The organism is Burkholderia sp. NFPP32, from assembly GCF_900119325.1.
In the GTDB taxonomy this organism is placed as follows: domain Bacteria; phylum Pseudomonadota; class Gammaproteobacteria; order Burkholderiales; family Burkholderiaceae; genus Burkholderia; species Burkholderia pyrrocinia_C.
In genome coordinates this window covers 114046-171433 of record NZ_FPJP01000005.1, presented here as the reverse complement: position 1 = coordinate 171433, position 57388 = coordinate 114046, and the positions used below count along the sequence as shown (strand labels likewise).

Genomic DNA, 57388 nt, shown 5'->3' with positions numbered 1-57388 from the left:
CGGATGGATGAAGAAGCGGCCTTCCTCGGCCTCGATCCGCCGCACGAGATCGAACGCCTGCGATGCGCTGCCCGCGAGCACGACCTCCGCGCGGTACTGCTTGCACTGCGCGATGCGCGACGGGCTCGCGGTATGGAACATCACGACCTTCGCGCTGCTGCCGAGCCGCATCGCCGCATACGCGACGGCTGCCGCATGATTGCCGGCCGATACGCAGGTGACGCCGGCATCCTTGCGTGCCTCGTCGAGCGCGAGCAGGTGCGTGAATGCGCCGCGCGCCTTGAAGCTGCCGCTCGCCTGCAGCAGTTCGAACTTGAAGTTGACGTGCGTGCCCTCGAGGGACGGCAGGTCGGCGCGTTCGAACACGGGCGTGCGCGCGACCCAGGGCGACAACGCGAAATGCTGCGCGGCGATTTCGTCGAGCGTCGGAATCGGCTCGCCGTCGATCGTCGTATGGGCAGTGCCCTGCTGTTCAGTCGACATGACGTGGCGGGTGGCGGAGTGGACCGGCCCGCACACGCGGGCCGGCGTGGCGGGAGGCAGTCAGTGCGCGTCGACCGACATGCTGCGGATGAACTTGCGCAGGAACTGCGCGCAGCCGGCGAGCTGCGCGAGCTCGACATATTCGTTCGGCTTGTGCGCCTGCTCGATGTTGCCGGGCCCGCACACGACGCTCGGGATGCCCGCGCGTTCGAACAGGCCGGCTTCGGTGCCGTACGCGACCTTGCGCTTGTCTTGGTCGGCGGTCAATGCGCGCACGAGCTGCGTGATCGCGGCCTGTTCGGTCGCGTCGAGGCCGGGCGCCGCGGCGATCTTCGAGAACTCGATCGCGGCATTCGGATGCTCGCGAAGCATCTGCGGCAGCAGCGTTTGCTGCGCATATGCTTCGATGCGCGTGAAGATCTGCTCGGGATCGAGCGTCGGCAGGTTGCGGAACTCGAAGTCGAACCGGCATTCGGCCGGCACCGTGTTGATCGCGTTGCCGCCCTGGATCGTGCTCGTCTGCGCGGTCGTGAACGGCACGTCGTACAGCTCGTCGAACGGGCCTTCGGCGCGGAAGCGCTCGGCGATGTCGCGGATGTGGCAGATGAGGCGCGCCGCGTACTCGATCGCGTTGAGCCCCTTCGGCGTCAGCGACGAATGCGCCGCGTGGCCGCGCACGCAGCAGCGGTACGCGTTGATGCCCTTGTGCGCGATGATCGGCCGCATGCTGGTCGGCTCGCCGACGATGCAGCCGGACGGTTGCACGCCGCGCTTGACGAGGTCGGCGATCATCAGCGGCGCGCCCGCGCAGCCGATTTCCTCGTCGTAGGACAGCGCGAAATGGATCGGCTTCGCGAGCTTCGTCGCCTGCATTTCGGGCAACAGCGCGAGCGCCGTGCCGATGAAACCCTTCATGTCGCAGGTGCCGCGGCCGTACAGGCGGCCGTCGCGAATTTCCGGCGCAAACGGGTTGCTGTCCCATTGCTGGCCGTCGACCGGCACGACGTCGGTATGCCCGGACAGCACGATGCCGCCGTTCGTCGAGCCGTCGTGCGCGGGCACAGTTGCGAACAGGTTTGCCCAGCCTTCGCGCGGATCGTGCGTGATCGTCGAAACGATGCCTTTCGCGGCGAGCGCGTCGCGCACCGTTTCGATCAGGCCGAGATTCGGCACGCGGCTCGTCGTGTCCATCGACACCAGTTGCTTGACCCAGGGCAGGCCGACCAGCGATGCGTCGCCTTGGGTTGCGGCGGACGGCGCCGTCGCGTCGAGAGTGGACATGGCAAAACTCCGTCTGATGAATGGGAAAATCATACTCAAAAACGCGGCGGCCCGCCTGCGCCGGGCGCGGTGCGGTGCAGCATCGCCGCGCCCTTCAGCGCACCGCGGCGGCCGCTCCCTGCTTCGGCGCGAGCGCGCGCAGCGTTTCCTTGATCGTCGACACGCGGATCGCGAGATCGGGCGAGCGCGTCTCGATGCGCAGCTTGTCCTGGCCCGCGAGCTTGATGTGCCGGTGTTTCTGCACCATGTCGATGATCCGCATCGGATCGATCGGCGGATTCGGTTCGAACTGCAGCCCGATCGCAGCCTCGCTCGCGTCGATCTTCACGATGCCGAGCGGCTTCGCGGCGATGCGCAGCCGGTGCGTCTCGACGAGTGCGTGCGCCTGCGGCGGCAGCTTGCCGAAGCGGTCGATCAGTTCCTCCTGAATGCCGTCGATCGCGTCGCCGTGCTCGCAGTTAGCAAGCCGCTTGTACAGCGACAGCCGCTCCTGCACGTCCGCGCAGTAGTCGGCCGGCAGGATCGCGGGCGCATGCAGGTTGATTTCCGTCGTCGCGGCGAGCGGGGCGGTGAGGTCGGGCTCCTTGCCGTTCTTCAGCGCCTTCACCGCGTCGTTCAGCATGTCCGTATAAAGCTGGAAGCCGATCTCGTGGATCTCGCCCGACTGCTTGTCGCCGAGCACTTCGCCGGTGCCGCGGATCTCGAGGTCGTGCATCGCGAGATAGAAGCCCGAGCCGAGCTCCTCCATCTGCTGGATCGCTTCCAGCCGGCGCTGCGCCTGCTTGGTCAGCGCCTGCGGATCGTGGACCAGCAGGTACGCATAGGCCTGGTGATGCGAGCGGCCGACGCGGCCGCGCAACTGGTGGAGCTGCGCGAGGCCGAACTTGTCCGAGCGGTGCATGATGATCGTGTTCGCGCTCGGCACGTCGATGCCGGTCTCGATGATGGTCGTGCACAGCAGCACGTTCGCGCGCTGCGCGACGAAATCGCGCATCACGCGCTCGAGTTCGCGCTCGTGCATCTGGCCGTGCGCGATCACGATGCGCGCCTCGGGCACGAGCTCCTCGAGCATTGCCCTGCGGTTCTCGATCGTCTCGACCTCGTTGTGCAGGAAGTACACCTGGCCGCCGCGCTTCAGCTCGCGCAGCATCGCCTCGCGGATCACGCTTTCCTCCTCGCGGCGCACGAAGGTCTTGATCGCGAGCCGCTTCTGCGGCGCGGTCGCGATCACCGAGAAATCGCGCAGCCCTTCGAGCGCCATCCCGAGCGTGCGCGGGATCGGCGTCGCGGTGAGCGTCAGCACGTCGACTTCCGCGCGCAGCGCCTTCAGCGCTTCCTTCTGGCGCACGCCGAAGCGGTGTTCCTCGTCGATGATCACCAGGCCGAGGCGCTTGAACTGCACGTCCGACGACAGCAGCTTGTGCGTGCCGATCACGATGTCGACGCTGCCTTCGTTGATCTGCGCGATCGCCGCGTTGACTTCCTTCGCGGTCTTGAAGCGCGACAGCTCGACGATCCGCACCGGCCAGTCCGCGAAGCGGTCGACGAAGGTCTGCGTGTGCTGCTCGGCGAGCAGCGTGGTCGGCGACAGCAGCGCGACCTGCTTGCCGCCCATCACCGCGATGAACGCGGCGCGCAGCGCGACCTCGGTCTTGCCGAAGCCGACGTCGCCGCACACGAGGCGGTCCATCGGCTTGCCGCTCGTCATGTCGCCGATCACGGCCGCGATCGCGGCGGCCTGGTCGGGCGTTTCCTCGAAGCCGAAGCTTTCCGCGAATTTCACGTAGTCGCGCGGGTCGAGCGCGAACGCGTGGCCTTCGCGGGCCGCACGGCGCGCGTACAGGTTCAGCAGCTCGGCGGCGGTATCGCGGATCTGCTGCGCGGCCTTGCGCTTCGCGCGCTCCCACTGGCCGGAGCCGAGCGCGTGCAGCGGCGCGCTGTCGGGATCGGCGCCGCTGTAGCGCGAGATCACGTGCAATTGCGCGACGGGCACGTAGAGCTTGCTGTCGCCCGAGTATTCGAGATGCAGGAATTCGGTCTCGCCTTCGCCGAGATCCATCGACACGAGGCCCATGTAGCGGCCGATGCCGTGCTGCGCGTGGACGACCGGGTCGCCGACCTTCAGCTCCGACAGGTCGCGCACCATCGCGTCGACGTTGCTGGCCTGTTCCTGCCGGCGGCGGCCCGCGCGGCGGCCGAGCGCGCCGTACAGCTCGGTCTCGGTAACGATCGCATAGCCTTCGCCCGGCACAGCGAAGCCGTTCGCGAGCGGCGCGACGCCGAGCGCGAAGCGTTCTTCGCTCGCGAGCCAGCCGGCGAAGTGGTCGTTCGACACCGGCCGCAGATGGTGCTCGGCGAGCAATTGCAGGATCGTCTCGCGGCGGCCGGCCGATTCGACGGTCAGCAGCACGCGCTTGCCCGACGATTCGACGAACGTACGCAGCGACGCGAGCGGATCGTCGGAATGCCGGTCGACGGTGAGCTCGGGCAGCGCGGTCGCCCAGCCGCCGGCCGGTTGCGCGGGCAGCACGACGCGTGCGAACGGCTTCGCGAACGCGAAGAAATCCTCGTCGGACAGGAACAGGCGCTGCGGCTCCAGGATCGGCCGTTCGCGATCGTGCGACAGGAACGCGTGGCGCTGTTTCGTATCGGCCGTGAAGCGGCGGATCGAGGCTTCGAGATCGCCGGTGAACACGAGGTGCGCGTCCTGCGGCAGGTAGTGGAACAGCGTGGCAGTTTCGTCGAAGAACAGCGGCAGGTAATACTCGATGCCCGCCGACGGCACGCCGTTGCCGATGTCCTTGTAGATCGGCGCGCGGCTCGGGTCGCCTTCGAAGGTCTCGCGCCAGCGGCTGCGAAAGGCCGTGCGCGCGGCTTCGTCGAACGGGAACTCGCGGCCGGGCAAGAGCCGCACGTCGCGCACCGGGTAGAGGCTGCGCTGCGTGTCGGGGTCGAACGCGCGGATCGAGTCGACCTGGTCGTCGAACAGGTCGATCCGGTACGGCAGCGGCGAGCCCATCGGGTACAGGTCGATCAGCGAGCCGCGCACGCAGTATTCGCCGGGCCGCACGACCTGGCTCACGTGCTCGTAGCCGGCCAGCGTGAGCTGCGCCTTCAGCTTCGCCTCGTCGAGCCGTTCGCCCTGCGCGAACGCGAACGTGTACGCGGCCATGAACGACGCGGGCGGCATCCGGTACAGCGCGGTGGTCGCGGGCACGAGCAGGATGTCGCAGCGGCCTTCGCCGAGATCGTGCAGCGTCGCGAGCCGCTCGGACACGAGGTCCTGGTGCGGCGAGAACGTGTCGTACGGCAGCGTTTCCCAGTCCGGCAGCAGGCGAACGCGCGCATCGGGCGAGAAGTAGCGGATTTCCTGCGAGAGCCGCTGCGCGTCGACCGCGTTCGCGCAGATCACCGCGAGGAGCGGCACGTCCCGGCGGTTGTCGGCGAGATAACGGGCGATGGCGAGCGCGTCGGCGGAACCGTGCGCACCGTCGAAGGCAAAGCGCTGGCCGGGTTTGACGCGGGCAACGGGCGAGGCGGACAGGGTGGAAGCGTTATCTGGCATAGGGACGGCAGGGGTGGCGTGCACGGGCGCATCGAGGTGCGCCGGTCGAGACGAAAGACCTATTATAAAATCCGCTTCTCGATTTCATCTTTCCGGCGTTTCCTTTCGTGACTCCCCGACTTTTCGCCCTGATTCCCTGTGCCGGCACGGGCAGCCGTTCCGGCTCGGCCGTGCCGAAGCAATATCGCACGCTGGCCGGCCGCGCGCTCCTGCATTACACGCTCGCCGCGTTCGACGCGTGCAGCGAATTCGCGCAGACGCTCGTCGTCCTCGCGCCCGACGATTCCCATTTCGACGCGCGCCGCTTCGCGGGCCTGCGCTTCGCGGTGCGCCGCTGCGGCGGCGGCTCGCGGCAGGCGTCGGTGCTGAACGGGCTGCTCGGGCTGGCCGAATTCGGCGCGACCGATCACGACTGGGTGCTCGTGCACGACGCCGCGCGCCCGGGCATCACGCCGGAGCTGATCCGTACGCTCGTCGCGACGCTGAAGGACGACCCGGTCGGCGGCATCGTCGCGCTGCCGGTGGCCGATACGCTCAAGCGCGTGCCGGCCGGCGGCGACGCGATCGCGCGCACCGAGTCGCGCGACGCGCTGTGGCAGGCGCAGACGCCGCAGATGTTCCGCATCGGCATGCTGCGCGACGCGATCCTGCGCGCCCAGCGCGAAGGGCACGACCTGACCGACGAAGCGAGCGCGATCGAATGGGCGGGCCACGCGCCGCGCGTCGTGCAGGGCAGCCTGCGCAACTTCAAGGTCACGTATCCGGAAGATTTCGCGCTCGCGGAAGCGATTCTCGCGCGCTCCGCGAACGCTTCCTGACTTTCACCCCATCTCAATCGGAACACGCATGGATTTCAGAATCGGACAAGGCTACGACGTGCACCAGCTCGTCCCGGGGCGCCCCCTCATCATCGGCGGCGTGACGATTCCGTACGAGCGCGGCCTGCTCGGCCACTCGGACGCGGACGTGCTGCTGCACGCGATCACCGACGCGCTGTTCGGCGCGGCGGCGCTCGGCGACATCGGCCGCCATTTCTCCGACACCGACGCGGCGTTCAAGGGCGCGGACAGCCGCGTGCTGCTGCGCGAATGCGCCGCCCGCGTGCAGGCGGCCGGCTTCGCGATCCAGAACGTCGACAGCACCGTGATCGCGCAGGCGCCGAAGCTCGCGCCGCATATCGACGGGATGCGCGCGAACATCGCGGCCGATCTCGGGCTGCCGCTCGACCGCGTGAACGTGAAGGCGAAGACCAACGAGAAGCTCGGTTATCTCGGCCGCGGCGAGGGCATCGAGGCGCAGGCCGCCGCGCTGCTGGTCAGGCAGGGCGGTTGACGCCCGGTTGCGGCGGCGCGCGGCCCGTTCCGCGCGCGGTGGCGCTGCGGAAATGAAAAATGCCACGCTGATGCGTGGCATTTTCGTTTTGGGGCCGCCGCCACTCCGGCACGGCTGCCGGTCGCGCGGCGAAACCGCTCATGCAGCCGTTTACTCGCCTTCGGCGGCGATCACCTGCGCGGCGGCGTTGATCACCGACGCGATGCGGCCGACGTCGCGCAGCTGCGTGACGGTCATCCCTTGCTCGTTCTTCAGCAGCGCATAGTGCGACTTCACGCAGAAGTGGCACTTGCCGACGATCGACGCGGCGAGCGCGTACATCTCGAACTTGCGCTTGTCGACGCCGCCGTGCGTCGCGTACGCGCCCATCCGCAGCTCGGCGCGCTGCGTCTTCAGGTCGGCGTCGTCGGCCATCTCGACATACGGATACCAGGTGTTGTTCATCCCCATCAGCGCGGCTGCCGTCAGCACGGCGTTCGTCTCTTCGGGCGACAGCACGCCGGCTTCGCGGATCGTCTTCACGAGCACCGTGCTCTTCGCCGCGATCGCCGCCGCCAGCGCGACGCCGACCGCATCGGTGCCTTCGAGCGACGAGCGCGAGATCGTGCCGTCGAGGTTCAGGCGAATGTCCTTCGCGTAGTCGGGAATACGCGCCTTAATCGAATCGATGAATTCCATTGATATCTCCTATGGGTTGGCCGTTAAAAAAGCCCGCAGGCAGGACGTGCGCCGCGGGCTTCGTGCATCGATGCGCTTACAGCGTTGCGCCGCCGACTGCACGGTTGCACGGGCACAGTTCGTCCGTTTGCAGGCCGTCCAGAATGCGCAGGACTTCTTCCGGGCTGCGGCCGACGTTCAGGTTGTTCACCGAAACGTGCTGGATCGTGTTGTCCGGATCGACGATGAACGTTGCACGCAGGGCCACGCCGGCTTCCTTGTCGCGCACGCCGAGCTGGTCGATCAGCTCGCCCTTGACGTCGCCGAACGAGTAGTGGTTCAGCTTGTCGAGGTCCTTGTGCTCACGGCGCCATGCGAGCTTGACGAATTCGTTGTCCGAGCTGCCGCCGAGCAGGATGGCGTCGCGCTCTTCGAACTGCTTCGTCAGCTTCGCGAACTCGACGATTTCCGTCGGGCACACGAACGTGAAATCCTTCGGATAGAAGTAGATGATCTTCCACTTGCCCGGGAACGACGCTTCGGTGACGGTCTCGAACGCCGACTGGCCGTTTTCCTCGTGATTGTTGAAGCCCGGCTTCGCGGCTACGACGGTGAAAGCTTCGAGTTTATCGCCCACGGTTTTCATGCGGATACTCCTGTATGAGTTGGGAAGAAGGCCGAGTCAAGCTACCTCGGTGCTGCAACGATGGTGTGACAGCATGCGGCAAACTATAACACTATTAATAAAACGCTTCAATAGATTTTAACTAACGATCTTCATAGTTTTTTTCAACCGGATCGATAGTGTGGGGCGCAAGAAGCGTGCGCGTCACGCGGTCGCACGCGCCTTGCCGGCGCCAGGGAATTCGAGCGTGACTTCGAGGCCCGCTTCGGGGTTGCGGTTGCGCAGTCGCAGCGCGCCGCGATAGCGGCCGACGAGCCGCAGCACGATCGCCATCCCGAGGCCCGTGCCGTCCGCCTTGGTGCGCGCGGTGTCGACGCGATAGAACGGCCGCATCACGAGCGGCAGCTGATCTTCGGGGATGCCGGGGCCTTCGTCGCTCACCGACAGCTCGACGCGCGCGTGCGATATGCGCGTCTCGAGCGTGATGCGCGAGATGCCGTCCTGCTTGCTCTGGCCGTACTTGCGCGCGTTCTCGACGAGATTGCCGATCACGCGGCGCATGTCGGTCTCGTCGGCTTCGATGACTGCGCTCGGCGCGAGCCGCGTGCGGATCTCGACGCCGTCCTCGCTCGCTATGCGCGCGGCAACTTCCTGCGCGATCGACGACAGGTCGACGGGCTCGGGCTTGCGCTGCGACGGGCGCGCGTAGTCGATGAAGGCGGCGATGATGCGGTCCATCTGCTCGATGTCGTCGACCATCGCGTCCTTGGTTGCCTGGTCGGACGGGCTCATCTCGGTTTCGAGGCGCAGCCGTGCGAGCGGCGTGCGCAGGTCGTGCGAGATACCCGCGAGCATCAGCGCGCGGTCGGCCTCGAGCTGTTCGAGGTCGCGCACCATCTGGTTGAAGCTGCGATTGGTGTCGGCCGCGACGCCCATCCCGCGCTCGGGCAGCGGCTCGGGTGCCTGGCCCGAGCCGACCTGGCGCGCGGCGAGCGCGAGCCGCGAGAACGGCCGGTTCACGAGGCTCGTGATGAACGCGGAGCCGAACAACGACAGCGCGAGCGCGAACAGCCCCCAGCCGGCCCACTGCAGGCCCGTGACGTTGTCGAGCTGGTCGCGATCGAGCGCGACCCAGTAATCGTCGTCGTCGATCTTGAAGCTGATCCACACGCCGGGAATGTCGTTGACCGACTGCGCGATCACGGTATCGTCGCCGAGGCGGCTGCGGATGTCGTGCTCGATCAGGCGATTCAGCGATTCGTCGGGCTGCAGCTTGAACTTGTCGGTTTTCTCGCGCGGGTAAACGCGCACGCCCTCGTTGCTCTCGAGATCCTGCAGCAGCGCGCGCCGCAGATCGGGATCGGAATAGAGCAGGGCGGTGCGCGTGAGCTTCACGACCGCGACGAGCTGCAGCGCGACGCGCTGCGCACGCGGCTCGCGCTCGATCACGCGAAAGCTCTGGAACCACGCGGCGAGACTGACCGAGATCAGCAGCGCGATCAGCAGGAAGGTGCGCCAGAACAGCCCGCCGAACGCGAGCTGCAGGAGGCGCCGGTCAATACGCATGGGACGGGCCGTGGGCGGGCGAAACCGGAAAGGAAAAAATCAGGCGGCGCCGTCCGGAATGAACACGTAACCGAGGCCCCATACGGTCTGGATGAAACGCGGGCTGCCCGGATCCGGCTCGATCAGCTTGCGCAGGCGCGAGATCTGCACGTCGAGGCTGCGGTCGAACACTTCGTATTCACGGCCGCGCGCGAGCTCCATCAGCTTCTCGCGCGACAGCGGCTGGCGCGGATGACGCGCGAACACCTTCAGCACCGAGAACTCGCCGGTCGTCAGCGGAATTTCCTGGCCGGACTTCGTCAGCGTGCGCGTCGCGAGGTTCAGCGAGAACTCGCCGAACTCGAACACCTCGGTCGTTTCGGACGGTGCGCCCGGCAGTTCGGCCGGCGCCTGGCGGCGCAGCACCGCGTGAATGCGCGCGACGAGTTCGCGCGGGTTGAACGGCTTCGGCAGGTAATCGTCGGCGCCCATCTCGAGGCCGACGATGCGATCGACGTCCTCGCCCTTCGCGGTGAGCATGATGATCGGCGTGCGGTCGTTGCTGCCGCGCAGGCGGCGGCAGATCGACAGGCCGTCTTCGCCCGGCAGCATCAGGTCGAGCACGAGCAGGTCGAAGCGCTCGCGTACCCAGAGCTTGTTCATCGCGGTCGCGTTTTCCGCGACATATACGTTGAAACCCTGCTCGCCGAGATAGCGGCGCAGCAGATCGCGCAGGCGTGGGTCGTCGTCGACGACGAGAATCTTGGAGGGGTTTTTCGTTTCCATGATCGGCATCTTATCGCGAATGGGAATTGGCGCACGGCCGCGAATTTTCGCGCGTTACAGTCGGTTACAAAATTTACCCGTAGTGTCGCGCCGAGTAAAGGCAGGCTATATAGATTCCTTTACTCGAAGCCGAAGTTCGGTAGATACTCCCCTGCATTCCATCTTTCATCTTTGCACACCCGAATTCCGCAGGGTTTTTCAAGTACCAGAGGTAGCCGGTTGCCGCGTGACGAAGGGAACAAATCGACCAAAGAAGCGAGGACGGTCATGCGATCTGCCCGGATTGCACTGATGCTGACGATCGCGCTTGCCGGTCCGTATGCGTCGAACTTCGCGTATGCGCAGCGCCCCGAGCAGGGGGCGCCGTCGCGCAAGCTGCCGCGCGGCAAAACGCAGCAGCCCGATCGTGCCGCCGAGACGACGGTCCGTTCCGCCGTGCCTCCCGATCTCGAACAGCGCCGCCGCGACGGGCACATGACGCCCGAGGAGCGCCACCTTTTGCGCCAGCACATCGAAGACGCCGTTCGCGAGCTGTACAAGCGCTGACGCGTGCCGTCCTCGACCTGCGCGGAACACGCCGCGCCGAAAAAATTCGTAGCACTTTTTCCGTCAACTTTCGCCTGCCGATTGCCGTTGTACCGGCATCCGCACCGCCGGTGCGTTCCGGGAGTCCATGACGATGAAAGCGAACGCTGCCGCACCGGCGCCGTCGCCTGCCATGCAGTCGGCGCTCGACGCCGACGATGCGCTGTTTTTCCTGAGCCGCACCGGTTTCTCTCCCGCGCCCGCCGAGGTCGCGCGCATCGTCGGCATGACGCGCGCGCAGGTCGTGGCCGACACGCTCGGCAACGTTCGCCGCGAACCCGTCACGGCGTGGCCCGACTGGATCGCCGAGCTGCCGCCGACGCGCGCGCAGCGCCAGGCGCTGACCCCCGACATGCGGCGCGACGAGCAGCGCGAGCGCGATCGCCGCTACGACGCGTTGCGCGCGGCGTGGGTCAACGAGATGGTCGTGACGCCGTCGCCGCTGACCGAGCGCATGACGCTGTTCTGGCACGGGCACTTCACGTCGGGGCAGGACAAGGTGCCTTATCCGCAAACCATGGCCGCGCAGAACGCGCTCTTTCGCCGCGAGGCGCTCGGCAACTTCGGCACGCTGCTGCACGCGGTCGCGAAGGACCCGGCGATGCTGCAGTATCTCGACGGCGCGAGCAATCGCAAGGGGCGCCCGAACGAGAATTTCGCGCGCGAGGTGATGGAGCTGTTCACGCTCGGCGAAGGGCATTACACGCAGTACGACGTGACCGAAGCCGCGCGTGCGATGACGGGCTGGACGATCGATCCCGATACGCTGCGCTTCGAGGTGCGGCCCGAATGGCACGACGCGGGCGACAAGACGATTCTCGGCGAGACGGGGCCGTTCGACGGCGACGGTTTTCTCGACATCCTGCTGAAGCGGCCCGGCACCGCGCGCTTTATCGTCGGCAAGCTGTGGCGCGAGTTCGTGTCCGATACGCCCGACGCGGGCGTGCTCGATGGCCTGGCCGAGCGGTTTCGCGCGAGCGGCTACGACATTCGCACTGCGCTCGCCGCGCTGTGGTCGACCGACGCGTTCTGGGATCCGCGCAACCGCGGCGTGCTCGTCAAGTCGCCGGCCGAGTTCGTCGTCGGGTCGGTGCGGCTGTTCGACGTTGCGTACGGCGATCCGCAGATGCTCGCGAACACCGTGCGCACGCTCGGGCAGAACCTGTTCTATCCGCCGAACGTGAAGGGCTGGCCGGGCGGCGCGCTGTGGATCAACAGCACGACGCTGCTCGCGCGCAAGCAGTTCGTCGAGCAACTGTTCCGCGCGACGGAGACGGCCGGCATGCGGCCGCCGGCGCATCCGATGGCGCCGCCGCCGAATTCGCGTGCGCACGCGATGCCGGTGGCCGACACGGCGTCCGCCGCCGACATGCGCGGCGCGCCGGCCAAGCCCGCGCGCGGCGGCCTGCGTTTCGATCTCGAACGCTGGCTTGCGCAATATCGTGCGCGGCCGCAGGCGATCGCGGGATTGTCGACCGAGCTTCAGTTCCAGCACGCGGTGCTGCCGGTGTCGCCGGTCGCGGCGATCGACACGGATTCGACCGGCAGCGCGTATCTCGAAGCGCTGCTGATGGATCCGGCCTATCAACTGAAATGATGCAAACGAAGACGAATCGGAGCGCCGGTGCGGCAAAGGTGCCGGGCGGCAAACCAAAGGATGCGCGATGAACCGACGTGATTTTCTGACGCTGACGGGCGCCGCGGCCGCGGCGGGCGTGTCGATGTGGCAGCCGCCCGCGCTGGCGGCCTCGGTGGCGCCGGCCGGCAGGCAACCGGCGGCCGGGTATGCGAACGTGCTGATCCTCGTCGAGCTGAAGGGCGGCAACGACGGCCTCAACACGGTGGTGCCGTATGCGGACCCGCTGTACTACCAGTTCCGGCGCAGCATCGGCATCAAGCGCGAGCAGGTGCTGCAACTTGACGCGCACACCGGGCTGCACCCGTCGCTCGCGCCGCTGATGCCGCTGTGGCATGACGGGCAGGTCGCGGTCGTGCAGGGCGTCGGTTATCCGCAGCCGAATCTGTCGCATTTCCGCTCGATCGAGATCTGGGATACCGCGTCGCGTTCGGACCAGTACCTGCACGAAGGCTGGCTCACGCGCACGTTCGCGCAGGCGCCGGTGCCTCCCGGTTTCGCGGCGGACGGCGTCGTGCTCGGCAGCGCGGAGATGGGGCCGCTCGCGAACGGCGCGCGCGCGATCGCGCTCGTCAATCCCGCGCAGTTCATCCGCGCGGCTCGGCTGGCCGAACCGTCGTCGCTGCGCGAGCAGAACCCGGCGCTTGCGCACATCATCGACGTCGAGAACGACATCGTGAAGGCAGCCGACCGGCTGCGCCCGCGCGGCGGGATGCGTGAATTCAGGACGGCGTTTCCGGCCGGCGCGTTCGGCACGTCGGTCAAGACCGCGATGCAGGTGCTGGCCGCATGCGAAGCGTCCGGGCCCGGTGCGCAGGATGGCGTCGCGGTGCTGCGCCTGACGCTCAACGGCTTCGACACGCACCAGAACCAGCCGGGGCAGCAGGCCGCGCTGCTCAAGCAGTTTGCGGAAGGAATGAGCGCGATGCGCGGCGCGCTGATCGAACTCGGGCGCTGGAACCAGACGCTCGTGATGACGTATGCGGAATTCGGGCGGCGCGTGCGCGAGAACCAGAGCAACGGCACCGATCACGGCACGGCCGCGCCGCATTTCGTGATGGGCGGCCGCGTGGCCGGCGGCCTGTACGGCGCGCCGCCGGCGCTCGGGCGGCTCGACGGCAACGGCAACCTGCCGGTCGCGGTCGATTTTCGCCAACTCTACGCTACCGTGCTCGGGCCGTGGTGGGGGCTCGACGCGACGCGCGTGCTGCAGCAGCGCTTCGACACGCTGCCGTTGTTGAAGGCGTGATGCGTCAGGTTCAGCGCCGGCGTGCGGCGCGCCACGCGATCCACAGCTTGCGGATCGGCGTCAGCGCGATGCGCTGGTGCAGCACCTGGTAGCCGTCGCGCTCGATTTCGTCGAGCAGCGCGCCGGCCAATGCGATCTGCGCGCGCAGCGTGCGCTGCGCGCGGCGTTCGGGGGCGGGGATCGCTGCATCGGTGGCCGCGAGCGCTTCGCGCGCGCGAGCGGTCTGGAATTGCAGCAACTCGGTGAAGGCCGGACTGTAGCGACGGTTCAGCAGATCGGCTGCGGTCACGTTGTAGCGCTGCAGTTCGTCGATCGGCAGGTAGATGCGGCCGTGGCGCGCGTCGTTGCCGAGTTCCTGCACGAATTGCGCGAGCATCAGCGCGCAGCCGGCGTCCGCGGCCCACGGCTGCGGGTCGGCCGGGTTCGCGGCGCTGGCGCGCGCGACCAGCGACGCGAAGGTACCGCCGACCTGCGCGATGTAGCGCTGCAGGTTCGCGAAATCGAGGTAGCGCGCCTGTTCGAGGTCCATCCCGTAACCGTTGACGAGCGTACGCAACGCGTCGGCCTCGGCGGCGATCGCCGGATGATGCTGCGCGAGCGCTTTCGTGACGGGGTGCGACGGCTGAGCGTCGGCCAGTGCCGCGAGTTCCTTGTGCCACCACGCGAGCTTCGTGTGGCCGACGGTCGGGTCGCTGGTTTCCTTGACGGTTTCCTCGAGCTCGCGGCGCAGCGCGAAGAGGGCCGTCAGGCGCGGCTGCGTGGCGAGCGGCGCCTGACGCAACGCGTAATAGACGCTGGAGCCCGCGGGGGCGGCCTTTTGCTGACAGTAGTCGTCGAAGTTCACGGGCGGAATCGGGTGGGGCGGGTTCGGGGGACGCGCGGCGGCGCGGTGCCGAAACGTCGAGCGCGGCATTCTAGCACCGCTGCACGACGGGTGCCGGCAGGGCGAGACAAGGCCGCACGGATCGGGTAGAATCTCGCGCTCGCCTGATCGGGCGCGCCGGTTTTCAGGCCGGCATGAAGTGTCCCGAGCGGTCCCGGGCGCGTGGAGTACGCATCTTGCGTGCCGCGCGGTCAGGCGACAGAAAATGCGCGTGAGTGGCGAAATTGGTAGACGCACCAGGTTTAGGTCCTGACGCCCGCAAGGGTGTGCCGGTTCGAGTCCGGCCTCACGCACCAGAAGTCGGACCAGCACCCGTCAGGGTGCTGTTCCCGAAAAAGCGCTGCCGGTCGGCTGACCGCAGCGCTTTGTCGTTTCTGGCGGATCTACTCCCAGAAGCTCCGGATTGCGACCGCCACGATCACCGGCACCGAGAACACCAGCGGGATCGCGAAATACTGCGCTTCGCGATCGACGATCCAGCTATAGATCACCCACGCCGCGCCGATCGCGAACGTGATGAGGCCGACCGCCACGGCGGCGATGTTCAGCACCAGCTTCGAAGGCTGGCGGCGCGTTTTGGCGTTGTCGTCGTTATCGCGCGGGGACGATTTCATCGGAAGAGTGCGGCCTCGGGCCGAAACAGGGGTAAAAGCACAGGAAACCCCATCCGCACGGATCGCGCAAGGGCCGGCGCATGCCGGCCCCGTTATGTTCATTCCCGAGCGTTACAAGTTACAACCCGAACGACGCAGCCAGTTCGTCGAGCAACTCGCGCTGGAACGCGACGAACCGCTCGCCCGGCTGCTGCGCGATCGCGAGGTCGAGCATCGGATCGGCGACGTCGGTGCGAATGCCGGCGAGCTCCTCGACGATCGCGAGCCCGCAGAACGGCACGTACGCCTCCGAATAGCCGCCTTCGTGAACGATCACGAGCCGCCCGCCGCAATGGCGCTGCGCGGCATCTTTCACCGCGCGCGTCATGAACCGGTAGCTGTCGGTATGCAGCTGCATGCGCGCGAGCGGATCGACCGCGCTCGCGTCGAGGCCGCTCGCAACGACGATCAGCTCGGGCCGGAAACGCTCCAGCGCCGGCAGTACGATTCGCTCGAATGCGTAGCGATATGCGTCGTCGCCGTTGCCCGCGAGCAGCGGCACGTTCAGGCTCGCACCGATACCCGCGCCTTCGCCGCGATCGTCCGCGCCGCTGTAGCCGGGCGGGAAGCAGCGGTCCTGGTGCAGAGAGATCGTCAGCGTGTCCGGATCGTCGTAGATCGCGCAACAGATGGCGATTTCGCCGACGACCGTGCGCCGCTACCTGTGCTGTGCGTACCGCAAGCTCGGCATGCACGACAAGAGCCAGATCGCGGGCGTGCTCGGCGCGACCGACGACGAACCGGTGGAAGCGGGCGGCGAGCCGCGCTGAATCGCTCGAACGCGCGCACGTGGCACGCTCCCGCCCTAATGGTTGTGTCCGCAACCATTGAGCGTTATGCTCGTCAGCTCCCGGGAGACGGAATTCCATCATGAACGACACGAATTCAGGGTCGGTGCGCGCGGCGGTGGTTGGTGTCGGCGCGATCGGCGGATTGCTTGCGGCCGCACTGTCGCGGGCCGGCATGACCGTGAGCGCATATGCACGCGGCGCGACGCTCGACGCGCTGAACGCGCACGGCGTGCGCGTGATCGACGAGGCGGGCGTCACATCGTCGGTGCCGGTGCGCGCGAGCGACGATGCGGCCGCGCTCGGCGTGCAGGACTACGTGGTGATCGCGCTGAAGGCGCAGGCGCTGCCGGCGCTGGCCGCGCACCTTGCGCCGCTGGTCGGGCCGGACACCGTGATCGTCGCGGCGATGAACGGGCTGCCGTGGTGGTTCACGCATGGGCTCGAAGGGCCGATCGACAACGTGCCGCTCGACGCGGTCGATCCGGCCGGCGCGGTGTCGGCGGCGCTGCCGCCCGCGCAGGCGATCGGCTGCGTCGTGCACCTGTCGTCGAGCACCGACGCGCCGGGCGTCGTGCGCCGCGGGCGCGGCAACCGGCTGATCGTCGGCGCACCCGATCCGCGGCTCGACAGGGCTGCCGCACGGTTCGCCGCGGCGCTCGCGGCGGGCGGGTTCGACGTCGAGTCGACGCTGGCGATCCGGACCGAGATCTGGACGAAGCTGTGGGGCAACATGAACATGAATCCGCTGAGTGCGCTGACGGGATCGACGGCCGAGCAATTGCTCGACGATCCGTTCACGCAGGATCTCGCGCTGCGGATGATGGAGGAGGCTGCCGCGATCGGCGCAAAACTCGGCCTGTCGACAGGGATGAGCGGGCCCGAACGGATCGCGGTCACGCGCAAGCTCGGCGCGTTCAGGACGTCGATGCTGCAGGATTTCGAAGCGGGGCGTCCGCTCGAGATCGGGCCGATCCTCGGCGTGTTTCCTGAGCTCGGACGCAAGCTCGATGTGCCGACCCCGTATTGCGACGCGGTGCTCGGGCTGCTGCGCCAGCGCGCGGCCAACAGCGGGCTGTAGCGTCTGCGAGCCTGATGGATTCGCGGTCGCGGGCAACGCGGCGAAGCGCGATCCTTGGCGGGTGTTGCCGCATGATGCAAAACGGGCCGGCCGGTCGCTGGTTACGCGGCCCGGGCGGCCCGTCGAATTCGTCGGATCAATGCTGCCGGCAGGGCTCGATCGTCTGCCGATGCCGAGCCCGCCAGGCTCAGTCGTCCCGCTCGATTGCGTGCGCAACGACCTTGTCGAGCAGCCGCTCGAACGTCTGGCGTTCGCTGTCGGACAGGCACGCGAGCAACCCGTCGTTCCACTTGCGCACGATCGGCATGATCTTGCGATGCAGCGCGCGGCCGTCGGCGGTCAGCGCGATCAGCACGATCCGGCCATCCTCGTCGCTCGCGCTGCGCTCGAGCAGCCCCTGGCGCAGCAGCGCTTCGGCCGCGCGACTCGCCTGGCTCTTGTCGAGATTGGTGTGGCGCGCAAGATCCATGATCGAGAACGGACCGAACGCGCCGACGGCGGCGATCACGCGTGCCTCGGGCAGCGAGATGTCGAGCTTGTGCCGGTACACCTCGCCGATCCCGCGGTCGGATCGCTTCGTGAGTGCATGGAGGCGATAGGTCAGAAACTGATCGAGCCCGGTTTGACGGCCTTTCATGTCGAATCCTGAAGAAAAAGGGCGGGCCCGATTGTTCCTGTATCGCGCGCTCGGGTCAACGGTCAGTGTGCGCCGTACTTCAGGCGTGTCAATTGCTCCGCTTCGTTCGCGAGCAGGTTCGCCGCGTCGCGGATCGCGACGTCGAGCGTGATCGGCCCGGGAGCCGGCGAGAAGCAGCCGGAAAAATGTTCGGACAGGCGCGGCAGCGCAGCCGGGTCGACCGCGCCCGACAGCAGCGACGCGGGCACGCCGACGGCCTGTGCGTGCCGGCATGCGATGAACGGCGCCTTGCCGTGCAGCGTCTGCACGTCGGAGCGGCCTTCGCCGGTGATCAGCCAGTCGGCGCCGGCGAGCGCCGCGTCGAGCCCGATCTGCCGCGCGACCACTTCGGCGCCGGCTTCGAACTGCGCGCCGAGCATGTGCAGCGCGAAACCCAGGCCGCCCGCGGCGCCGGCGCCGGGCAGGTCGCGGGCGCGTCGGTCGAGCGCGGCTTCGAGCAGGTCGGCGAAATGGCCGAGCGCGGCGTCGAGGGTCGCAACCTGCGCGGACGTCACGCCTTTTTGCGGGCCGAACACGGCGGTCGCGCCGTGCGCGCCCGTCAGCGGGTTGTCGACGTCGGACATGCCGACGAATTCCGTTTCCTTCAGGCGCGGGTCGAGCCCCGACCCGTCGATGCGCGCGATGTCGGCGAGCCGCGACGGCACGGGCTCGACCGGCTGGCCGGCCGCGTCGAAGCACTGCAGGCCGAGGCCCGCGAGCAGCCCGGCGCCCGCGTCGTTGGTGCTGCTGCCGCCGAGCGCGACGAAGAAGCGGCGCACGCCGTCGTCGAGCAGCGTGCGGATCGCGTCGCCCATCCCGCGCGTGCTGCGCGCGTCGACCGGCACGCTCATGCCGACCGGGTCGGTAATGCCGACGATCTCGGCCGTCTCGACGATCGCGGTGCGCGCGTCGATCACGCCGACCGCCGCGTCGCGTGCCGCGAGCGACGCGCCGGCCACCCGCAGCGAGCGCCGCATGCCGCCGCCTGCCAGCATCGCGTCGAGCGTGCCTTCGCCGCCGTCGGCCATCGGACAGCAGCGCACGACCGCGTCGGGGCGGGCGCGGCGGATGCCGGTGGCGATCGCGTCCGCGACCTGCTCGGCGGAAAGCGAGCCTTTGAACGAATCGGGCGCGATGACGACGACAGGCGCGGACGGGTGTTGCGGCATGGTGTCTCCGGAAGGCGTGATTGGTGTGAAGAACGGCAGGGGCCGCGACGGCGGCGCACCCTCAATTGGAGCTTACAGGATGGCGGGCCCGCGGTGGATACGGCGTACGGCATAGCGGCGATCCGCGCGCATTGCCGTGCAAGGGGCTGCCGACATGGCGCAGACGCATGCGCGTCGCGCCGAACTGGAGGTGCGAGGAAAATTGTTTGCTAGAATAGTCGATTCTTCCGGCCAAAGCCGTGCTCCGAGCCGCTTGCGCTAGCCATCCGGCGCGTGCAGGGATGGCGTGGCGCTCCGGCGCGGCGTGTGAACGTGACCCTCACTTCACGCCGCAGGCAGGCACGGCAAGGAAAACCCGATTCGCTCGAATAATTTTAGGACGATTGAAGCCATGGCTAACGTTGTTGAGAACCTCGGCAAGCTTGAACGCCGCGTGACGATTTCCCTGCCGAAAGACACCGTGCAGAAGGAAATCGACGCCCGTATCCAGAAACTCGCGAAGAACGTGCGCATGCCGGGTTTCCGCCCGGGCAAGGTGCCGCTGAAGATGGTCGCGCAGCAGTACGCGGGCCAGGTCGAGGCGGAAGTGCTGAGCGACAAGATCGGCCAGGAGTTCTTCACGATCAGCCGCGCGGAAAACCTGCGCGTCGCCGGCCAGCCGAGCTTCGAGCCGAAGCAGGAGCAAGCCGAAGATGCGTACGCGTTCGACGCGACGTTCGAGGTCTACCCGGAAGTGAAGATCGGCGATCTGGCGACGGCTGAAGTCGAGCGCTCGACGACGTCGATCGGCGACGCCGAAATCGACCGCACGCTGGACATCCTGCGCAAGCAGCGCGTGCACTACCACGCACGCGGCGAAGCCGGCGAGCACGGCGACGGCGGTGCGGACACCGCAGCGAAGAACGGCGACCGCGTGACGGTCGACTTCGTCGGCAAGATCGACGACGTCGCGTTCCAGGGCGGCACGGCCGAAGATTTCCCGTTCGTGCTCGGCGAAGGCCGCATGCTGCCGGAATTCGAAACCGCGGCGCTGGGCCTGAAGGCCGGCGAATCGCGCACGTTCGACCTGAAGTTCCCGGACGACTACCACGGTGCCGACGTCGCGGGCAAGACCGCGCAATTCACGGTCACGATGAAGAAGATCGAGTGGCCGCACCTGCCGGAAATCGACGGCGAATTCGCGAAGTCGCTCGGCATCGAAGACGGCGATCTCACGAAGATGCGCGGCGAGATCAAGGAAAACCTCGAGCGCGAAGCGAAGCGCCGCACGCAGTCGATCGTCAAGAACCAGGTGATGGACGCGCTGCTGAAGATTTCCGAACTCGACGTGCCGAAGGCGCTGATCGAGCAGGACCAGCAACGTCTCGTCGAAATGGCTCGCCAGGATCTGGCGCAGCGCGGCGTGCCGAACGCGAAGGACGCACCGATCCCGGCCGAGATGTTCGCCGAGCAGGCCGAGCGTCGCGTGAAGCTGGGCCTGGTGCTGGCCGAGCTCGTGAAGTCGAACAGCCTCGAAGCGAAGCCGGAACAGATCCGCGCGGAAGTCGACGAGTTCGCGAAGAGCTACGAAGACCCGAAGGAAGTGGTCCGCTGGTATTATTCCAACCAGCAGCGCCTCGCCGAGATGGAAGCGTTCGTCGTTGAAAGCAACGTCGTCGATTTCGTGCTGGGCAAGGCAAAGGTGACGGACAAGGAAGTGAGCTTCGAGGCACTCGCGAGCGCATCGGCGCAAGCGTAAGTGTCGCTCTAGCGGCGTGCCGGCTGTCGGAGCGACGGCCCGCACGCCGTTTTTACGTCAAGCGCACGGTTGCCATTAATATGGCGATTGAGCGGGCGGCTTCCCTCCGTTCAATTTTCCATTCGAACAAGGTTCATTGAATGATCACTCGCGCTGAATTGCTGGACATGCTTGCTTCGAACGCGCCGCAGGGTTTCGAGGCGCAAGCACTGGGGCTGGTGCCGATCGTCGTCGAAACGAGCGGCCGCGGCGAGCGTTCGTACGATATCTACTCGCGTCTCCTGAAGGAGCGCCTGGTGTTCATGGTCGGCGAAGTGAACGACCAGACCGCCAACCTCGTGGTCGCGCAGCTGCTGTTCCTCGAAAGCGAGAATCCCGACAAGGACATCAGCCTGTACATCAACAGCCCGGGCGGGTCGGTGTCGGCCGGCATGGCGATCTACGACACGATGCAGTTCATCAAGCCGGACGTATCGACGCTGTGCATGGGCCTCGCGGCCAGCATGGGCGCGTTCCTGCTCGCGTCGGGCGCGAAGGGCAAGCGCTTCGCGCTGCCGAACTCGCGCGTGATGATCCACCAGCCGCTCGGCGGCGCACGCGGCCAGGCATCCGACATCGAGATCCAGGCGCGCGAAATCCTCTACCTGAAGGAGCGGCTGAACCAGTTGCTCGCGCAGCACACGGGCCAGGACGTCGAGCGCATCGCGCGCGACACCGACCGTGATAACTTCATGTCGAGCGAAGACGCGAAGGCGTACGGGTTGATCGACCAGGTGCTGCTGAAGCGCCCGTAAACTTTTAAGTGGGGTGCCGCCCCGATTCGCGCGGCGCCCCTGCGATGTTCCGCACGCCCCGAGCCTCTGCGGCAAGCGCATCCGGCCGGCTCCGGTCGCGCCCTAGGCGCGGCGTTCGGAGCATTCGGCGTATCATGTCATTTACCTGTCCGGAGGCTCTACATTCATGGCGGACAAAAAAGGTTCGAACAGCGAGAAGCTGTTGTATTGCTCGTTTTGCGGGAAAAGCCAGCATGAGGTGAAAAAACTCATCGCGGGCCCGTCGGTGTTCATCTGCGATGAATGTATCGACCTCTGCAACGAGATCATTCGCGACGAGGCGGCTGCCGCCGGCGTCGAGGCCAGCCTGTCCCGGTCGGATCTGCCGAGCCCGCAGGAAATTCGCGACATCCTCGATCAGTACGTGATCGGCCAGGAGCGCGCGAAGAAGATCCTCGCGGTGGCCGTGTACAACCACTACAAGCGCCTGAAGCATCTCGACAAGAAGGACGACGTCGAATTGTCGAAGAGCAACATCCTGCTGATCGGCCCGACGGGCTCCGGCAAGACGCTGCTCGCGCAGACGCTCGCGCGGTTGCTCAACGTGCCGTTCGTGATCGCCGATGCGACGACGCTGACCGAAGCCGGCTACGTCGGCGAGGACGTCGAGAACATCATCCAGAAGTTGTTGCAGAACTGCAACTACGAGGTCGACAAGGCCCAGCGCGGGATCGTCTACATCGACGAAATCGACAAGATCAGCCGCAAGTCGGACAACCCGTCGATCACGCGCGACGTGTCGGGCGAGGGCGTCCAGCAGGCGCTGCTGAAGCTCGTCGAGGGCACGATGGCGTCGGTGCCGCCGCAGGGCGGCCGCAAGCACCCGAATCAGGATTTCATCCAGGTCGACACGACCAACATCCTGTTCATCTGCGGCGGCGCGTTCGACGGTCTCGAAAAGGTGATCACCGATCGCACCGAGAAAACCGGCATCGGCTTCGGCGCGACGGTCAAGAGCAAGCAGGAGCGCGACGCGGGTGAAGTGCTGCGCGAAACGGAGCCGGAAGACCTGATCAAATTCGGTCTGATCCCCGAATTGATCGGCCGTCTGCCGGTGGTCGCGACGCTCGGCAAGCTCGATGAAGCCGCGCTGATGAAGATCCTGGTCGAGCCGAAGAACGCGCTCGTCAAGCAGTATCACAAGCTGTTCGCGATGGAGCGCGTCGAGCTGGAGATCCGGCCGGGCGCACTGCAGGCAGTCGCCCGCAAGGCGATCCGCCGCAAGACCGGAGCGCGCGGTTTGCGTTCGATCATCGAACAGGCGTTGCTCGACGTGATGTACGAGCTGCCGACGATGAAAGGGGTCAGCAAGGTCATCATCGATGAGAACGTCATCGATGGGGACGGCAAGCCTTTGCTGATCTACGAGGACACGCCGAAGGTGGCGGGTTCGAACTGACCGGCTTGCCGACGATGTTCTGCGAAAAAGGCCGTTCATGAGACCGTGGGCGGCTTTTTTTCGTTTATCTTGTGGGTAACTCTGACTCGACACGCGGTGGTTACTTTCTTACCGAATATTTCCCGCACTTGAAGGCTTGCAATTCGTTGTGGCGGCCTCAATTACCGAACAATTGATTCCACTCATGGGGAAATGAAATGTCAGGCACCCAACTTCTCCCGCCGGAACGCATCACGCTCCCGCTGCTGCCGCTGCGGGATGTCGTCGTTTTCCCGCACATGGTGATTCCGCTCTTCGTGGGCCGGCCGAAATCGATCAAGGCCCTCGAAGCAGCGATGGAAGGCGGCAAGCACATCATGCTCGTCGCCCAGAAAACCGCGGCCAAGGACGAACCGACCGAAAAGGACATGTACGAGGTCGGTTGTATCGCCAACATCCTGCAGATGCTGAAGCTGCCGGACGGCACCGTGAAGGTGCTCGTCGAAGGCCTGCAGCGTGCGAAGGCACTGTCGATCGAAGAACAGGAGACGCAGTTCTCCTGCGACGTGATGCCGCTCGAGCCGGATCATGCCGACAGCGCCGAAACGGAAGCGCTGCGCCGCGCGATCGTGTCGCAGTTCGACCAGTACGTGAAGCTGAACAAGAAGATCCCGCCGGAGATCCTCACGTCGCTGTCGGGCATCGACGAAGCAGGTCGCCTCGCCGACATGATCGCCGAGCGCCTGCCGCTGAAGCTCGACCAGAAGCAGCACATCCTCGAGATGTTCCCGGTCATCGAGCGCCTCGAGCACCTGCTCGCGCAGCTCGAAGCCGAGATCGACATCCTGCAGGTCGAAAAGCGCATCCGCGGGCGCGTGAAGCGCCAGATGGAAAAGAGCCAGCGCGAGTACTACCTGAACGAGCAGGTCAAGGCGATCCAGAAGGAACTGGGCGAAGGCGAAGAGGGTGCCGATCTCGAGGAACTCGAGAAGCGCATCAACGCCGCGCGCATGCCGAAGGAAGCCAAGAAGAAGGCCGATGCCGAGCTGAAGAAGCTGAAGCTGATGTCGCCGATGTCCGCGGAAGCGACCGTCGTGCGCAACTACATCGACACGCTGATCGGCCTGCCGTGGCGCAAGAAGAGCAAGGTCAACAACGACCTGTCGAACGCCGAGCAGGTGCTCGACGAGGATCACTTCGGCCTCGAGAAGGTCAAGGAACGTATCCTCGAGTATCTCGCGGTGCAACAGCGCGTCGACAAGGTCAAGGCGCCGATCCTGTGCCTCGTCGGGCCCCCGGGCGTCGGCAAGACCTCGCTCGGCCAGTCGATCGCTCGTGCGACGAACCGCAAGTTCGTCCGGATGGCGCTCGGCGGCGTGCGTGACGAAGCCGAGATCCGCGGCCATCGCCGTACGTATATCGGTTCGATGCCGGGCAAGATCCTGCAGAGCCTCACGAAGGTCGGCGTGCGCAATCCGCTCTTCCTGCTCGACGAAGTCGACAAGATGGGCATGGATTTCCGCGGCGATCCGTCGTCGGCGCTGCTCGAAGTGCTCGATCCCGAACAGAACCATACGTTCGCCGACCACTACATCGAGGTCGACTTCGACCTGTCGGACGTGATGTTCGTCGCGACGTCGAACTCGCTGAACATCCCGCCGCCGCTGCTCGACCGGATGGAAGTGATCCGTCTGTCGGGCTACACGGAAGACGAGAAGGTCAGCATCGCGCAGCGTTACCTGCTGCCGAAGCAGAAGAAGAACAACGGGCTGAAGGAAGGCGAGGTCGACGTCACCGAGCAGGCGATCCGCGACATCATCCGCTACTACACGCGCGAAGCCGGTGTGCGTTCGCTCGAGCGGGAAGTGTCGAAGATCTGCCGCAAGGTCGTGAAGATGCTGCTGCTGAAGAAGGCATCGGGCGCGATCAAGGTCGATGGCGAGAATCTCGATACGTTCCTCGGCGTGCGCAAGTACGACTTCGGCCTCGCGGCGAAGGAAAACCAGGTCGGCCAGGTGACGGGCCTCGCGTGGACGGAAGTCGGCGGCGACCTGCTGACGATCGAAGCCGCGGTGATGCCGGGCAAGGGCAACGTGATCCGCACGGGTTCGCTCGGAGACGTGATGAAGGAGTCGGTCGAGGCTGCGCGTTCGGTCGTGCGCTCGCGTTCGCGCCGTCTGGGCATCAAGGACGAAGCGTTCGAGAAGCAGGACATCCACATTCACGTGCCGGAAGGCGCGACGCCGAAGGACGGTCCGTCCGCCGGCGGTGCGATGACGACCGCGCTGGTGTCGGTGCTGACGGGTATCCCCGTGCGTGCCGATGTCGCGATGACGGGCGAAATCACGTTGCGTGGCGAAGTGCTGCCGATCGGCGGGCTGAAGGAAAAGCTGCTGGCAGCGCATCGCGGCGGCATCAAGCTCGTGCTGATTCCGGAAGAGAACGTGAAGGATCTCGCGGACATTCCGGACAACGTGAAGAATGCGATCGAGATCGTGCCGGTCCGCTGGATCGACAAGGTGCTGGAACTCGCGCTCGAGCGTTCGCCGACTCCGCTGCCGCCGGAAGAAGAAGCGAAGGCAGCAGCGCCGGTCGGCGAGGCGGCGAAGGATGCCGGCTCGACGGAAGTCGTCAAGCACTGAGACCCTGAACGCCGTCCTTCCTGACGGTTGTTCACGAAACCCGCGGCGTGTCCGCGGGTTTTTTTATGTGCACACGGAATCGCGAACCGATGCGGCAGAAAAAAATTCGCATCCGGGCTTGGCAAAGTGATCGGGGATGAATTAAACTTGCGGGCTCGCTGGTTGTTGATGCGGAAACGCAGATCGCAGCCAGAACGAATCGGGAACGGGTGCTTAGCTCAGCTGGTAGAGCGGCGCCCTTACAAGGCGTAGGTCGGGGGTTCGAACCCCTCAGCACCCACCAGTTTCCTGATTCAGCCAGACCAAGGAGCGGTAGTTCAGTCGGTTAGAATACCGGCCTGTCACGCCGGGGGTCGCGGGTTCGAGTCCCGTCCGCTCCGCCAGAAAATGAAAAAGCCCGCCTTGTGCGGGCTTTTTCATTTGCGTTTCCGATTGCGCACACTGGCGGGCGCGTGACTGCGGAGCGGGGCAAGCGCGCCTGCGCCGCTGCTTTTCTCCCGTCCCACCCCGTATGTTGTAATATCGGTCGTTTTGTCCAATTTTCCCGTCACGCATGCTCGATTTCTTCCGTAATCACCAGCGCCTGATGATGGCGCTCCTGCTCCTGATCGTATTGCCGGGGCTGGGTTTCGTCGGGATCCAAGGCTTCCGCGGCTTCTTCGACGACAGTGCGAACGCCGCAGCGGTCAACGGGCACAAGATCACGCGGGTCGAATTCGACGGCGCGTTCCGCCAGCAGATCGACCAGGCGCGTCAGGCGCTCGGCGGGCAGTTCGACATCAAGATGTTCGATACGCCCGAGCATCGCAAGCAGGTGCTCGACGGCCTGATCCAGCAGCGCGTGCTGGCCGATGAAACGCAGCGTCTGCACCTGACCGCGTCCGACAATGCGGTGCGCGATGCGCTGATGAGCGACCCGATGATCGCGTCGCTGAAGAAGCCCGACGGTTCGATCGACGTCGAGCGTTACGCGCAACTGCTGTCGTTCCAGGGGATGACGCCCGAGCAGTATCAGGAGCGCGTGCGCTACAGCCTCGCACTGCAGCAGATTCCGGCCAGCATCGTGTCGAGCGCGTTCACGCCGAAGAGCCTCGCGCAACGCCTGTCCGAACTCGCCGCGCAGCAGCGCGACGTGCAGGCGCTCGTGCTGAAGACGAGCGACTACGCATCGAAGGTCCAGCCGACCGACGCGCAGCTCGCCGCATACTACGACGCGCACAAGCAGGGCTTCGCGACGCCCGAGACCGCGACGATCCAGTACCTCGTCTATTCGCCGGCCGCGGCCGCTGCAAGCGCCCAGCCGACCGATGCGGACATCAAGAAGTTCTACGACGACAACCCGACGCACTTCCGCACCGAAGCGCAGGTTCGCGTGAGCCACATCTTCATCGCCGCGGCGAGCAGCGCAAGCGCGGCCGACAAGGCCGCAGCGAAGGCGAAGGCCGAGCAACTGCTCGCCGACGTGAAGGCGCATCCGGACCAGTTCGCGCAGATCGCGCAGAAGAGCTCGCAGGACGCGCCGTCGGCGGCGAAGGGCGGCGACCTCGGCTTCATCACGCGCGGCTCGACGGCGGGCGGCAAGGCGTTCGACGATGCCGCGTTCGCACTCAAGCAGGGCGACGTGAGCGGTGTCGTGCAGTCGGATCTCGGCTTCCACATCCTGAAGGCGACCGAAGTGAAGCCGGCGGCCGTCAAGCCGTTCGCGGAAGTGAAGGACCGGATCGCGATCGACCTGAAGCAGCAGTACGCATCGAAGGCGTTCACGGACAACGCGGAAGGCTTCACGTCGACCGTCTACGAAAAGGCGAAGACGCTGCAGCCGGCCGCGGACAAGTACAAGCTGACGATCCAGACGGCCACCGTCACGCCGACGCCGAATCCGCAGCTGCCGCCGACGAGCCCGCTGAACAATCCGAAGTTCCTGGCCGCCGTGTTCGCGAACGACTCGGTGAAGAACGAGAACAACACGCAGGCGATCGACGTCGGCAACAACACGCTGATCTCGGCGCGCGTGACCGACTACAAGCCGGCTGCCGTGCCCGCGCTCGATGCGATCAAGGACGTCGTGCGCCAGAAGGTCGTCGCCGAGCAGGCCGCGGCACTCGCGCAGAAGGACGGTGCGGCGAAGCTCGCCGAGCTGCAGAAGTCGAAGTCGACCGACGGGTTCGCGGCAGCGCAGAAGGTGTCGCGCACGCAATCTCAGGGCCTGACGCCGGCCGCGCTGAGCGCCGTCTACAAGGTCGATGCGAAGACGCTGCCGGCTTACGTCGGCGTCGATCTCGGCGCGGACGGCTACGCGATCTACCGCGTGAACGCGGTGATCCCGGGTACGGCCGTCGATCCGCAGCAACTGGCGGCCGCGCAGCAGCAGATGGCGCAGGTCGACGCGCAAAGCGAAGGCGAAGCGTATCTCGCCGCGCTGCGCGATCGATCGAAGGTGAAGCTGTACGGGACGACGACCAGCCAGTCGCAGGACGGCGACAACTGAGCATCATTTCGCATGCAACGATAAAAAGCCCCGCTTCGAGCGGGGCTTTTTGTTTTCCGGTGGCGGCGAGTCGTCAGGTCAACCGCGCGGCTTGCCGAGCAGCGGCTTCAGTGCCGGCCACACGTTGTCGAGCAGAATGCCCTGCGCCTGCTGCGCGGGATGCATCTGGTCGGCCTGGAACATCTCGGGCTTGTTCTCGATGCCGGCCAGCAGGAACGGCACGAGCGGCACGCCGAGATCCTTCGACAGCCGCGTATAGACGGCGTGGAACTTCTGCGTATAGTCGGGGCCGTAATTGGGCGGCACGTACATGCCGACCAGCACGACCTTCGCCTGTGCACGCCGTGCGCCGGCGATGATGTCGCGCAGGTTCTGCTCGGTCGTCGCGAGCGGCACGCCGCGCAGCGCATCGTTCGAACCGAGCTCGACGACGACGATCGAAGGCTTGAGCCGCTGCAGCACCGCAGGCAGCCGCGCGCGGCCGCCGCTCGTGGTGTCGCCGCTGACGCTGGCGTTCGCGACGCTATAATCGATTCGCTCGTTCGTGAGCCGCTGTCGCAGCAATGCAACCCAGCCCGTGTCGCGCGGCAGCCCGTATTCGGCCGACAGGCTGTCGCCGAGCACGACGATCACCGGCTGGCCCGATGTCGGGGCCGGCGCCGTCACGGCGCGTGCGGGCGCGGTTGCGGTCAGCAGGGTGCCCAGCAGCGCGGCGAGCGCCGCGCGTCTTTTCCAGCGAAATGTCGTGTCCATGTTCAAGATTACCGATCCGATCATCGAAGTCCATGACGTGTGCAAGCGGGTCGCCGACGCAACGGGCGAACTGACGATCCTCGACGGCATCACGCTCGCCGTGCGGCCGGGCAGCAGCCTCGCGATCGTCGGTGCGTCGGGGTCGGGCAAGTCGACGCTGCTCGGCCTGCTTGCAGGGTTGGACAGCGCGACGAGCGGCACGGTTCGCCTGCTCGGCCGCGCGCTCGACCAGCTCGACGAGGACGAGCGCGCCGCGCTGCGCAACGGTGCTGTCGGGTTCGTGTTCCAGTCGTTCCAGTTGATGCCGCACCTGACGGCGCTCGAAAACGTGATGCTGCCGCTCGAGCTGCGGGGCGGCATCAGCGCGCGCGAGGCGGCCGATCGCGCACGGGCGCTGCTCGTGCAGGTCGGTCTCGGCGAACGCACCGCGCATTATCCGAAGCTGCTGTCGGGCGGCGAGCAGCAGCGCGTCGCGCTCGCGCGCGCGTTCGTCACGCGCCCGGCGATCCTGTTTGCCGACGAGCCGACCGGCAGCCTCGATGCGGCGACGGGGCATGCGGTCATCGACCTGATGTTCGAACTGAACCGCACGCACGGCGCAACGCTCGTGCTCGTCACGCACGATGCCGAACTTGCGCGCCGCTGTGCGACGACGGTGACGCTCGACGCCGGGCACATCGTCGAGCCGCACGCGGCGCAGCGCGGCGCCTGAATTTTCCTGCCAGCCGCGCGGGGTGCAATGCGCGGCCGGCGTGCGCGTGACGCGGTCGCGTCAGCGCTTGAGCGCCGCGCGGGCGCGTTCGATCAGCGCCGTGGTCGACGAGTCGTGCTTCGCGGGATCGACCGACTCGGCCGACAGGTCGGCTTCGACGACCTTGCCGAGAATCTTGCCGAGCTCGACGCCCCACTGGTCGAACGGATTGATGTCCCACACCGTCGCCTGCACGAGCACCTTGTGCTCGTAAAGCGCGATCAGCGCGCCGAGCGTGCGCGGCGTCAGCGCATCGACGAGCAGCGTCGTCGTCGGGCGGTTGCCGGGGAACGTCAGGTGCGGCGCGAGCGCTTCCTTGCCGGGCCCCGCGACCTTGCGCGCTTCCTCGAGCGTGCGGCCGAGCATCAGCGCCTCGCTCTGCGCGAAGCAGTTCGCGAGCAGTTTCGGATGATGGCTCGCGAGCGGATGCTCGGGCGTCAGCACCGCGATGAAGTCGATCGGCACGATCGTCGGCCCCTGGTGCAGCATCTGGAAGAACGCATGCTGGCCGTTGGTGCCCGGCTCGCCCCACGTGACGGCCGACGTCGGGTAATCGACGAAGGTGCCGTCCAGGCGCGCGGATTTGCCGTTGCTCTCCATTTCGAGCTGCTGCAGGTACGACGGCAGGTAGTGCAGCGCTTCCGAATACGGCGCGACGAGATAGCTCTGCGAGCCGAAGAAATTCCGGTACCAGATGCCGATCAGGCCGAGCAGCACCGGCAGGTTGCGCTCGAGCGGCGCTTCGCGGAAATGGCGGTCCATGTCGTCCGCGCCGGCCAGCAGCTCGTCGAACTGCTCGGGGCCGATCGCGATCATGATCGACAGGCCGACCGCCGACCACAGCGAATAGCGGCCGCCGACCCAGTCCCACATTTCGAACACGTTGTCCGCGGCGATGCCGAACTTCACGACTTCGGCCGGGTTCGCCGACACGCCGACGAAGTGCTTCGCGAGCGCGTCCTCGGGGCAGCCGCGTGCGACGAACCAGTCGCGCAGCGAGCGTGCGTTCGTCATCGTCTCGAGCGTCGTGAAGGTCTTCGACACGATGATCGCGAGCGTTTCCTCGGGATCGACCTGTTCGAGCACGCGCGCGAGATCGGCGCCGTCGACGTTCGACACGAAGTGGGTCGAGATGTCGGGCGTCGCGACGTGGTGCAGCGCATGCACGACCATCTTCGGCCCGAGATCGGAGCCGCCGATGCCGATGTTGATCACGTGGCGGATGCGCTTGCCCGTGTAGCCCGTCCACGTGCCGCTGCGCACGGCGCGCGCGAACGTCGCCATCTTCGCGCGCTCGGCGCTCACCTGCGCGTGGAACGGCGCGTGCGGGTCGGTCGCGCGCAACGCGGTATGCAGCGCGGCGCGGCCTTCGGTTGCGTTGACGATCTCGCCCGCGAACATCGCGTCGCGGCGCGTTTCGACGCCCGCGTCGCGCGCGAGCTGCACGAGCAGGCGCAGCGTTTCGTCGTTGATGCGGTTCTTCGAGAAGTCGGCCGCGAGACCGCCGCCCGGGATCGTGAAGCGTTCGGCGCGGGTCGGCGCGCGGTCGTTTTCCGGTGCGAACCAGTCGCGCAGCCGGGCGTGGCGGATCTGTTCGAAGTGGGATTGAAGGGCAGTCCAGGCGGGGAGCGAATTCAGCGTCATGGCGGTTCGAGTGAAGCGTGAATCGGGAGGAATGCCGCGCCGGCTCATCGGAATCGGCAGGCCGGCGGACGAGAGGGCCCGCCGTGCGGCGGGGCAGTCAGTATAGCGGCGTTATGTGTCGGCGCGCGGCGATGGGTAAAAAAGGCGATTGATCAGCGTGCGCACCGTCGGTGCGAGTTCGCCGGCCGTGAGCCCGGCCGGGCCGGTGCCGTGCGCGGTCAGCGTGTCGGCCGCGAGGCCGTGCAGGTAGACGCCCGCGAGCGCCGCTTCGACCGGCGCGACGCGCTGCGCGAGCAGCGCGCCGATCAGGCCGCCGAGCACGTCGCCGGTGCCGCCGGTGGCGAGCGCCGCGTTGCCGGTCGGGTTGATCGTCACTCGGCCGTCGGGTGCTGCAATCACCGTGCCCGAGCCTTTCAGCACGACGATGGCTGCATGGCGAGCGGCGAGCGCCTGCGCCGCCGCGACGCGGTCGCGCTGCACCGTCGCCGTGTCGCTGCCGAGCAGCCGCGCGGCCTCGAGCGGGTGCGGGGTCAGCACGCAGGGATTGCCGCGGGCGCCGCGCTCGGCAACGGCGGCCGCGAGGTTCGCGTGCGTCGCGACGAGGTTCAGCGCGTCGGCATCGAGCAGCGTCGCGGCATCGTGGGCGAGCACGTCGCGCACGAGCGTTGCCGCGGCTTCGCGCATGCCGAGGCCGCAGCCGGCCGCGATCGCGGTCATCGCGCCGAGGTCGAGGCCGTCGGCCGGATGCAGCATCAGTTCGGGGAACGGCGGGTCGTACGGCGGCGCGCCGGCGCCGAGGAAGCCGACGTGCACCTTGCCGGCGCCCGCGAACAGCGCGGCGCGCGCGGCCAGGATCGGTGCGCCGCACATGCCGGTGTCGCCGCCGAGCACCGCGAGGCTGCCGAAGGTGCCCTTGTGGGACGCGAACGCGCGCGCGGGCAGCGCCGCGGCGAATCGCTCGGGCGTGTTCAGCACGATGGCCGGCGCGACGGGCGGTGCGACGTCGAGCGACGCGACGTCGATCTCGCCGGCGAGGTCGCGGCCGTCGCCCGTGTAGAGGCCCGGCTTCGCGCCGATGAAGGTGAGCGTATGCGTGGCCGCGACGGCGACGCCCGCGCCGACGATCCGGCCCGTATCGCTGTCGAGCCCGCTCGGCACGTCGAGGGCGAGCACGCGGCCGCCGTGCCGTGCATGCGCGGCAATGCGCGCGGCCTGTTCGGCGAACGTGCCGTCCAGCGCGCGGCCGAGACCGATGCCGAACAGCCCGTCGACGACCCAGGCGTAACCGTCCAGCGACGCGGGCGGCGTGGCCGACAGCGGGACGCCGGCCGCGCGCGCGAGGCCGAGCGCCCATTGCGCGTCGTCCGGCTTGACCGGCACCGGCATCCACGCCTGCGTCGCGATGCCGAGTTGCTGGAGCTGCGCGGCGGCGACCAGCGCGTCGCCGCCGTTGTTGCCGGGGCCGACCGCGAACCATACGGGGCGGTCGTCGCCGACGACGCGCTCGGACACCCAGCGCGCGGCGGCGGCACCCGCACGGCCCATCAGTGTGTGCGGCGGCAGGGCCGCGGCCGCGTCGGCTTCGGCTGCGCGCAAGTCGGCGACGCGCAGCAGTGCGATCGGATCGGAATCGGGAAGCGGGCGGGTAGCGGTCATCGCGGGATCGTGGCGGCTGGCAAGGATGCCGCCACGGGACGGGCCCGCGGCGGTCAGGTCGTGAAGCGCCCGGCGCGCAGTGCGGCGAGCGTGTCGGCGGGCCAGTGCTGCACGTCGCCGCCGAGGTAGTCGGTCACCACTTTAGCAGACCCGCACGCGAGCCCCCAGCCGGTCGGGCCGTGCCCGAAATTGACGAACACGCGCGGATGCGGGGTCGGACCCACGACGGGCAGGCCGTCCGGCGACAGCAGTTGCGTGCCTTGCCACGACAGCGCGGCCGAGATCCTGGCGGCACCGGGCACCCAGTCGTGGACGGCCTGGCCGAGCAGCGCGAGCGCGGCCTCGGACAGCGGCTCGGGAAGCGGCTTCGCGGTGTCGGGCAGGCTCTGCAGCACGGCGCCGCCGCCGATGCGCAGCCGCTGGTGGGTGCGCGTGATCGAGATGCGCTTGATCGAATCGACGACGCTCAGGTGCGGCGCGTGCTCTTCGTATGCGACCGGCGCGGTGAGCGTATGGACCCGCACCGGGTGCAGCGGCAGGCGCCAGCCGAGCCGTTCGAGCAGCGGCAGGCTGCCGGCGCCGGCGGCCACCACGATCGCGTCGGCGGAAATCACGTCGACCTCGTGCGCCTTCGCCGCGTTCCGCTGGCCGGACGGTACGAGTTCGACCGCGGCGCGGCCGGTATCGATACGGATCGCGGCGACGTCCGCGCCGAAGCGGAACTGCACGCCGTGCTCGTCGAGCGTCTGCTTGACCAGTTTCGCGAACAGCGGGCAGTTTCCGGTGCGCTCGGTCTCGAGCAGCACGCCGCCGGCGAAGCCGGGCTCGGCCGGCACCGACGGTTCGAGCGCCGCGCATTCTTCGGCGCTCAGCATGCGGTACGGCTGGTCGAGCGTGCGCAGCAGGTCGAGCGCGGGCTGCATCGCTTCCCAGTCGCGCGGATCGCGCACGACGTGCAGGATGCCGGGTTTCTGTTCGAATTCGAGTTCGAGGCGTGCCTCGATGTCGGCGAGCGTGTCGCGCGACGCGTCGATCAGCGGGCGCAGCCGCGCGTACTGCGCGGCGAACGCATCGGGCTCGCGCAGCGCGCTGAGCTGCTTGACGAAGCGGCGCACGCCGCCGTTGAAGCCCGGCTTGTAGACGATGCCGCTGTCGCGCGGCTGGCGCTGGCGCATGAAGGTCGGACCGAACCAGACGTCGAGCGGGCTCGGCAGCAGCGCGCCGCCGTCGCCGTAGGTCGCACCCTGCGCGACGGTCGCGTGGCGTTCGACCACGCATACGCGATGGCCGGCCGCGCGCAACTGGTAGGCGGTGGCGACGCCGCTGATTCCGCCGCCGATGACGATGACATCCATGGATTGCTTCGATGACGGGCGGCGCGCACGCCGCCCGGTGAGGATTCGCTGAGGGCCCGGGCCCGGTGAACCCGGAATGATAGCGCCAAAATCGCGGTAACCGGCGTCGCGCGAGCAGGTGCCATGCGGCCGCGCGGCGGCGCCGGCTGCCGTACCCGGGCGGGCCGGCCCGACGGGCGGCCGTGCACGGCGCGCGCCGCGGCACCGTCGCGGTGCGCGCGGGCTGCCGATCGGCCGGTTTGGGGCGACCGACTTCCGGGTATAATTACGGCCTTCCTTTCGCCCCACGTCGCCACCTCGCGCGACTCATCGACGTCAGTCCAGCCCATGGCTCACTTCTCGTGTTTTCCCGGCGCTTCGGCCCTTTCCGATTTCCGTCAAACCCGTCTGCTCGACACGCTCAGGCAAATCGACGCCAACATCGTCGCGGTGCGCGGCCAGTTCCTGCACTTCGTCAATGCGGCCGAGCCGCTGTCGGCCGACGACAGCGCGCGCATCGACGCGCTGATGCACTACGGCGCGCCGTTCGAGCCGGCGGCCGAGAAGGGCGCGGCCGAGACCTTCGTCGTGCTGCCGCGCTTCGGCACGGTCTCGCCGTGGGCGAGCAAGGCGACCGACATCGCGCAGCACTGCGGCCTCACGCAGGTGCGCCGCATCGAGCGCGGCGTCGAATTCACGGTCACGCTGAAGTCGGGGCTGCTCGGCGGCAAGAAGGCGCTGTCCGACGACGCGCGTGCGGCCGTCGCGGCCGCGCTGCATGACCGGATGACCGAAAGCGTGGTCGCCGCGCGCGACGACGCGAAGCACCTGTTCGACGAACTGCCGGCCAAGCCGCTTGCGAGCGTCGACGTGCTGGGCGTCGGCCGCGGCGCGCTCGAGCGCGCGAACGTCGAGCTGGGCCTCGCGCTCGCCGACGACGAGATCGATTACCTGGTCGAAGCGTTCCGCAAGCTCGAACGCAATCCGACCGACGTCGAACTGATGATGTTCGCGCAGGCGAACAGCGAGCACTGCCGCCACAAGATTTTCAACGCGCAGTGGACGATCGACGGGCAAGCGCAGGACATGTCGCTGTTCGCGATGATCCGCAACACCGAGAAGCTGAATCCGCAGGGCACGATCGTCGCGTATTCCGACAACTCGTCGATCATGATGGGTGCCGAGGCCGAGAGCTGGTTCCCGCGCAACGCGGGCGCGGCCGGCGAGCCCGGCGAGCGATATGGCCGCCACACCGAGCTCACGCACACGCTGATGAAGGTCGAGACGCACAACCACCCGACGGCGATCTCGCCGTTCCCGGGTGCGGCGACCGGCGCGGGCGGCGAGATCCGCGACGAAGGCGCGACGGGTCGCGGCGCGCGTCCGAAGGCCGGACTCACGGGCTTCACCGTGTCGAACCTCGACCTGCCCGATGCACGCCAGCCGTGGGAAAACGCGCGCGACGCGGCGCAGCCGGTCGGCGAGCGCAACCCGAACGAGCAGCATGGCCCGTACGGCCGCCCGGACCGCATTGCGTCGCCGTTGCAGATCATGATCGACGGCCCGCTCGGCGGCGCCGCGTTCAACAACGAATTCGGCCGCCCGAACCTCGGCGGCTACTTCCGCGTGTACGAGCAGAACGTCGGCGGCCAGGTGCGCGGCTATCACAAGCCGATCATGATCGCGGGCGGACTCGGCAACATCGCGGATCAACACACGCACAAGCACGACGTGCCGGCCGGCTCGCTGCTGATCCAGATCGGCGGCCCCGGCATGCGGATCGGCATGGGCGGCGGCGCCGCGAGCTCGATGGCGACCGGCGCGAACACGGCCGAGCTCGATTTCGACTCGGTGCAGCGCGGCAACCCCGAAATCGAGCGTCGCGCGCAGGAAGTGATCAACGGCTGCTGGCAGCTCGGCGCGGAAAACCCGATCCTGAGCATCCACGACGTTGGCGCGGGCGGCCTGTCGAATGCGTTCCCCGAAATCGTCGACGGCGCGGGCAAGGGCGCGCGCTTCGAACTGCGCAAGGTCGCGCTCGAGGAATCGGGCCTGTCGCCGCGCGAGATCTGGTCGAACGAGGCGCAGGAGCGCTACGTGCTCGCGATCGCGCCGGCCGACCTGCCGCGCTTCGAGGCAATCTGTGCGCGTGAGCGCTGCCCGTTCGCGGTGGTCGGTGTTGCAACCGACGAGCGCCAGCTGCAGCTCGTCGATGCCGAAGCGACGGGTGCCGACGAATATCCGGTCGACATGCCGATGGAAGTGCTGCTCGGCAAGCCGCCGCGCATGCACCGCGACGTCACGCGCGTGGCGACCGAGCGCGCGCCGGTCGACGTGACGGGCATCGCGCTGTCGGAAGTCGCGGTCGACGTGCTGAAGCACCCGACGGTCGGCAGCAAGTCGTTCCTGATCACGATCGGCGACCGGTCGGTCGGCGGCACGTCGGTGCGCGACCAGATGGTCGGCCCGTGGCAGGTGCCGGTGGCCGACTGCGCGGTCACCGCGCTCGACTATGCAGGCTTCAAGGGCGAGGCGATGACGATGGCCGAGCGCACGCCGCTCGCGGTGATCGACGCGCCGGCATCGGGCCGCATGGCCGTCGGCGAAGCGATCACGAACATCGCGAGCGCGCCGATCGCGTCGCTCGACAAGCTGAAGCTGTCGGCGAACTGGATGGCCGCGTGCGGCACGGCCGGCGAGGACGCCGCGCTGTTCGACACGGTCAAGGCGATCGGCATGGAGCTGTGCCCGGCGCTCGGGATCGGCATCCCGGTCGGCAAGGACTCGCTGTCGATGAAGACGAAGTGGGACGAGCAGGGCGTCGCGAAGGAAGTGGTCGCGCCGGTGTCGCTGATCATCTCCGCGTTCGCGCCGGTCGAGGACGTGCGGCTCCACCTGACGCCGCAACTGCGCCGCGTCGCCGACGCGGGCGACAGCGTGCTGATCGCGATCGATCTCGGCCGCGGCAAGAACCGGATGGGCGGCAGCATCTTCGCGCAGGTCACGCAGCAGGTCGGCGACACGACGCCGGACGTCGACGATGCGGAAGACCTGAAGCGCTTCTTCAACGCGATCCAGTCGCTCAATGCGCAGGGCAAGCTGCTCGCGTACCACGACCGCTCGGACGGCGGCCTGTGGGCGACGGTGTGCGAAATGGCGTTCGCGGGCCACGCGGGCGTGTCGCTGAACGTCGACATGCTGACGCTCGACCCGCATCACGAATCCGACTACGGCGACGCGAAGGACTGGGCGAAGCAGACGAGCGGCCGCCGCGACGATCGCACGCTGCGCGCGCTGTTCTCCGAGGAGCTCGGCGCCGTCGTGCAGGTGCGCACGGCCGACCGCGACGCGGTGCTCGGCGCGCTGCGTGAATTCGGCCTGTCGACGTGCTCGCACGTGATCGGCTCGGTCAACGATCGCGACGTGATCGAGGTGTACCGCGACGCGAAGAAGATCTTCGATGCGCCGCGCACCGAACTCCACCGTGCATGGGGCGAAGTGAGCTGGCGCATCGCGCGCCTGCGCGACAACCCCGCATGCGCGGATGCCGAATACGACGCGCTGCTCGACGCGGCCGATCCGGGCATCTCGCCGGTGCTGAGCTTCGATCCGGCCGACGACATCGCCGCGCCGTTCATCGCGACCGGCGCGCGGCCGCGCGTCGCGATCCTGCGCGAGCAGGGCGTGAACTCGCATCTGGAAACGGCCTACGCGTTCGACCGCGCGGGCTTCGACGCGCACGACGTGCACATGAGCGACCTGCTCGCGGGCCGCGCGACGCTCGCCGATTTCGTGGGTGCGGTCGCGTGCGGCGGCTTCTCGTACGGCGACGTGCTCGGTGCGGGCGAAGGCTGGGCGAAGACGATCCGTTTCAACGCGAACCTGGCCGACATGTTCTCGGCGTTCTTCGCGCGTCCCGACACGTTCGCGCTCGGCATCTGCAACGGCTGCCAGATGCTGTCGAGCCTCGCGTCGATGATTCCGGGTGCGGAAGCGTGGCCGAAGTTCACGCGCAACAAGTCCGAGCAGTTCGAGGCGCGCTTCTCGTTCGTCGAAGTGGAGAAGTCGCCGTCGATCTTCTTCACGGGGATGGAAGGCTCGCGGATTCCGGTCGCGGTCGCGCACGGCGAAGGTTATGCGGACTTCTCGCAGCAGGGCGACATCGACCGCGTTGCAGTCGCGATGCGTTACGTCGACCACCGCGGCGAAGCGACCGAGCGCTATCCGTTCAACCCGAACGGCTCGCCGGCCGGCATCACGTCGGTGACGACGGCCGACGGCCGCTTCTCGGTGCTGATGCCGCACATGGAGCGCGTGCACCGCACGGTCGCGATGAGCTGGCACCCGGAAGGCTGGGGTGAAGCGAGCCCGTGGATGCGCGTGTTCCGTAACGCGCGCCGCTGGATCGGCTGATCCGGATGAGGTTCGACCCGAACGCGCCGGTCGAGGTCGTCACGCTGCGCGACGAGCGCGCGAGCGAGGCCGACGCGATCGGCCGTGTGATCGTCGCGGCGTTCGCGGGCGAACCGCAGGGCGGGCAGTTCGAGCGGCGAATCGTCGACGCGCTGCGCGCGGACGGTGCGCTGAGCGTGTCGCTCGTCGCGGAGCGCGACGGCCGCATCATCGGCCACGTCGCGTTCTCGCCAGTCGCGATCGGTGGCGAGCCGGCGGATCGACAGCAATGGTACGGGCTTGCGCCGCTCGCGGTGCTGCCGGACTGCCAGCGGCAGAGCGTCGGCGCCGGGCTCGTGCGCGCGGGGCTCGACGCGTTGCGCCGGCTCGGCGCGCGCGGCTGCGTCGTGCTCGGCGATCCCGCGTACTACGCGCGCTTCGGGTTCGAGCCGTCCGGCGACATCGTGTTTCCCGACGTGCCGCCCGAGTATTTCCTCGCGTTGCCGTTCGATGCAGCGGCGCCGCTGCCGTCGGGCGAAGTGCGCTATCACGACGCGCTCCATCCCGCGTAGCGAACGCTGCGGCGCGGGTGATGTCCGGCACGAGAGGCCGCTCTTCGGAGCGGCCTTTTTATCGCGCGTCGACTGACTGCCGGAGCCTCACGATGCATGCGCTCCGGCGCGCCAAATGAAAAAGCCGCTCCGAAGAGCGGCTTGTCGATGCACGGGCGACGGGCGCCTGCGTTACTGGATCTTTGCCTGCTGGCGCAGACCTTCCTCGAATGCCTGCAGCTTCTGCTGCACGAGCTGTTGCGCGATCTGCGCCTTCACCTGGTCGAACGGCGGCGGCGCGATGTCGCGGATGTCGTCGACGCGGATGATGTGCCAGCCGAACTGCGTCTTCACCGGCGCGTCGGTCATCTGGCCTTTCTGCAGCTTCTGCGCGGCCGCCGAGAATTCCGGCACGTACGCCTTCGGGTCGGACCAGTCGAGATCGCCGCCGTTCTTGCCCGAACCCGGATCCTTCGAATATTGCTTCGCGAGATCCTCGAACTTCGCGCCGGCCTTGATCTTCGCGATCAGGTCCTTGGCCTGCTGCTCGCTGTCGACGAGGATGTGGTGCAGGTGATATTCGCGGTTGCCGCCGGCGCCCTTGACGAGTTCGTCGTAGCGCGCCTTCACTTCTGCATCGGTCGGCTGGTTCTTCTTCAGGAAGCTCTCGATCATCGAACGCAGCACGACGGTCTGCTGCGCGACGGCGACCTGCGCCTTCACGTCCGGACGGTTCGGGATGCCTTCGCGGATCGCTTCCTGCATCAGGATTTCGCGGTTCACGAGTTCCTGGCGCACGGCCTGCTGCAGTTGCGGGCTGTCGGTCTGGCCTTGCTGGACGAGCTGGGCAACCATCGCGTCCGCGCGCGACTTCGGAATCGGCGTGCCGTTGACGACGGCGATGTTCTGGGCAAATGCCGGTGCCGCTGCGAAAGCAGCCGCCGCGACCCACAGGCGAGGGGATTTCAGGATCATCGGGAATTCCTAATGAGACTAGATTGAAGATTCGTTGAATTCTTCGGGCGTGTAAGCCACGATCGCGAGCGCGTGAATGCCGCGCTGCATCGCATCAGCGAGCGCATCATACACCAGCCGGTGCCGCGCGACGCGCGGCTTGCCCGCGAATGCGGCCGACACGATCGTGACCGTGTAGTGGCCGCCCGAGGCCGCGCCGGCGTGGCCCGCGTGCTGCGCGCTGTCGTCGCGCACGGCGAGCGACACGGGTGCGAGCGATGCGGTGAGGCGTGCCTCGATCAGTGCGATGCGTTCGTCGGGCGACGCGTGGAGAAAGGCGTCCGTCATGTCACTCGTCCTTCAGGTATTTCGTGAGCCACAGGCTCTGCAGGATGATGAACACGACCATCGCGCCCGTCGTGCCGAACAGCTTGAAGTTCACCCATTGCGATTCGGTGAAATTGTGCACCACGTACAGGTTCGCGACGCCGAGCACCGCGAAGAACAGCGCCCACGCGACGTTCAGCTTGTCCCACACGGGGTGCGGCAGCGTGAGCTGCTTGCCCATCATCTTCTCGATCAGGTTGTTGCCGAACGCATAGCGCGCGGCAAGCAGCCCGACCGCAAACAGCCAGTACAGCACAGTCGGTTTCCATTGAATGAATTTCTCGTCATGCAGGACGAGGGTGGCGCCGCCGAAGACGACGATCACGCCGAGGCTGACCCACAGCATCGTGTCGACCTTCCGGTGCCGGAAGGCGACCCACGCGACCTGGGCCAGCGTCGCGACGATCGCGACGGCGGTGGCGGTGAAGATGCCCCAGACCTTGAAGGCGACAAAAAACAGGATGATCGGAAACAGATCGAACAGGAATTTCATGGCGCTCGCAGCTGCGTGAAACGCCGCGTGCGCGGCCTTTCACCGTTGTAGGGACCCGCCAGGCACCGCCGTCGCGGATCGGGGCGGCCAGCCCGAAAGCAGGCCGCCCGGCGAAGGTCGCCCCCAAAGGGCCGTCTCGCCGATCCGCCCGGCGCCGCTCATTCGTTTTCGGGTCGGGACTCGAAGTTTAACGCAGCCGAATTGATGCAGTACCGCAAACCGGTCTTGTCGCGCGGGCCGTCCTCGAAGACGTGGCCGAGATGCGCGCCGCAATGGTTGCAGCGGACTTCGACGCGCACCATGCCGTGCGAGTAGTCGACCTTCTCGTCGATCACCTCGCCGTTGAGCGGCTTGAAGTAGCTGGGCCAGCCGCAGCCCGAATGGAACTTGGAACCGGATTCGAACAGCGGCGTGCTGCAGACCACGCATTTGTAGATGCCGGCGTCTTCGGTGTCGGTGTATTCGCCGGTGAAGGCGCGCTCGGTCGCCGCATGCTGCGTGACCTCGTACTGCATCGGCGTGAGCCGGCGGCGCAGCTCGGCGTCGTCCTTCTCGTACGGGAAGGTCTTGTCGTCGGAATCGTGGGACATGTGGGGTTCTCCTGATCGGTCGTTCGATACGCGCGGGTTGGGGGCTTCAGGACGAGCAGCTCACTTCGAGCGACCCGGCCCAGTCGGGCGGCAACGCCGCGTACGCGTCATGCTCCGGTTGTTCGTCGAACGGCCGGCGCAGGATCTGCGCGAGCCGCTCGATCTCCGAAAAATCCTTTTCCTTCGCGCGCCGGATCGCGACTTCGGCCAGATGGTTGCGCAATACGTATTTCGGGTTCACGCAGTTCATCGCGGCCGCACGTGCCGCATCGTCACGCGTTTCCTCGGACAGCCGCGCGCGGTAGAGGTTCGCCCAGGCGTCGAACGCGTCTCGGTCGATGAACAGGTCGCGCACGGGCGCGTCGCGGCTCGCGTCGTGCTTCGACAGTTGCGCGAGGCGGCGGAACGTCAGCGTGAAATCAGCATGGCTCGCATGCATCGTCTCGAGCAGCTTGTTCGCGAGTTCGGCATCGTTCTCGCGTTCGAGCTCGAGGCCGAGCTTCGCGCGCATCGCGCGTTCGAGCGCCGGGCCGAAGCGTTCCGGAAATTTCGCGAGCACGGCCTGCGCGTCGTCCACCGCGCGCTCGGCGCGCGCATCGTCATCGGCGATGCCGTGCTGCAGCCCGATCAGCGGCAGCAGCGCCTGCGCAAGGCAATAGCAGTTCCAGTGCGCGATGCGCGGCTGCATCCGGTATGCGTAGCGGCCGCTGTTATCGGAGTGGTTGCAGATATGGTTCGCGTCGAACGCGTCGACGAAGCCGAACGGGCCGTAGTCGATCGTCACGCCGAGGATCGACATGTTGTCGGTGTTCATCACGCCGTGGCAGAAGCCGACGGCCTGCCACTGCGCGACGAGGTCGGCCGTGCGCAGTGTCGCGGCTTCGAGCAGCGCGAGGTACGGATCGTCCGCGTTTCGGCAATCCGGATAGAAGCGGTCGATCACGTGATCGGCGAGCTGGCGCAGCAGGTCGGGGCGATCGTTCGAGAAGAAGTGCTCGAAGTGGCCGAAGCGCACGAAGCTTTCCGACACGCGCGTGACGACGGCCGACGTCTCGATCTCCTCGCGGACCACCGGCTGGTCGGAGCCGATCACCGTCAGCGCGCGCGTGGTCGGGATGCCGAGGTGATGCATCGCTTCCGAGCACAGGAATTCGCGGATCGACGAGCGCAGCACCGCGCGGCCGTCGCCCATCCGCGAGTACGGCGTGCGGCCGCTGCCTTTCAGTTGCAGCTCGTAGCGGCGGCCATCGGTGCCGGTGCGCTCGCCGATCGTCAGCGCGCGGCCGTCGCCGAGCTGGCCGGCCCACACGCCGAACTGGTGGCCGGAATACACCGATGCGTACGGCATCGCGGTTGCGGGCCAGTCGCGTGTCGGGTTGCCGGCGAACAGTTCGGCGAAGCCGGGCTGCGCGGCGAGCGACGCAGGCAGGTCGAGCAGTTGCGCGACTTCGTCGGAAAAGCCGACGACGTACGGCGCGGCAAGCGGCGCGGCCGGCAGCCGCGTATGAAACGCGTCGCCGAGCTGGACGAACGCGCCTTCGGCGGGTGCGCCGAGCGTGGCGGCGAGGTCGGGCAAGGTGTCAGCCGGATCGGCTGCGCTTCGGGAAAACGACATGTTGAGCGCCTCTGGGTAAGCCGATATTGTAAGGCGGCGCCGCGCCGCCCGCATGGCGGCCCGCGCACCGTGCGCCGCGCCCGTCCGGGCCGCTGACGGGCGCGCGCCGGTTCGAGGCTGGTCACCGATTCGCGTCCTTCCGGGAGAACAAGACGATGGGTAAGCCGTTGCTGGGCCAGATGATGGACATGCCGTTGCTGGTGTCCTCGCTGATTGCGCATGCCGCGCGTCACGCGGGCGACACCGAGATCGTGTCGAAGCGCATCGAGGGCGATGTGCATCGCTACACGTACCGCGATTGCGAACGCTGCGCGAAGCAGCTCGCGCAGGCGCTCGCACGGCTCGGCGTCGAAACCGGCGACCGCGTCGGCACGCTGGCGTGGAACGGCTACCGGCATCTGGAGGCGTATTACGGGATCGGCGGGATGGGTGCCGTATGCCACACGATCAATCCGCGCCTCTTCCCCGAGCAGATCGCGTACATCGTCAATCACGCGGAAGACCGCTACGTCCTGTTCGACATCAATTTCGCGCCGCTCGTCGACGCGATCGCGCCGCACTGTCCGCACGTGAAGGGCTGGGTCGCGATGACGGACGCCGCGCACCTGCCGTCCTGCGCGACGCCGTTGCTCTGCTACGAAACGCTCGTCGAAGCGGAGGACGGCCGGTTCGACTGGCCGCGCCTCGACGAGCAGCAGGCGTCGGGGCTCTGCTACACGTCGGGCACGACCGGCAATCCGAAAGGCGTGCTGTATTCGCACCGCTCGACGGTGCTGCACGCGTACGGTGCCGCGCTGCCCGACGCGATGAACCTGTCCGCGATGGATGCGGTGCTGCCCGTCGTGCCGATGTTTCACGTCAATGCGTGGGGGCTGCCGTACGCGGTGCCGCTCACCGGCGGCAAGCTGGTGCTGCCCGGCAAGGATCTCGACGGGAAATCGCTGTACGAGCTGATGGAGGCCGAGCGCGTGACGTTTTCCGCGGGCGTGCCGACCGTGTGGCTCGGCCTGCTGAACTACATGCGCGAAGCCGGCGTGCGCTTCTCGACGCTGAACCGCACGGTGATAGGCGGCTCCGCGTGCCCGCCCGCGATGCTGCGCACGTTCGAGGACGAATACGGCGTGCGCGTGATTCATGCGTGGGGGATGACCGAACTGTCGCCGCTCGGCACGCTCGCGAAGCTCAACTGGGCGCAGTCGCAGCGTCCGCTCGACGTGCAGCGCCGGCTGCTCGAGAAGCAGGGGCGCGTGATCTGCGGCGTCGACATGCGCATCGTCGGCGAGGACGGCCATGAATTGCCGTGGGACGGCGTCGCGTTCGGCGAACTGCAGGTGCGCGGGCCGTGGGTGATCGATCACTACTTCCGCGGCGATGCGTCGCCGCTGTCGGACGGCTGGTTCCCGACCGGCGACGTCGCGACGATCGACCCCGACGGCTTCCTGCAGATCACCGACCGCAGCAAGGACGTGATCAAGTCGGGCGGCGAGTGGATCAGCTCGATCGACATCGAGAACGTCGCGATCGCGCACCCGGGCGTGGCCGAAGCCGCGTGCATCGCATGCGCGCACCCGAAATGGACCGAGCGTCCGCTGCTCGTCGTGGTGCCCCGCGAAGGCGCGAACCTGAGCCGCGACGCGCTGCTCGCGTTCTATGAGGGCAAGGTCGCGAAATGGTGGATCCCCGACGACGTCGTGTTCGTCGAATCGTTGCCGCACACCGCGACCGGCAAGCTGCAGAAGCTGAAGCTGCGCGAGACGTTCCGCGATTACGTGTTGCCGACGGCGGTGTGCGAGCCATAAGGAGCCGCAAGGCGCCATAAGGCCAGGCAGGCCCGGGCCGGCGACGGCCCGCGATCCGGTCGCCCGATCCGTCCCCCGGTCGGGATACAAATTCAAATTGAACGACCGTGCTTTTTCGTTGTATGCTGCCTCCGTTCGATCCGGACATGCGGCCGTTCGACCGCGCACAATGAAGCGCAGCCACCCCGGCGCGCGATGCATGGAGGCAGGCAGATGGCAGTGGATTACTCGACTCGCGACGGCGTGGCCGTCCTCACGCTCAACAATCCGCCCGTCAACGGGCTCGGCCTGTCGACCCGGCAGGGCGTCATGGACGCGCTCGATCGCGCCGCGCAGGACCCGTCGGTCACGGCCATCGTGCTGACCGGCGCGGGCCGCGCGTTCTCGGGCGGCGCCGACATCACCGAATTCAATACGCCGACGGCGCTGCAGGAGCCGACGCTGCACACCGTGATCCGCGCGGTGGAGGCGAGCGCGAAGCCCGTCGTCGCGGCGCTGCACAGCGTCGTGATGGGCGGCGGCCTCGAGCTCGCGCTCGGCGCGCACTACCGCGTCGCGGCGCCCGGCGCGCAGGTCGCGCTGCCCGAAGTGAAGCTCGGCCTGCTGCCGGGCGCGGGCGGCACGCAGCGCCTGCCGCGCGCGGTCGGGCTCGAAACCGCGCTGAACATGATCGTGTCGGGCGCGCCCGTGCCGTCCGAGCAGCTCGCGAAGAGCGGGCTGTTCGACGAGATGGCCGACGGCGACCTGCTCGACGCGGCCGTCGCGTTCGCGCGCGTCGGTGCGCAGAAGGGGCCGCATCCGCGTGTGCGCGACCGCAAGATCGTCCACGAGAACGCCGCGGGCTTCATCCAGTTCGCGCGCAATTCCGCGCGGGCCGCGGCGCCGAACTTCCCCGCGCCGCACAAATGCATCGACGCGATCGAGGCCGGTGTGCTGAACGGCTTCGACAAGGGCAGCGTCGCCGAGCGCGAGGGTTTCGTCGCGCTGATGATGACGCCGGAAAGCCGCGCGCTGCGCCATGCGTTCTTCGGCGAGCGTGCGGCGAGCAAGATTCCCGACGTGCCGGCCGATACGCCGCTGCGCGAGATCCGCCGCGTCGGCGTGATCGGCGCGGGCACGATGGGCGGCGGAATCGCGATGAACTTCGTCAACGCGGGCCTGCCCGTCACGCTGCTCGAGACGAAACAGGAAGCGCTCGAGCGCGGCGTCGCGACGATCCGCAAGAACTACGACGCGCAGGTGAAGAAGGGCAAGCTCACGCAGGAGAAGCTCGACGCGCGCATGGCGCTGATCGCGCCGACGCTGTCCTACGACGACCTGAAGGATGCCGACCTGATCGTCGAGGCCGTGTTCGAGGAACTCGGCGTGAAGGAGCAGGTGTTCAGGAAGCTCGACGAAGTCGCGAAGCCGGGCGCGATCCTCGCGTCGAACACGTCGACGCTCGACGTCGACAGGATCGCGGCGTTCACGAAGCGTCCGCAGGACGTCGTCGGCATGCACTTCTTCAGCCCGGCGAACGTGATGAAGCTGCTCGAGGTCGTGCGCGGCGCGCAGACCGCGAAGGACGTGCTCGCGACCGTGATGGCCGTCGCGAAGAAGATCCGCAAGACGGCGGTCGTGTCGGGCGTGTGCGACGGCTTCATCGGCAACCGGATGATCGAGCAGTACATCCGCCAGGCGCTCTTCATGCTCGAGGAAGGCGCGCTGCCCGCGCAGGTGGATCGCGCGATCGAGAAGTTCGGTTTCGCGATGGGGCCGTTCCGGATGAGCGATCTCGCCGGCAACGACATCGGCTGGGCGATCCGCAAGCGTCGTTACGTCGAGAAGCCGGATCTCCAGTACTCGAAGATCGCCGACCGCCTGTGCGAGCAGGGCCGCTTCGGTCAGAAGACGGGCGCCGGCTGGTACGACTACGTGCCGGGCGATCGCAACGCGAAGCCGTCGTCGCTGGTCGACGAGATGGTCGTCGCGTATTCGAAGGAGCGCGGCGTCGAGCGGCGCAAGATCGGCGACGACGAGATCGTCGAGCGGCTGGTGTTCGCGCTCGTCAACGAAGGCGCGAAGATCCTCGAAGAGAAGATCGCATCGAAGGCGTCCGACATCGACATGGTTTACCTGACCGGCTATGGCTTCCCGCTGTGGCGCGGCGGCCCGATGCTGTACGCGGACATGGTCGGCCTCTACAACGTCGAGCGCGCGATTCGCCGCTATGCGGCCGCGCCGAACGGCGACGCATGGCAGCTCGCGCCGTCGATCGTGGAGCTCGCGAAGGCCGGCCGCGGGTTCAACGGCTGACGATATCGCGCGGCGGCGCAACCGATTTCCGCAGGAGAAACGCAATGAAACGCACCGACGACGTACTGCTCGTGATCGACGTGCAATACGACTTCATGCCGGGCGGCGCGCTCGCGGTGCCGGACGGCGACGCGGTCGTGCCGGTGATCAACGCGCTTGCGCGACGCTTCGACCAGGTCGTGCTGACGCAGGACTGGCACCCGCGCGAGCACGTGTCGTTCGCGGCGAACCATCCGGGGCGCGAGCCGTTCTCGACGCTCACGCTGCCGTACGGCGAGCAGGTGCTGTGGCCCGTGCACTGCGTGCAGGACACCGACGGCGCGGCGCTGCATCGCGACCTCGACATCCCGCATGCGCGGCTCGTGATCCGCAAGGGCGGCGACGCGCAGGTCGACAGCTATTCCGCGTTCGTCGAGGCCGACCGCACGACCCGCACGGGGCTTGCGGGTTATCTGCGCGAACTCGGCGCGAAGCGTGTGTGGTGCTGCGGGCTCGCGACCGACTATTGCGTCGCGTGGTCGGCGCTCGATGCGCGCGCGGCCGGTTTCGAAGCCGCGGTGATCAACGACGCGTGCCGCGCGATCGACCTGAACGGGTCGCTCGCGCACGCATGGCAGCAGATGCAGGCAGCGGGCGTCGCACATGTGACGTCCGCGGGCGCGCGCCCGGCGGCGTAGCGCATTCCCCATCCGATTCAGGGTCTGTTTACATATGGAACGCACATGCCGCGTTCCATATGTAAACAGACCCTGACATGAAGCAGGACCGAAGGAGACTCGCATGACCGAAGCCGTAATCGTATCGACCGCACGCACGCCGCTCGCGAAATCCTGGCGCGGCGCCTTCAACATGACGCACGGCGCGACGCTCGGCGGCCACGTGGTCGCGGCCGCGCTCGAACGCGCGAAGCTCGACCCCGCGCGCGTCGAGGACGTGATCATGGGCTGCGCGAACCCCGAAGGCGCGACCGGCGCGAACATCGCGCGGCAGATCGCGCTGCGCGCGGGGCTGCCGGTGACCGTGCCGGGGATGACGGTGAACCGTTTCTGCTCGTCGGGGCTGCAGACCATCGCGCTGGCCGCGCAGCGGATCATCGCGGGCGAAGGCGACGTATATGTTGCGGGCGGTGTCGAATCGATCTCGTGCGTGCAGAACGAGATGAACCGGCACATGGTCCAGGAGGGCTGGCTGGTCGAGCACAAGCCCGAGATCTACTGGAACATGCTGCAGACGGCCGAGAACGTCGCGAAGCGCTACGGAATCTCGAAGGAGCGGCAGGACGAGTACGGCGTGCAGTCGCAACTGCGGGCCGCGGCCGCCCAGGAAGCCGGTCGTTTTCGCGACGAGATCGCGCCGATCACCGTGCTCGCGGGTATCGCCGACAAGGCGACGGGCCGCCTGTTCACGAAGGAAGTGACCGTATCGGCCGACGAAGGCATCCGTCCCGACACGACGCTCGAAGGCGTGTCGAAGATCCGTTCGGCCGTGCCGGGCGGCGTGATCACCGCCGGCAACGCGAGCCAGTTCTCGGACGGCGCGTCGGCGTGCGTCGTGATGAGCGCCGCTGCCGCGCAGCGCGAAGGGCTGCAGCCGCTGGGCGTGTTCCGCGGCTTCGCGGTGGCCGGCTGCGAACCGGACGAGATGGGCATCGGCCCCGTGTTCGCGGTGCCCAAGCTGCTGAAGCAGGCGGGGCTGAAGGTCGACGACATCGGCTTGTGGGAACTGAACGAGGCGTTCGCGGTGCAGGTGCTGTACTGCCGCGACACGCTCGGGATTCCCGAGGATCGTCTGAACGTGAACGGCGGTGCGATTGCCGTCGGCCATCCGTACGGCGTGTCGGGCGCCCGCCTGACGGGCCATGCGCTGATCGAAGGCAAGCGCCGGGGCGTGAAATACGTGGTTGTCACGATGTGCATCGGCGGCGGGCAAGGCGCGGCGGGCCTGTTCGAAATTATCTGATCTTTGGCTGGCGGCGGCCGCGGTTTCGCTTCGGCGAGGCCAGCGGCCGTGATGCGACGCGAATCGGCGCGGCAGGATTGCCATTCGAAACGATCGGGAGGCAAAAAGCGTGCTCCCGGCAATGCCGTTTCCCCTTACTTGTCAAACGAATTGCCCCACCTATACTTGCTCTGACATTTGCCGTTCGGCACGACGGGCCGGATCGTACATCGCGCGATACGTGCCGCGAAGGTTGAACCAACGCAGCAGACCGACCGGGGACCGAATGAGTACGACCTATGCAGCCGGGGAACCGCCGCGCGTCGTCAGCGCGGCCGCGAGGCTTTACGCGAAATGCCTGCTGGTCGGATTCGCGTTGCTGCCTGCCTATCTGATTGCCTATCTGTGGTTCTTCGGCGACCCGCGTGTCGTGTTCGAGAGCCACGTGTTCCATGAAATCGCGATTGCGGCGGCGACCCTCGAGGGCGCGTTCGTCACCTACGTGACGTGGGTGTGCTACCGGTCGTCCGGCGAGCCGCTGCTGCGCTGGCTGACGCTCGGCTTTCTCGGCTTCGCGATGATCTATTCGCTGCACGGTGCGTTCACCGGGATGGCGCACCACAATATCTGGCTGTTCCTGCTGTACGGGCCCGCGTCGCGGCTCGTGATGTCGATCCTGCTGCTCACGGGCCTGATGTCGTATTCGCGTCCGCCCGATCGCGTCGAGAAGCGCACGAGCGTGCGGACGTGGCTGCCGTGGATCATGTTCTTCGTGATCGTCAACGTGGCCGTTGCGTACATCGCGTATTCGCCGGTCGCGGGCGCGCTGGGCACGCGGCTGTCGATGGAGGGCGGCGCGCTCGTGTTCTCGCTGCTGAACGTCGGCGTGCTGCTCGCGCGGCGAATCCGCTCGCCGCTGATGGTGATCTACGGCATGTCGATCATGGCGTTCGCGCTGTCGTCGCTCGCATTCATTCTCGGCAAGCCGTGGAACCACATGTGGTGGCTCGCGCATGCGATCTTCGCGGGCGGCTTCTTCCTGCTCAGCTACGGCGTCGTGCAGGCGCTGCAGACGACGCGCTCGTTCTCGGCGATCTACAGCCAGGAAGACCTGATGAGCCGGCTGTCGGAGTCGATGGCGCGTGCCGAGAGCGCGCTGCAGGAACTGCGGCGCACGAACCAGAAGCTCGAGTACATGGCCGCGACCGATCCGATGACGGGCGCATCGAATCGCCGGCAGTTCATCGCGCAGGTCGAGCGCGAGATGGTGCGGGCCGAGCGCGACGGCACGCCGTTTTGCCTGCTCGCGCTCGATCTCGACAATTTCAAGAACATCAACGATGCGTACGGGCACCAGATCGGCGACGAGGTGCTGCGCGGCGTCGTACGCCAGTGCCTCGAGGCGATCCGGCCGGCGGGCGGCCTCGCGCGAGTCGGTGGCGAGGAGTTCATGGCGCTGCTGCCGGAGATGCCGCTCGAGGGCGCGCGGATGACGGCCGAGCGCGTGCGCTCGTCGATCGCGAGTGCGCCGTTCGGGCTGGACTTCAAGCGCGTGCAGGTGACGGTCAGCGTCGGCGTCGCGCAATACGGGGTCGACGGCAGTACGGTCGATGCGTTGCTGCGCGTGGTCGACGAGCGGCTGTACCAGGCGAAGCGGGAAGGGCGGAACCGGGTCGTGTCGCGGTAACGCCCGGGCGAGCGGGGCGAGTCGCGCACGGCTCGTCGAAATCGGCTGCCTACGACGCGAGCAGCGGCGGAATCGCCGCCAGCACCGCATCGATCGCCACCCTCAGCTTGTGCGGCAGGAACCGCGTCGCGGGCCACACCACATGCATCGGCGTGCCGGCCGACGGCACGTGTTCCAGCACGCGCACCAGCGCCCCCGTGCGATGCGCTATCGCGACGCGACGGCCGCCGCGTTGCCGGTCGGCTGCGTGTCCTGCATCCGCTGCGACGCCTGCCACCAGTACTTGCCCGCGCGCTGCTGCGGATCGCGGATCGCGAGATACGTCGTACTCCAGAGCTGCGCCGCGTTGGCTTCGGTCGCGTCCGCGCTGCGCGTGCCGAATGCATCGGTCCGGTACTGGCCGTTCACATAGGACCATGTCCACATCTCCGACGTGCGCATGTCGCGTCCGTTCGAGATCACCTGCCAGATCGTCTGCCGCGCCTGCGCGAGCAACGCACGGGTTGCGGCCGACAGGTCCTGGCGCGCGAGCTGGCGATCGAGCCCGGCCACCCACATCGCCTGCTGCCACGACCAGATCACCGTGCCGTGGTATGCGGAGCTCGTGAACTTCGGCCACAGCGACTGGTTCGCATACGCCGGGTTCGCGATCAGCATCCCGGCATCGGTTACGAGCCCGGTCGGGAACGGCCGCGTGACGTCGGCGACGATCCGCTGGAGCTCGTCGTCCGGCGGCGTGCCGAACAGCAGTGCGAAGCCGCCGTCGGAATTCATCACCGGAACCGGGTTGCCCTGCTGATCGAGCGATAGCGCGTAGAACGACAGCGGTGCGCTCGGCGCGGCACCGGCCGGCACGCCGGCGGACGGCGCATAGGCGGACACGTCGGTGGCTGCCTGCGCGGCCGGCACGCTGACCTGGAACAGCGGCGGCGCCTGCGTTTCCCACGCGGCGGCCTGGTTCGCCGTGTTGGCGAGCGTCGCACGCTGCGCGGCATCCAGGTACGGATCGAGCAGGCCGCGCGCGAGGAACGCATTCGCCGCGCGCAACGCGGCCGGCACGAGCACCGCGTTCACGTCGTACGGGTAGACGCCGCCGCCGAGCCCGTCGGTGCTGTCGCGCCAGTTGCCGACGATCTCTCCGGGCCGCAGGTGGATCAGGTTCGCGACCGACGGCTGCTGCGCGAACGGCTGCGCGGTCGTCGCGACGTGCAGCAGGTTGACGACCAGGCGGCTGCCGTTGGTCTGCCCGTCGCTGCCGCGCTGCGCCAGATAGGCGGCCGCGCGGGCCTGGCCGCGCGTGTCGTCGATCAGCCACGCGGCCGCGATCGGCGCGAGCAGGTAGTCGCTGTCGATCATCTTGTAGTCGTAGGTCGGCGTCGGATCGTTCGGCCGCCCGTTCTTCTGGTTGTCGACCAGCGCGAATTCGCCGATGCCTTCCTCGTGCGCGACCTTGCCGTCCACCGACAGGCGGCTCAGCACCGACGACAAACCGGCCTCGATCGCCGCCGGTTCGAGCACGGGCATCAGCATGCGGACCGAGATCAGCGTGTCGCGGCCGAAGTACGTGTCGTACTGCCACGAGCCGGCCAGCAGCTTGTCGTGGAAGCTCAGGAATTCGAGCACGTTCTGGCTGACCGGATCGGGGTTCACGGACGGCGCGAGCAAATCGGCGCGCGTGATCGGCGACAGCGGCGTTTCGCCCGACAGCGCGTCGACATGCAGCTTCAGCGTGTGCGAGCCTGCCGGTGCGCGCAGCACGAGCTTGCCGCCCGCTGCCGGCGCGATGCTGCCGCCGTCGCGCAGCGTGATGCGCAGCGCATAGCCGGGCGCGCCGTCGATCCGGTCGCGCTGCCATTGCGCTGCGCTGCCCTGGATCGTCGGCGCCGTGACGATCTGCTGCGGAATCGTTGCGCCGCCGTTGAAGTCGCGCAGGAAGCGCACGTTGCTGAGCACGCCCTGGCGGATCGTCAGCGTGTCGGTGTCCACCGACACGTCGGCGCCGATGCCGTACAGCGGGCGGCCGTGCGTGTCGGGGGCCGATAGCGCAGACGGTTGCGTGTCGAGGCTCCAGTTCACCGGCTGCGCGGTGTCGTCGAACCACAGCCCAGTGCCGCTGTTGCCGGCGGGGAAGACCACGAGCAGGCGCGGTTTCGTCGACGAGCGCGCCAGCAGGTGCGCGGCGACCTTGTCCTGCCGGTAGAACGCATTGATCTGGCCGCCGGTGTCCATGCGGAACGACAGCGCGGCGTTGTGCGACGGTGCGTCGCTCGACCGGATGTCGTCGTCGTTGCATGCGGCGAGCAGGCCGGCGCAGACGAACCCGAGACACAGCGACTTCGCAAGGCGATGCATGTTGATGTCCCTCCTGGTGACTGGCGATTTTTATCGGAATGGCCGAATGAACGGATCTTCCGTCCGTTTCGTTCAGTGCTGCGGGCATTCGGGCGAATGCCTGGAATTAATCGAGATGTGATGCTTCTGCGACAAGCGAATTGCGCGGAAAATGAGCAAATGATCGATCAGTGTCGAAAACGGAAATGGCAGAGGGTGTCGCCCCGGCGCGGCACGGGAAAAGGCTCAGGGGTGGCCTTCGCGCGAGCGAATGGCGACTCGTATCCGGCGGAAGAAAATGAAACGTAAGCCGTCGTAGGGGATTCTAAATTTACGGGAAAGTTGAAGTCAATAATGTTTTCGCGGTTTTACAATATTCGATTGAAAATGCGATTGCAATTATTACCCGTTGAGTCGGTAAAATATTCGATTTAATGAAAATGAATAGTGGAATCCGGATATCCGGTGGGCGAAACAATTGACAATGACGTTTCAATTCGTCGATTGATGCCGGACAGGAATTGAATCGCCGCGTTTGTGCCGACTGTTGTCGGGCAATGCCGGAGTGCGCGGAAAACGGAGCGTGCGACGCATGAGCAATCCGCGTTCCTGCGATGCAGCGGAAGGCGTGCGCCGTTCCCGGCTCCAAAGCGCGATCCGGATGACAGACTCCGTGATCGGCACCGGTTCGGTGCCGCGAACCGTGCGATCGTTCCATCGGTGCCGCCAAGTTTGGTAGGCGGTGCCTGCCGCCGTTTGCGCGGATCGCGCCGTCGAGTGCCGACGCGGTGAAAAAGTGCGTACCTTCCGTGCATCGCTCGCGAAGCTGGTGCCAGTGTTGTATTCGATCGCGTAGATCCACGCTCCCGGAGACGGTTGTGCGATTCGAGTGTGAGCGAGCGGCCTCTTGATCCGACCGGTTCGCTCGGGGCCGCGCAGGGTCTCGACGGGCTCGCAGGCACCGTTTTCATCCGGCTCGGTGACAGGCCACGATTTCCCGGCGGGCTTCGTATCAAGTAGATCGCTGTCGTGTGGCACGTGACCGAGCAGGAGCGTCCGCTGTTCGAGATCGAGCAGGCCGAGCGCTACGAAGGCGACGCGTACGAGAACAAGATCGCCAAGGACCTGGAATTCGTGACACGTACGACGATGGAAGAGATTCTGGCCGACATTCTGAAGCTCGACACGTCGAAATGGTCGCTGCCGGAACAGCGTCGCATCGGCAAGGCGCTGAAGTCGCTCGGGTGGGTGCGCAAGCGATCGACGTCCCGCTCGATGAATATCGTCGGCACTGGTCTCGTCGTTTTCATGACATGCACGCACTGCTCGATCACGTGAACGGATCGGTATCCGACACAATGCGCCGACAACTGCGAGAATCGCTGGCACCGCGCGTTAGTCATGCAAACCTCTCGGGACATAAGAACACATAGTGGAGCCCGTTAGGTCGTGTGGGGGCGTTCGTCCCTACGAAATGGATATAGAAGCCCTGGGTGCGTAAGCCCTCAGGGCTTTTTGTTGTGCTTCGAACTGCACCTCGCGCCGATCCGTTGGCAGCGAGGCGCTTTCATTTCGAGTCCTGACGCTGACGCTGACGCGCGACTCGGGCGTAGAAACGTCAGCAGCGGCCCTCTTACTGTGAGTTAACTGGTGTGAAAATATCTTGCCCTACATTGACGTGTTTCCACGGAAACTGAGCGAAAGCGTTTGCGTAATAGTAAAGCGCCGTGATCGTCGGTGCACCGTTCTTCACTTGGCAAAGTCCTGACCATGTTGTAATGCTATTGTAGCTAACCGAGTTATTGTTCCAATTTACGGAAAATGTAACCAACGTGACTTGATCAAGTCCGGGGCTTGAAGACGGTGCCGCGTAATACCAGCCGGAAAGTGAAAAAGTCTGTCCGCTAGTTCCGGAAGGTGAGATATACGTTCCGGTAATGGCGCCACTGCTCGCGACGGAGGAGATCTTCATTGTTGAGCCCAACTCGTTGCGCCACGTACCGACTGGATTTTGGCAAGTTGCCGTGTCGGCCCATGAAGGTGATGCGACGGTCCCCAAAATAGCGAGTGATACGAGAGTTTTCTTCATTTCTGTTCCTTCCGTTCTACTGTGCGGATCCCGCGTATCGGCTCAACCACTCAATGGCGAACCTCACCCCAATCCGGCACGAATTTTGTGCGAGCTCGACTGATGATGTCTGCTAGCAGCAATCATCCTTTGATGAGATTTGATCGAGTGGGCGATGTGTTTTTCCGGTCGTTTTCATTAAGCAACTACACTGGCGATGGTTTGAGTCTTTTGTAAAATGACTCTTGAGGTGGCCAATCGGAGCGGATTATTAGATAAAACTGAATGTCCTTATAGAAGATTTCATATTTTTCGCAAGAGATTGTCCTGCGATTAAGGATAGTCAAGATGTATGTCGAAATCTTCCAGAAATTATAGGGCGGGATTGAATTAAGGATGAGTTTCAGTCCGTTTCGGTATGCTTGATTTAATTTCTGAAAATGCAATAAACGTCGTTTTGTAAGCCCAAGTCGGTGCCCACGAGTGCGGGTGCGCGGGTTGGCAAAGTGCGCATTTTTTAAGGAATGGGGCCCTACAGGCACTCAGCACGCGGGGGCTGACGGCGGGGTATTCGCCGATCGCGAATAGATTCTCCTTCCCGGCAATCCTGTATCGGTATCGCCAGAGCTTGGAGCCGGATGGACGCACCTCAAGATACAGTCCATTGGCGTCGGTAAGTTTGGTAGGCTTGTCGCCTGCCTTCGCTTGTCGGATCTTGACGTCGGTAAGTGGCACGGTAAAAAAAGAGGGTATCGTCTTTGGAAGGTTGGAGTGATACCCCCTTTCTTACCCGCTTTTTTTCTCGGCTGGGCGCGATTTCCGGCGAACGCGAGCGAACAGCGAAAGGGCATAGGAAGCCCGACTGGTAAGGGTTACAGGCGAATCACTGAACCAACACGAACTGGAGCGAACGAAGTGATCAGACATATCGTCATTTGGAAGTTGAAGGAATCCGCGGAAGGCGCGACGCGCGCGCAGAACGCGCTGAAGCTGAAGGAAAAGCTCGAAGGCTGCCGCGATCTCGTGCCGGGCATCCTGCAGATCGACGTCGGCGTGGCGACGCCGGGCCTCGATGCGACCTCCGACATCGTGCTCGTGTCCGATTTCGCGGACAAAGCCGCGCTCGACGCCTACCAGGTGCACCCGGTTCACCTTGAAGTGAAGAAATTCGTCGTCGCGGTGGCCGAATCGCGCGAGTGCGTCGACTACGTCGTCGACAGCGAGCAATGAGCGACGCGGCATCCCCGGCGGACGGCCCGTCGATCGAAAGCCCGTTCGTCGACCTGCTCGGCGTGCAGCTCGTGTCCGCGAAGGATGGCGCGAGCGAGATCGTGCTGCCGCTCGAAGAGCGGCACATGAACACGTGGGGCATCGCGCACGGCGGCGTGACGATGACGCTCGCGGACATCGCGCTCGCGATGGCGGCGCGCAGCCTGACCGACGACGGCGTCGGCGTCGTCACGGTCGAGATGAAGGTGAACTTCATGCAGCCTGGGCGCGGCGAATTGCGCGCGTACGGGCGCGTGATGCATCGTTCGACGACGATGGCCTACTGCGAAGGCGAAGTGCGCGACAGCGACGGCAACTTCGTCGCAAAGGCGCTCGGTACGTTCAAGTACATGCGGCGGCTCGCGGTGGGCCGCGACATCAAGCGGCAACGCTCGCGCACGGCGCCGGACGCGCAGCCCGGCCCGAGCGACGCGTAAGCGGCCCGACGCACGGCCCTGCCTCTTCACAGGCAGGGCCGTTTTGTTTTGCGGTGCGAGATTGCGTGAAGGACGCGCTTCACAGGACACCGAAGGGCCGGTACTTCGACACGCGGCGCGCGTAGCGCTGGCCCGACGCGGGCATGGCATCATGTGACGCTTGTCCGTTCACGGCGCCACGCAGGCGCCGTCCTCACCGATGCCGCTGAATCCGAAGATCGCCCAGGTGCTCGACATGATCGAGCGCGCGAAACGTCCGTCCTATCACCATCAGACGCCGCAACAGGCGCGTGCCGCATACGAGAAGAGCGCGCCGATCCTCGACGTCGCGCCGGCGCCGATGCATTCGGTCGAGGAATGCGTCGTGCCGA

Annotated in this window: 46 protein-coding genes, 3 tRNA genes and 3 pseudogenes (2 of these 52 running past the window's edge); 27 read left to right on the top strand and 25 right to left on the bottom strand. The window is 66.8% G+C overall.

The genetic code is table 11. From position 1 onward, the window contains the following. The 3 genes from BT264_RS12455 to mfd form a co-directional block, all read right to left on the bottom strand. Positions 1-483: the start of a threonine/serine dehydratase family protein gene (locus BT264_RS12455; protein ID WP_072437137.1), read on the bottom strand. The gene continues 537 nt to the left of window position 1, outside the view; the window shows 483 of its 1020 coding nt (coding positions 1-483); its start codon is at positions 481-483; the stop codon falls past the left edge of the window. A 60-nt stretch (positions 484-543) separates the two neighbouring features. Then, positions 544-1764: an acetylornithine deacetylase gene (gene argE / locus BT264_RS12450; RefSeq protein ID WP_072437138.1), complete on the bottom strand. Its 1221-nt coding sequence runs from the start codon at positions 1762-1764 to the stop codon at positions 544-546. A gap of 94 nt (positions 1765-1858) precedes the next feature. Continuing rightward, entirely contained in the window at positions 1859-5329 is a 3471-nt protein-coding gene (gene mfd, locus BT264_RS12445; protein WP_072437139.1) for a transcription-repair coupling factor, read from the bottom strand. 107 nt (positions 5330-5436) lie between these two features. Between mfd and ispD the strand changes: the two genes are divergently transcribed. Both ispD and ispF read left to right on the top strand, forming a co-directional pair. Continuing rightward, on the top strand, positions 5437-6147 hold the full coding sequence (ispD, locus tag BT264_RS12440; RefSeq protein ID WP_072437140.1) for a 2-C-methyl-D-erythritol 4-phosphate cytidylyltransferase: 711 nt from the start codon (positions 5437-5439) through the stop codon (positions 6145-6147). 28 nt (positions 6148-6175) lie between these two features. Next, positions 6176-6661, top strand: coding sequence for a 2-C-methyl-D-erythritol 2,4-cyclodiphosphate synthase (gene ispF / locus BT264_RS12435; protein WP_072437141.1), 486 nt, complete (start codon positions 6176-6178; stop codon positions 6659-6661). 150 nt (positions 6662-6811) lie between these two features. Here ispF and BT264_RS12430 read toward each other — a convergent pair whose 3' ends face one another. From BT264_RS12430 to ompR, 4 genes are all read right to left on the bottom strand, one after another. Next, positions 6812-7339 carry a carboxymuconolactone decarboxylase family protein gene (locus BT264_RS12430; RefSeq protein ID WP_006478562.1) on the bottom strand — a complete coding sequence of 176 codons (528 nt, stop codon included), beginning with the start codon at positions 7337-7339 and terminating at the stop codon, positions 6812-6814. 76 nt (positions 7340-7415) lie between these two features. Continuing rightward, positions 7416-7964: a peroxiredoxin gene (locus tag BT264_RS12425; protein WP_034181176.1), complete on the bottom strand. Its 549-nt coding sequence runs from the start codon at positions 7962-7964 to the stop codon at positions 7416-7418. 183 nt (positions 7965-8147) lie between these two features. After that, positions 8148-9509, bottom strand: coding sequence for an ATP-binding protein (locus BT264_RS12420; RefSeq protein ID WP_034181177.1), 1362 nt, complete (start codon positions 9507-9509; stop codon positions 8148-8150). A 39-nt stretch (positions 9510-9548) separates the two neighbouring features. Beyond that, entirely contained in the window at positions 9549-10283 is a 735-nt protein-coding gene (gene ompR, locus BT264_RS12415) for an osmolarity response regulator transcription factor OmpR (protein ID WP_006478565.1), read from the bottom strand. A gap of 258 nt (positions 10284-10541) precedes the next feature. Here ompR and BT264_RS12410 point away from each other — a divergent pair, with 258 nt between their 5' ends. The 3 genes from BT264_RS12410 (at position 10542) to BT264_RS12400 (ending at position 13744) form a co-directional block, all read left to right on the top strand. Further along, the gene (locus BT264_RS12410) at positions 10542-10820 is read left to right on the top strand and encodes a hypothetical protein (RefSeq protein WP_072437142.1); all 279 of its coding nucleotides are present in this window, start codon (positions 10542-10544) and stop codon (positions 10818-10820) included. A 133-nt stretch (positions 10821-10953) separates the two neighbouring features. Beyond that, positions 10954-12456 carry a DUF1800 domain-containing protein gene (locus BT264_RS12405; protein ID WP_072437260.1) on the top strand — a complete coding sequence of 501 codons (1503 nt, stop codon included), beginning with the start codon at positions 10954-10956 and terminating at the stop codon, positions 12454-12456. A 67-nt stretch (positions 12457-12523) separates the two neighbouring features. Then, complete coding sequence (locus BT264_RS12400; protein WP_072437143.1) at positions 12524-13744, top strand: DUF1501 domain-containing protein; 1221 nt, start codon at positions 12524-12526, stop codon at positions 13742-13744. Between the two features lie 10 nt (positions 13745-13754). Here the strand turns inward: BT264_RS12400 and hpnD are convergent, their stop codons facing one another. Next, entirely contained in the window at positions 13755-14588 is an 834-nt protein-coding gene (gene hpnD / locus BT264_RS12395) for a presqualene diphosphate synthase HpnD (protein ID WP_072437261.1), read from the bottom strand. A gap of 248 nt (positions 14589-14836) precedes the next feature. On the opposite strand from hpnD, the gene BT264_RS12390 reads away from it, so the two are divergent. Beyond that, a tRNA-Leu gene (locus BT264_RS12390) sits at positions 14837-14923 on the top strand. Positions 14924-15010: 87 nt separating this feature from the next. Here BT264_RS12390 and BT264_RS12385 read toward each other — a convergent pair. Together BT264_RS12385 and BT264_RS12380 are read right to left on the bottom strand one after the other, a co-directional pair. Then, positions 15011-15241 (bottom strand): hypothetical protein, encoded by a 231-nt coding sequence (locus BT264_RS12385; protein ID WP_072437144.1) that lies wholly within the window; start codon positions 15239-15241, stop codon positions 15011-15013. A 118-nt stretch (positions 15242-15359) separates the two neighbouring features. Then, positions 15360-15896 (bottom strand): annotated as a pseudogene (locus BT264_RS12380) (class II histone deacetylase); the annotation flags it as partial. Position 15897: 1 nt separating this feature from the next. Between BT264_RS12380 and BT264_RS38105 the strand changes: the two are divergent. Together BT264_RS38105 and BT264_RS12375 are read left to right on the top strand one after the other, a co-directional pair. After that, positions 15898-16050, top strand: a pseudogene (locus tag BT264_RS38105) (LuxR C-terminal-related transcriptional regulator); the annotation flags it as partial. Between the two features lie 100 nt (positions 16051-16150). Further along, on the top strand, positions 16151-17149 hold the full coding sequence (locus tag BT264_RS12375) for a 2-dehydropantoate 2-reductase (RefSeq protein WP_072437145.1): 999 nt from the start codon (positions 16151-16153) through the stop codon (positions 17147-17149). 187 nt (positions 17150-17336) lie between these two features. Here BT264_RS12375 and BT264_RS12370 read toward each other — a convergent pair whose 3' ends face one another. Both BT264_RS12370 and BT264_RS12365 read right to left on the bottom strand, forming a co-directional pair. Beyond that, complete coding sequence (locus BT264_RS12370; protein WP_072437146.1) at positions 17337-17786, bottom strand: MarR family winged helix-turn-helix transcriptional regulator; 450 nt, start codon at positions 17784-17786, stop codon at positions 17337-17339. 62 nt (positions 17787-17848) lie between these two features. Further along, complete coding sequence (locus BT264_RS12365; RefSeq protein ID WP_072437147.1) at positions 17849-18994, bottom strand: glycerate kinase; 1146 nt, start codon at positions 18992-18994, stop codon at positions 17849-17851. A gap of 391 nt (positions 18995-19385) precedes the next feature. On the opposite strand from BT264_RS12365, the gene tig reads away from it, so the two are divergent. From tig to BT264_RS12330, 7 genes are all read left to right on the top strand, one after another. Further along, on the top strand, positions 19386-20732 hold the full coding sequence (tig, locus tag BT264_RS12360; RefSeq protein WP_072437148.1) for a trigger factor: 1347 nt from the start codon (positions 19386-19388) through the stop codon (positions 20730-20732). Between the two features lie 140 nt (positions 20733-20872). Then, the gene (clpP, locus tag BT264_RS12355) at positions 20873-21526 is read left to right on the top strand and encodes an ATP-dependent Clp endopeptidase proteolytic subunit ClpP (RefSeq protein ID WP_010092137.1); all 654 of its coding nucleotides are present in this window, start codon (positions 20873-20875) and stop codon (positions 21524-21526) included. Positions 21527-21692: 166 nt separating this feature from the next. Next, positions 21693-22964 (top strand): ATP-dependent Clp protease ATP-binding subunit ClpX, encoded by a 1272-nt coding sequence (gene clpX / locus BT264_RS12350; RefSeq protein ID WP_006489345.1) that lies wholly within the window; start codon positions 21693-21695, stop codon positions 22962-22964. Positions 22965-23161: 197 nt separating this feature from the next. Next, a complete protein-coding gene (gene lon, locus BT264_RS12345) occupies positions 23162-25585 on the top strand; it encodes an endopeptidase La (RefSeq protein WP_072437149.1) in 2424 nt (807 codons plus the stop codon). A gap of 207 nt (positions 25586-25792) precedes the next feature. Further along, positions 25793-25868: transfer RNA gene (locus BT264_RS12340), tRNA-Val, on the top strand. A gap of 23 nt (positions 25869-25891) precedes the next feature. Next, a tRNA-Asp gene (locus tag BT264_RS12335) sits at positions 25892-25968 on the top strand. Between the two features lie 170 nt (positions 25969-26138). Beyond that, positions 26139-28073 carry a SurA N-terminal domain-containing protein gene (locus BT264_RS12330; protein WP_072437150.1) on the top strand — a complete coding sequence of 645 codons (1935 nt, stop codon included), beginning with the start codon at positions 26139-26141 and terminating at the stop codon, positions 28071-28073. Between the two features lie 78 nt (positions 28074-28151). Here BT264_RS12330 and BT264_RS12325 read toward each other — a convergent pair whose 3' ends face one another. Beyond that, complete coding sequence (locus tag BT264_RS12325; RefSeq protein WP_072437151.1) at positions 28152-28826, bottom strand: arylesterase; 675 nt, start codon at positions 28824-28826, stop codon at positions 28152-28154. Here BT264_RS12325 and BT264_RS12320 point away from each other — a divergent pair. Next, positions 28825-29538: an ABC transporter ATP-binding protein gene (locus BT264_RS12320; RefSeq protein ID WP_072437152.1), complete on the top strand. Its 714-nt coding sequence runs from the start codon at positions 28825-28827 to the stop codon at positions 29536-29538. The two genes, BT264_RS12325 and BT264_RS12320, sit on opposite strands and share 2 nt — an antisense overlap. A gap of 60 nt (positions 29539-29598) precedes the next feature. Here BT264_RS12320 and pgi read toward each other — a convergent pair whose 3' ends face one another. The 3 genes from pgi to BT264_RS12305 all read right to left on the bottom strand — a co-directional run bounded on the left by pgi (position 29599) and on the right by BT264_RS12305 (position 34232). Further along, positions 29599-31221, bottom strand: a complete 1623-nt coding sequence (gene pgi / locus BT264_RS12315; protein WP_072437153.1) for a glucose-6-phosphate isomerase — start codon at positions 31219-31221, stop codon at positions 29599-29601. Positions 31222-31332: 111 nt separating this feature from the next. Next, the gene (locus BT264_RS12310; protein WP_072437154.1) at positions 31333-32877 is read right to left on the bottom strand and encodes an NAD(P)H-hydrate dehydratase; all 1545 of its coding nucleotides are present in this window, start codon (positions 32875-32877) and stop codon (positions 31333-31335) included. A gap of 53 nt (positions 32878-32930) precedes the next feature. Further along, a complete protein-coding gene (locus tag BT264_RS12305) occupies positions 32931-34232 on the bottom strand; it encodes an FAD-dependent oxidoreductase (protein ID WP_072437155.1) in 1302 nt (433 codons plus the stop codon). Between the two features lie 327 nt (positions 34233-34559). Here BT264_RS12305 and purL point away from each other — a divergent pair, with 327 nt between their 5' ends. Both purL and BT264_RS12295 read left to right on the top strand, forming a co-directional pair. Then, positions 34560-38624 carry a phosphoribosylformylglycinamidine synthase gene (gene purL, locus BT264_RS12300; protein ID WP_072437156.1) on the top strand — a complete coding sequence of 1355 codons (4065 nt, stop codon included), beginning with the start codon at positions 34560-34562 and terminating at the stop codon, positions 38622-38624. Between the two features lie 5 nt (positions 38625-38629). After that, entirely contained in the window at positions 38630-39175 is a 546-nt protein-coding gene (locus BT264_RS12295; protein ID WP_072437157.1) for a GNAT family N-acetyltransferase, read from the top strand. Positions 39176-39346: 171 nt separating this feature from the next. On the opposite strand, the gene BT264_RS12290 is transcribed toward BT264_RS12295, so the two are convergent. The 5 genes from BT264_RS12290 to BT264_RS12270 form a co-directional block, all read right to left on the bottom strand. Beyond that, positions 39347-40129: a peptidylprolyl isomerase gene (locus tag BT264_RS12290; protein WP_072437158.1), complete on the bottom strand. Its 783-nt coding sequence runs from the start codon at positions 40127-40129 to the stop codon at positions 39347-39349. Positions 40130-40147: 18 nt separating this feature from the next. After that, a complete protein-coding gene (locus BT264_RS12285) occupies positions 40148-40456 on the bottom strand; it encodes a BolA family protein (RefSeq protein ID WP_047900921.1) in 309 nt (102 codons plus the stop codon). 1 nt (position 40457) lies between these two features. Next, positions 40458-40988 carry a septation protein A gene (locus tag BT264_RS12280; RefSeq protein WP_034181202.1) on the bottom strand — a complete coding sequence of 177 codons (531 nt, stop codon included), beginning with the start codon at positions 40986-40988 and terminating at the stop codon, positions 40458-40460. 158 nt (positions 40989-41146) lie between these two features. Beyond that, a complete protein-coding gene (gene msrB, locus BT264_RS12275; protein WP_072437159.1) occupies positions 41147-41578 on the bottom strand; it encodes a peptide-methionine (R)-S-oxide reductase MsrB in 432 nt (143 codons plus the stop codon). Between the two features lie 46 nt (positions 41579-41624). After that, complete coding sequence (locus BT264_RS12270; RefSeq protein ID WP_072437160.1) at positions 41625-43193, bottom strand: protein adenylyltransferase SelO; 1569 nt, start codon at positions 43191-43193, stop codon at positions 41625-41627. Between the two features lie 155 nt (positions 43194-43348). Between BT264_RS12270 and BT264_RS12265 the strand changes: the two genes are divergently transcribed. The 5 genes from BT264_RS12265 (at position 43349) to BT264_RS12245 (ending at position 50912) form a co-directional block, all read left to right on the top strand. After that, positions 43349-44992, top strand: coding sequence for a 3-(methylthio)propionyl-CoA ligase (locus tag BT264_RS12265; RefSeq protein WP_072437161.1), 1644 nt, complete (start codon positions 43349-43351; stop codon positions 44990-44992). Positions 44993-45205: 213 nt separating this feature from the next. Next, positions 45206-47287: a 3-hydroxyacyl-CoA dehydrogenase NAD-binding domain-containing protein gene (locus tag BT264_RS12260; protein ID WP_072437162.1), complete on the top strand. Its 2082-nt coding sequence runs from the start codon at positions 45206-45208 to the stop codon at positions 47285-47287. Between the two features lie 44 nt (positions 47288-47331). After that, positions 47332-47964, top strand: a complete 633-nt coding sequence (gene pncA / locus BT264_RS12255) for a bifunctional nicotinamidase/pyrazinamidase (protein WP_072437163.1) — start codon at positions 47332-47334, stop codon at positions 47962-47964. 103 nt (positions 47965-48067) lie between these two features. Beyond that, positions 48068-49246: an acetyl-CoA C-acyltransferase gene (locus tag BT264_RS12250; protein ID WP_072437164.1), complete on the top strand. Its 1179-nt coding sequence runs from the start codon at positions 48068-48070 to the stop codon at positions 49244-49246. Positions 49247-49511: 265 nt separating this feature from the next. After that, positions 49512-50912 (top strand): sensor domain-containing diguanylate cyclase, encoded by a 1401-nt coding sequence (locus BT264_RS12245; protein ID WP_072437165.1) that lies wholly within the window; start codon positions 49512-49514, stop codon positions 50910-50912. Between the two features lie 49 nt (positions 50913-50961). On the opposite strand, the gene BT264_RS12240 is transcribed toward BT264_RS12245, so the two are convergent. Next, positions 50962-51099, bottom strand: a complete 138-nt coding sequence (locus BT264_RS12240; protein ID WP_239483330.1) for a hypothetical protein — start codon at positions 51097-51099, stop codon at positions 50962-50964. A 20-nt stretch (positions 51100-51119) separates the two neighbouring features. Beyond that, positions 51120-53264, bottom strand: a complete 2145-nt coding sequence (locus tag BT264_RS12235) for a hypothetical protein (RefSeq protein ID WP_072437167.1) — start codon at positions 53262-53264, stop codon at positions 51120-51122. 1005 nt (positions 53265-54269) lie between these two features. On the opposite strand from BT264_RS12235, the pseudogene BT264_RS12225 reads away from it, so the two are divergent. Then, positions 54270-54518, top strand: a pseudogene (locus tag BT264_RS12225) (virulence protein E); the annotation flags it as partial. Positions 54519-54876: 358 nt separating this feature from the next. On the opposite strand, the gene BT264_RS12215 reads toward BT264_RS12225, so the two are convergent. After that, positions 54877-55332: an avidin/streptavidin family protein gene (locus BT264_RS12215; protein ID WP_072437168.1), complete on the bottom strand. Its 456-nt coding sequence runs from the start codon at positions 55330-55332 to the stop codon at positions 54877-54879. A 369-nt stretch (positions 55333-55701) separates the two neighbouring features. Beyond that, positions 55702-56046, bottom strand: a complete 345-nt coding sequence (locus BT264_RS39875; protein WP_239483329.1) for an Arm DNA-binding domain-containing protein — start codon at positions 56044-56046, stop codon at positions 55702-55704. A 180-nt stretch (positions 56047-56226) separates the two neighbouring features. Between BT264_RS39875 and BT264_RS12205 the strand changes: the two genes are divergently transcribed. The 3 genes from BT264_RS12205 to BT264_RS12195 form a co-directional block, all read left to right on the top strand. Beyond that, on the top strand, positions 56227-56541 hold the full coding sequence (locus BT264_RS12205) for a Dabb family protein (RefSeq protein WP_072437169.1): 315 nt from the start codon (positions 56227-56229) through the stop codon (positions 56539-56541). Continuing rightward, a complete protein-coding gene (locus tag BT264_RS12200; protein ID WP_072437170.1) occupies positions 56538-57017 on the top strand; it encodes a PaaI family thioesterase in 480 nt (159 codons plus the stop codon). The genes BT264_RS12205 and BT264_RS12200 overlap by 4 nt, the downstream gene beginning before the upstream one ends. A 199-nt stretch (positions 57018-57216) precedes the next feature. Next, on the top strand, positions 57217-57388 hold the 5' end (the start) of the coding sequence (locus tag BT264_RS12195; RefSeq protein ID WP_072437171.1) for an alpha/beta hydrolase. It continues 788 nt past the right edge of the window; only the first 172 of its 960 coding nucleotides appear in the window; its start codon is at positions 57217-57219; its stop codon lies off the right edge, out of view.

What these genes read in the sequence shown, in the direction of transcription:
- BT264_RS12270 (WP_072437160.1), bottom strand. Translation starts at nt 43,193, where the DNA reads ATGTCGTTTTCCCGAAGCGCAGCCGATCCGGCTGACACCTTGCCCGAC.
- BT264_RS12330 (WP_072437150.1), top strand. Translation starts at nt 26,139, where the DNA reads ATGCTCGATTTCTTCCGTAATCACCAGCGCCTGATGATGGCGCTCCTG.
- clpP (WP_010092137.1), top strand. Translation starts at nt 20,873, where the DNA reads ATGATCACTCGCGCTGAATTGCTGGACATGCTTGCTTCGAACGCGCCG.
- BT264_RS12250 (WP_072437164.1), top strand. Translation starts at nt 48,068, where the DNA reads ATGACCGAAGCCGTAATCGTATCGACCGCACGCACGCCGCTCGCGAAA.
- BT264_RS12245 (WP_072437165.1), top strand. Translation starts at nt 49,512, where the DNA reads ATGAGTACGACCTATGCAGCCGGGGAACCGCCGCGCGTCGTCAGCGCG.
- BT264_RS12215 (WP_072437168.1), bottom strand. Translation starts at nt 55,332, where the DNA reads ATGAAGAAAACTCTCGTATCACTCGCTATTTTGGGGACCGTCGCATCA.
- lon (WP_072437149.1), top strand. Translation starts at nt 23,162, where the DNA reads ATGTCAGGCACCCAACTTCTCCCGCCGGAACGCATCACGCTCCCGCTG.
- BT264_RS12290 (WP_072437158.1), bottom strand. Translation starts at nt 40,129, where the DNA reads ATGATCCTGAAATCCCCTCGCCTGTGGGTCGCGGCGGCTGCTTTCGCA.
- ispF (WP_072437141.1), top strand. Translation starts at nt 6,176, where the DNA reads ATGGATTTCAGAATCGGACAAGGCTACGACGTGCACCAGCTCGTCCCG.
- BT264_RS12425 (WP_034181176.1), bottom strand. Translation starts at nt 7,964, where the DNA reads ATGAAAACCGTGGGCGATAAACTCGAAGCTTTCACCGTCGTAGCCGCG.
- pncA (WP_072437163.1), top strand. Translation starts at nt 47,332, where the DNA reads ATGAAACGCACCGACGACGTACTGCTCGTGATCGACGTGCAATACGAC.
- argE (WP_072437138.1), bottom strand. Translation starts at nt 1,764, where the DNA reads ATGTCCACTCTCGACGCGACGGCGCCGTCCGCCGCAACCCAAGGCGAC.
- pgi (WP_072437153.1), bottom strand. Translation starts at nt 31,221, where the DNA reads ATGACGCTGAATTCGCTCCCCGCCTGGACTGCCCTTCAATCCCACTTC.
- BT264_RS12285 (WP_047900921.1), bottom strand. Translation starts at nt 40,456, where the DNA reads ATGACGGACGCCTTTCTCCACGCGTCGCCCGACGAACGCATCGCACTG.
- BT264_RS12420 (WP_034181177.1), bottom strand. Translation starts at nt 9,509, where the DNA reads ATGCGTATTGACCGGCGCCTCCTGCAGCTCGCGTTCGGCGGGCTGTTC.
- BT264_RS12385 (WP_072437144.1), bottom strand. Translation starts at nt 15,241, where the DNA reads ATGAAATCGTCCCCGCGCGATAACGACGACAACGCCAAAACGCGCCGC.
- purL (WP_072437156.1), top strand. Translation starts at nt 34,560, where the DNA reads ATGGCTCACTTCTCGTGTTTTCCCGGCGCTTCGGCCCTTTCCGATTTC.
- BT264_RS12320 (WP_072437152.1), top strand. Translation starts at nt 28,825, where the DNA reads ATGTTCAAGATTACCGATCCGATCATCGAAGTCCATGACGTGTGCAAG.
- BT264_RS12405 (WP_072437260.1), top strand. Translation starts at nt 10,954, where the DNA reads ATGAAAGCGAACGCTGCCGCACCGGCGCCGTCGCCTGCCATGCAGTCG.
- BT264_RS12260 (WP_072437162.1), top strand. Translation starts at nt 45,206, where the DNA reads ATGGCAGTGGATTACTCGACTCGCGACGGCGTGGCCGTCCTCACGCTC.
- BT264_RS12295 (WP_072437157.1), top strand. Translation starts at nt 38,630, where the DNA reads ATGAGGTTCGACCCGAACGCGCCGGTCGAGGTCGTCACGCTGCGCGAC.
- BT264_RS12325 (WP_072437151.1), bottom strand. Translation starts at nt 28,826, where the DNA reads ATGGACACGACATTTCGCTGGAAAAGACGCGCGGCGCTCGCCGCGCTG.
- BT264_RS12200 (WP_072437170.1), top strand. Translation starts at nt 56,538, where the DNA reads ATGAGCGACGCGGCATCCCCGGCGGACGGCCCGTCGATCGAAAGCCCG.
- ompR (WP_006478565.1), bottom strand. Translation starts at nt 10,283, where the DNA reads ATGCCGATCATGGAAACGAAAAACCCCTCCAAGATTCTCGTCGTCGAC.
- mfd (WP_072437139.1), bottom strand. Translation starts at nt 5,329, where the DNA reads ATGCCAGATAACGCTTCCACCCTGTCCGCCTCGCCCGTTGCCCGCGTC.
- BT264_RS12310 (WP_072437154.1), bottom strand. Translation starts at nt 32,877, where the DNA reads ATGACCGCTACCCGCCCGCTTCCCGATTCCGATCCGATCGCACTGCTG.
- BT264_RS12375 (WP_072437145.1), top strand. Translation starts at nt 16,151, where the DNA reads ATGAACGACACGAATTCAGGGTCGGTGCGCGCGGCGGTGGTTGGTGTC.
- BT264_RS12400 (WP_072437143.1), top strand. Translation starts at nt 12,524, where the DNA reads ATGAACCGACGTGATTTTCTGACGCTGACGGGCGCCGCGGCCGCGGCG.
- BT264_RS12280 (WP_034181202.1), bottom strand. Translation starts at nt 40,988, where the DNA reads ATGAAATTCCTGTTCGATCTGTTTCCGATCATCCTGTTTTTTGTCGCC.
- BT264_RS12365 (WP_072437147.1), bottom strand. Translation starts at nt 18,994, where the DNA reads ATGCCGCAACACCCGTCCGCGCCTGTCGTCGTCATCGCGCCCGATTCG.
- clpX (WP_006489345.1), top strand. Translation starts at nt 21,693, where the DNA reads ATGGCGGACAAAAAAGGTTCGAACAGCGAGAAGCTGTTGTATTGCTCG.
- msrB (WP_072437159.1), bottom strand. Translation starts at nt 41,578, where the DNA reads ATGTCCCACGATTCCGACGACAAGACCTTCCCGTACGAGAAGGACGAC.
- BT264_RS12370 (WP_072437146.1), bottom strand. Translation starts at nt 17,786, where the DNA reads ATGAAAGGCCGTCAAACCGGGCTCGATCAGTTTCTGACCTATCGCCTC.
- BT264_RS12305 (WP_072437155.1), bottom strand. Translation starts at nt 34,232, where the DNA reads ATGGATGTCATCGTCATCGGCGGCGGAATCAGCGGCGTCGCCACCGCC.
- tig (WP_072437148.1), top strand. Translation starts at nt 19,386, where the DNA reads ATGGCTAACGTTGTTGAGAACCTCGGCAAGCTTGAACGCCGCGTGACG.
- BT264_RS12265 (WP_072437161.1), top strand. Translation starts at nt 43,349, where the DNA reads ATGGGTAAGCCGTTGCTGGGCCAGATGATGGACATGCCGTTGCTGGTG.
- BT264_RS12235 (WP_072437167.1), bottom strand. Translation starts at nt 53,264, where the DNA reads ATGCATCGCCTTGCGAAGTCGCTGTGTCTCGGGTTCGTCTGCGCCGGC.
- BT264_RS12410 (WP_072437142.1), top strand. Translation starts at nt 10,542, where the DNA reads ATGCGATCTGCCCGGATTGCACTGATGCTGACGATCGCGCTTGCCGGT.
- BT264_RS12430 (WP_006478562.1), bottom strand. Translation starts at nt 7,339, where the DNA reads ATGGAATTCATCGATTCGATTAAGGCGCGTATTCCCGACTACGCGAAG.